Annotated in this window: 52 protein-coding genes and 5 pseudogenes (2 of these 57 only partly in view); 36 read left to right on the top strand and 21 right to left on the bottom strand. The window is 70.3% G+C overall.

What is annotated here, in order from left to right; genetic code table 11:
* Both menC and OHU35_RS40280 read right to left on the bottom strand, forming a co-directional pair.
* Window positions 1-946: the 5' portion of an o-succinylbenzoate synthase gene (gene menC / locus OHU35_RS40275; protein ID WP_405508938.1), read on the bottom strand. The gene continues 170 nt to the left of window position 1, outside the view; 946 of the gene's 1,116 nt are visible here — the first part of the coding sequence; the start codon lies at window positions 944-946; its stop codon lies off the left edge, out of view.
* The gene (locus tag OHU35_RS40280) at window positions 943-1,869 is read right to left on the bottom strand and encodes a chorismate synthase (protein WP_229873203.1); all 927 of its coding nucleotides are present in this window, start codon (window positions 1,867-1,869) and stop codon (window positions 943-945) included. The genes menC and OHU35_RS40280 overlap by 4 nt, the downstream gene beginning before the upstream one ends.
* A gap of 157 nt (window positions 1,870-2,026) precedes the next feature.
* Here OHU35_RS40280 and OHU35_RS40285 point away from each other — a divergent pair, with 157 nt between their 5' ends.
* Entirely contained in the window at window positions 2,027-3,631 is a 1,605-nt protein-coding gene (locus OHU35_RS40285) for a PucR family transcriptional regulator (protein ID WP_405508939.1), read from the top strand.
* Between the two features lie 15 nt (window positions 3,632-3,646).
* Here OHU35_RS40285 and dapE read toward each other — a convergent pair whose 3' ends face one another.
* The 4 genes from dapE to OHU35_RS40305 all read right to left on the bottom strand — a co-directional run bounded on the left by dapE (window position 3,647) and on the right by OHU35_RS40305 (window position 8,085).
* Window positions 3,647-4,726 carry a succinyl-diaminopimelate desuccinylase gene (dapE, locus tag OHU35_RS40290; RefSeq protein ID WP_405508940.1) on the bottom strand — a complete coding sequence of 360 codons (1,080 nt, stop codon included), beginning with the start codon at window positions 4,724-4,726 and terminating at the stop codon, window positions 3,647-3,649.
* Complete coding sequence (locus OHU35_RS40295) at window positions 4,723-6,189, bottom strand: amino acid permease (RefSeq protein WP_359892296.1); 1,467 nt, start codon at window positions 6,187-6,189, stop codon at window positions 4,723-4,725. Before OHU35_RS40295 ends, dapE begins: the two co-directional genes overlap by 4 nt.
* Before the next feature lie 297 nt (window positions 6,190-6,486).
* Complete coding sequence (locus tag OHU35_RS40300; protein ID WP_359892294.1) at window positions 6,487-7,362, bottom strand: alpha/beta hydrolase; 876 nt, start codon at window positions 7,360-7,362, stop codon at window positions 6,487-6,489.
* Window positions 7,363-7,383: 21 nt separating this feature from the next.
* Window positions 7,384-8,085: an SDR family oxidoreductase gene (locus OHU35_RS40305; RefSeq protein ID WP_189727471.1), complete on the bottom strand. Its 702-nt coding sequence runs from the start codon at window positions 8,083-8,085 to the stop codon at window positions 7,384-7,386.
* Window positions 8,086-8,605: 520 nt separating this feature from the next.
* On the opposite strand from OHU35_RS40305, the gene OHU35_RS40310 reads away from it, so the two are divergent.
* The 3 genes from OHU35_RS40310 to OHU35_RS40320 all read left to right on the top strand — a co-directional run bounded on the left by OHU35_RS40310 (window position 8,606) and on the right by OHU35_RS40320 (window position 11,666).
* Window positions 8,606-9,730, top strand: a complete 1,125-nt coding sequence (locus tag OHU35_RS40310) for a 4Fe-4S binding protein (RefSeq protein WP_189727470.1) — start codon at window positions 8,606-8,608, stop codon at window positions 9,728-9,730.
* Window positions 9,727-11,028, top strand: coding sequence for a DUF3533 domain-containing protein (locus OHU35_RS40315; protein ID WP_405508944.1), 1,302 nt, complete (start codon window positions 9,727-9,729; stop codon window positions 11,026-11,028). Before OHU35_RS40310 ends, OHU35_RS40315 begins: the two co-directional genes overlap by 4 nt.
* 68 nt (window positions 11,029-11,096) lie before the next feature.
* Window positions 11,097-11,666: a TetR/AcrR family transcriptional regulator gene (locus OHU35_RS40320; RefSeq protein ID WP_405508946.1), complete on the top strand. Its 570-nt coding sequence runs from the start codon at window positions 11,097-11,099 to the stop codon at window positions 11,664-11,666.
* A gap of 219 nt (window positions 11,667-11,885) precedes the next feature.
* Here the strand turns inward: OHU35_RS40320 and OHU35_RS40325 are convergent, their stop codons facing one another.
* A complete protein-coding gene (locus OHU35_RS40325) occupies window positions 11,886-12,602 on the bottom strand; it encodes a cation transporter (protein WP_405508947.1) in 717 nt (238 codons plus the stop codon).
* Window positions 12,599-12,937: a metalloregulator ArsR/SmtB family transcription factor gene (locus OHU35_RS40330; protein WP_359892285.1), complete on the bottom strand. Its 339-nt coding sequence runs from the start codon at window positions 12,935-12,937 to the stop codon at window positions 12,599-12,601. The genes OHU35_RS40325 and OHU35_RS40330 overlap by 4 nt, the downstream gene beginning before the upstream one ends.
* A gap of 964 nt (window positions 12,938-13,901) precedes the next feature.
* Here OHU35_RS40330 and OHU35_RS40335 point away from each other — a divergent pair.
* On the top strand, window positions 13,902-14,321 hold the full coding sequence (locus OHU35_RS40335; RefSeq protein ID WP_405508948.1) for a hypothetical protein: 420 nt from the start codon (window positions 13,902-13,904) through the stop codon (window positions 14,319-14,321).
* Between the two features lie 15 nt (window positions 14,322-14,336).
* Here OHU35_RS40335 and OHU35_RS40340 read toward each other — a convergent pair whose 3' ends face one another.
* Window positions 14,337-14,870, bottom strand: a complete 534-nt coding sequence (locus tag OHU35_RS40340) for a hypothetical protein (protein WP_405508950.1) — start codon at window positions 14,868-14,870, stop codon at window positions 14,337-14,339.
* A 264-nt stretch (window positions 14,871-15,134) separates the two neighbouring features.
* Here OHU35_RS40340 and OHU35_RS40345 point away from each other — a divergent pair, with 264 nt between their 5' ends.
* The 21 genes and pseudogenes from OHU35_RS40345 to OHU35_RS40445 all read left to right on the top strand — a co-directional run bounded on the left by OHU35_RS40345 (window position 15,135) and on the right by OHU35_RS40445 (window position 35,520).
* Complete coding sequence (locus OHU35_RS40345; protein ID WP_405508952.1) at window positions 15,135-16,976, top strand: APC family permease; 1,842 nt, start codon at window positions 15,135-15,137, stop codon at window positions 16,974-16,976.
* A 259-nt stretch (window positions 16,977-17,235) separates the two neighbouring features.
* The gene (gene kdpF, locus OHU35_RS40350) at window positions 17,236-17,325 is read left to right on the top strand and encodes a K(+)-transporting ATPase subunit F (RefSeq protein WP_189727462.1); all 90 of its coding nucleotides are present in this window, start codon (window positions 17,236-17,238) and stop codon (window positions 17,323-17,325) included.
* A gap of 8 nt (window positions 17,326-17,333) precedes the next feature.
* On the top strand, window positions 17,334-18,998 hold the full coding sequence (gene kdpA, locus OHU35_RS40355) for a potassium-transporting ATPase subunit KdpA (RefSeq protein WP_189727461.1): 1,665 nt from the start codon (window positions 17,334-17,336) through the stop codon (window positions 18,996-18,998).
* Window positions 18,995-21,118 (top strand): potassium-transporting ATPase subunit KdpB, encoded by a 2,124-nt coding sequence (kdpB, locus tag OHU35_RS40360; protein ID WP_359892277.1) that lies wholly within the window; start codon window positions 18,995-18,997, stop codon window positions 21,116-21,118. The genes kdpA and kdpB overlap by 4 nt, the downstream gene beginning before the upstream one ends.
* A gap of 6 nt (window positions 21,119-21,124) precedes the next feature.
* Window positions 21,125-21,760 carry a potassium-transporting ATPase subunit C gene (locus tag OHU35_RS40365; RefSeq protein WP_189727459.1) on the top strand — a complete coding sequence of 212 codons (636 nt, stop codon included), beginning with the start codon at window positions 21,125-21,127 and terminating at the stop codon, window positions 21,758-21,760.
* A gap of 88 nt (window positions 21,761-21,848) precedes the next feature.
* A complete protein-coding gene (locus OHU35_RS40370) occupies window positions 21,849-22,532 on the top strand; it encodes a response regulator (RefSeq protein ID WP_405508955.1) in 684 nt (227 codons plus the stop codon).
* A gap of 2 nt (window positions 22,533-22,534) precedes the next feature.
* Complete coding sequence (locus OHU35_RS40375) at window positions 22,535-25,096, top strand: DUF4118 domain-containing protein (RefSeq protein ID WP_405508957.1); 2,562 nt, start codon at window positions 22,535-22,537, stop codon at window positions 25,094-25,096.
* Between the two features lie 184 nt (window positions 25,097-25,280).
* Entirely contained in the window at window positions 25,281-25,427 is a 147-nt protein-coding gene (locus OHU35_RS40380) for a hypothetical protein (protein WP_229873201.1), read from the top strand.
* A 26-nt stretch (window positions 25,428-25,453) separates the two neighbouring features.
* Window positions 25,454-25,612 carry a hypothetical protein gene (locus OHU35_RS40385; protein ID WP_229873200.1) on the top strand — a complete coding sequence of 53 codons (159 nt, stop codon included), beginning with the start codon at window positions 25,454-25,456 and terminating at the stop codon, window positions 25,610-25,612.
* A pseudogene (locus tag OHU35_RS40390) lies at window positions 25,609-25,951 on the top strand (DUF317 domain-containing protein); the annotation flags it as partial. The gene OHU35_RS40385 and the pseudogene OHU35_RS40390, both read left to right, overlap by 4 nt.
* Before the next feature lie 148 nt (window positions 25,952-26,099).
* The gene (locus OHU35_RS40395) at window positions 26,100-26,615 is read left to right on the top strand and encodes an AAA family ATPase (protein ID WP_189727456.1); all 516 of its coding nucleotides are present in this window, start codon (window positions 26,100-26,102) and stop codon (window positions 26,613-26,615) included.
* A 564-nt stretch (window positions 26,616-27,179) separates the two neighbouring features.
* Window positions 27,180-27,542: a MarR family winged helix-turn-helix transcriptional regulator gene (locus OHU35_RS40400; protein WP_014173936.1), complete on the top strand. Its 363-nt coding sequence runs from the start codon at window positions 27,180-27,182 to the stop codon at window positions 27,540-27,542.
* On the top strand, window positions 27,539-28,972 hold the full coding sequence (locus tag OHU35_RS40405; protein WP_189727455.1) for an MFS transporter: 1,434 nt from the start codon (window positions 27,539-27,541) through the stop codon (window positions 28,970-28,972). Before OHU35_RS40400 ends, OHU35_RS40405 begins: the two co-directional genes overlap by 4 nt.
* Window positions 28,950-29,123, top strand: a pseudogene (locus tag OHU35_RS40410) (DUF1330 domain-containing protein); the annotation flags it as partial. The gene OHU35_RS40405 and the pseudogene OHU35_RS40410, both read left to right, overlap by 23 nt.
* Window positions 29,124-29,402: 279 nt before the next feature.
* Window positions 29,403-30,290 carry a carboxylating nicotinate-nucleotide diphosphorylase gene (gene nadC / locus OHU35_RS40415; protein WP_405508960.1) on the top strand — a complete coding sequence of 296 codons (888 nt, stop codon included), beginning with the start codon at window positions 29,403-29,405 and terminating at the stop codon, window positions 30,288-30,290.
* A complete protein-coding gene (locus OHU35_RS40420; protein ID WP_189727453.1) occupies window positions 30,278-30,916 on the top strand; it encodes a PhzF family phenazine biosynthesis protein in 639 nt (212 codons plus the stop codon). Before nadC ends, OHU35_RS40420 begins: the two co-directional genes overlap by 13 nt.
* A gap of 60 nt (window positions 30,917-30,976) precedes the next feature.
* Window positions 30,977-31,939, top strand: coding sequence for a zinc-binding dehydrogenase (locus OHU35_RS40425; protein WP_189727452.1), 963 nt, complete (start codon window positions 30,977-30,979; stop codon window positions 31,937-31,939).
* Between the two features lie 111 nt (window positions 31,940-32,050).
* Complete coding sequence (locus tag OHU35_RS40430; RefSeq protein ID WP_189727451.1) at window positions 32,051-32,932, top strand: IS5 family transposase; 882 nt, start codon at window positions 32,051-32,053, stop codon at window positions 32,930-32,932.
* A gap of 36 nt (window positions 32,933-32,968) precedes the next feature.
* Complete coding sequence (locus OHU35_RS40435; RefSeq protein WP_189727450.1) at window positions 32,969-33,223, top strand: transposase; 255 nt, start codon at window positions 32,969-32,971, stop codon at window positions 33,221-33,223.
* 1,231 nt (window positions 33,224-34,454) lie between these two features.
* A pseudogene (locus tag OHU35_RS40440) lies at window positions 34,455-34,993 on the top strand (winged helix-turn-helix domain-containing protein).
* Window positions 34,990-35,520: a transposase gene (locus OHU35_RS40445; RefSeq protein ID WP_229873191.1), complete on the top strand. Its 531-nt coding sequence runs from the start codon at window positions 34,990-34,992 to the stop codon at window positions 35,518-35,520. Before OHU35_RS40440 ends, OHU35_RS40445 begins: the two are co-directional and overlap by 4 nt.
* A gap of 97 nt (window positions 35,521-35,617) precedes the next feature.
* On the opposite strand, the pseudogene OHU35_RS40450 reads toward OHU35_RS40445, so the two are convergent.
* A pseudogene (locus OHU35_RS40450) lies at window positions 35,618-36,338 on the bottom strand (SDR family oxidoreductase).
* Between the two features lie 74 nt (window positions 36,339-36,412).
* On the opposite strand from OHU35_RS40450, the gene OHU35_RS40455 reads away from it, so the two are divergent.
* The 6 genes from OHU35_RS40455 (at window position 36,413) to OHU35_RS40480 (ending at window position 41,389) form a co-directional block, all read left to right on the top strand.
* Window positions 36,413-36,790 carry a MerR family transcriptional regulator gene (locus OHU35_RS40455; RefSeq protein WP_405508964.1) on the top strand — a complete coding sequence of 126 codons (378 nt, stop codon included), beginning with the start codon at window positions 36,413-36,415 and terminating at the stop codon, window positions 36,788-36,790.
* A 730-nt stretch (window positions 36,791-37,520) separates the two neighbouring features.
* On the top strand, window positions 37,521-37,925 hold the full coding sequence (locus OHU35_RS40460) for a hypothetical protein (RefSeq protein ID WP_189727446.1): 405 nt from the start codon (window positions 37,521-37,523) through the stop codon (window positions 37,923-37,925).
* Window positions 37,922-38,743: a hypothetical protein gene (locus tag OHU35_RS40465; RefSeq protein WP_405508966.1), complete on the top strand. Its 822-nt coding sequence runs from the start codon at window positions 37,922-37,924 to the stop codon at window positions 38,741-38,743. Before OHU35_RS40460 ends, OHU35_RS40465 begins: the two co-directional genes overlap by 4 nt.
* Before the next feature lie 38 nt (window positions 38,744-38,781).
* Window positions 38,782-39,303 (top strand): roadblock/LC7 domain-containing protein, encoded by a 522-nt coding sequence (locus OHU35_RS40470; RefSeq protein WP_359891725.1) that lies wholly within the window; start codon window positions 38,782-38,784, stop codon window positions 39,301-39,303.
* 68 nt (window positions 39,304-39,371) lie between these two features.
* Window positions 39,372-39,746 carry a hypothetical protein gene (locus OHU35_RS40475; RefSeq protein ID WP_189727443.1) on the top strand — a complete coding sequence of 125 codons (375 nt, stop codon included), beginning with the start codon at window positions 39,372-39,374 and terminating at the stop codon, window positions 39,744-39,746.
* A gap of 101 nt (window positions 39,747-39,847) precedes the next feature.
* A complete protein-coding gene (locus OHU35_RS40480; protein ID WP_405508968.1) occupies window positions 39,848-41,389 on the top strand; it encodes an FAD-dependent monooxygenase in 1,542 nt (513 codons plus the stop codon).
* A 1-nt stretch (window position 41,390) separates the two neighbouring features.
* Here the strand turns inward: OHU35_RS40480 and OHU35_RS40485 are convergent, their stop codons facing one another.
* The 6 genes from OHU35_RS40485 to OHU35_RS40510 all read right to left on the bottom strand — a co-directional run bounded on the left by OHU35_RS40485 (window position 41,391) and on the right by OHU35_RS40510 (window position 48,689).
* Complete coding sequence (locus OHU35_RS40485; RefSeq protein ID WP_189727441.1) at window positions 41,391-42,371, bottom strand: alpha/beta fold hydrolase; 981 nt, start codon at window positions 42,369-42,371, stop codon at window positions 41,391-41,393.
* Between the two features lie 100 nt (window positions 42,372-42,471).
* Window positions 42,472-42,966, bottom strand: coding sequence for a lamin tail domain-containing protein (locus tag OHU35_RS40490; RefSeq protein WP_189727440.1), 495 nt, complete (start codon window positions 42,964-42,966; stop codon window positions 42,472-42,474).
* A gap of 148 nt (window positions 42,967-43,114) precedes the next feature.
* Window positions 43,115-44,479, bottom strand: a complete 1,365-nt coding sequence (locus OHU35_RS40495; RefSeq protein ID WP_189727439.1) for an FAD-dependent oxidoreductase — start codon at window positions 44,477-44,479, stop codon at window positions 43,115-43,117.
* 128 nt (window positions 44,480-44,607) lie between these two features.
* The gene (locus OHU35_RS40500) at window positions 44,608-47,238 is read right to left on the bottom strand and encodes a SpoIIE family protein phosphatase/ATP-binding protein (protein WP_372498789.1); all 2,631 of its coding nucleotides are present in this window, start codon (window positions 47,236-47,238) and stop codon (window positions 44,608-44,610) included.
* Window positions 47,239-47,533: 295 nt separating this feature from the next.
* Entirely contained in the window at window positions 47,534-48,079 is a 546-nt protein-coding gene (locus tag OHU35_RS40505; RefSeq protein WP_189727437.1) for a hypothetical protein, read from the bottom strand.
* Between the two features lie 28 nt (window positions 48,080-48,107).
* Window positions 48,108-48,689, bottom strand: a complete 582-nt coding sequence (locus tag OHU35_RS40510; RefSeq protein ID WP_405508971.1) for an ATP-binding protein — start codon at window positions 48,687-48,689, stop codon at window positions 48,108-48,110.
* 229 nt (window positions 48,690-48,918) lie between these two features.
* Here OHU35_RS40510 and OHU35_RS40515 point away from each other — a divergent pair, with 229 nt between their 5' ends.
* Window positions 48,919-49,149 (top strand): DUF397 domain-containing protein, encoded by a 231-nt coding sequence (locus OHU35_RS40515; protein WP_189727436.1) that lies wholly within the window; start codon window positions 48,919-48,921, stop codon window positions 49,147-49,149.
* A gap of 150 nt (window positions 49,150-49,299) precedes the next feature.
* Window positions 49,300-50,214, top strand: a complete 915-nt coding sequence (locus OHU35_RS40520) for a helix-turn-helix transcriptional regulator (RefSeq protein WP_189727435.1) — start codon at window positions 49,300-49,302, stop codon at window positions 50,212-50,214.
* A 73-nt stretch (window positions 50,215-50,287) separates the two neighbouring features.
* Here OHU35_RS40520 and OHU35_RS40525 read toward each other — a convergent pair whose 3' ends face one another.
* Together OHU35_RS40525 and OHU35_RS40530 are read right to left on the bottom strand one after the other, a co-directional pair.
* Window positions 50,288-51,115 (bottom strand): SAM-dependent methyltransferase, encoded by an 828-nt coding sequence (locus OHU35_RS40525; protein ID WP_189727434.1) that lies wholly within the window; start codon window positions 51,113-51,115, stop codon window positions 50,288-50,290.
* A 138-nt stretch (window positions 51,116-51,253) separates the two neighbouring features.
* Window positions 51,254-52,633, bottom strand: a complete 1,380-nt coding sequence (locus OHU35_RS40530) for a GH1 family beta-glucosidase (RefSeq protein ID WP_189727670.1) — start codon at window positions 52,631-52,633, stop codon at window positions 51,254-51,256.
* A gap of 160 nt (window positions 52,634-52,793) precedes the next feature.
* Here OHU35_RS40530 and OHU35_RS40535 point away from each other — a divergent pair, with 160 nt between their 5' ends.
* Entirely contained in the window at window positions 52,794-54,476 is a 1,683-nt protein-coding gene (locus OHU35_RS40535; protein ID WP_405508974.1) for a hypothetical protein, read from the top strand.
* A 17-nt stretch (window positions 54,477-54,493) separates the two neighbouring features.
* Here OHU35_RS40535 and OHU35_RS40540 read toward each other — a convergent pair whose 3' ends face one another.
* The 3 genes and pseudogenes from OHU35_RS40540 to OHU35_RS40550 form a co-directional block, all read right to left on the bottom strand.
* On the bottom strand, window positions 54,494-54,676 hold the full coding sequence (locus OHU35_RS40540; RefSeq protein ID WP_405508976.1) for a hypothetical protein: 183 nt from the start codon (window positions 54,674-54,676) through the stop codon (window positions 54,494-54,496).
* 95 nt (window positions 54,677-54,771) lie between these two features.
* Window positions 54,772-54,915: a hypothetical protein gene (locus OHU35_RS40545; RefSeq protein ID WP_405508978.1), complete on the bottom strand. Its 144-nt coding sequence runs from the start codon at window positions 54,913-54,915 to the stop codon at window positions 54,772-54,774.
* 56 nt (window positions 54,916-54,971) lie between these two features.
* Window positions 54,972-55,673, bottom strand: a pseudogene (locus tag OHU35_RS40550) (YoaK family protein); the annotation flags it as partial.
* Window positions 55,674-56,315: 642 nt separating this feature from the next.
* On the opposite strand from OHU35_RS40550, the gene OHU35_RS40555 reads away from it, so the two are divergent.
* Window positions 56,316-56,435, top strand: partial view of a DUF6086 family protein gene (locus OHU35_RS40555; protein WP_359891695.1) — the beginning only. 324 nt of this gene lie beyond the right edge of the window; 120 of the gene's 444 nt are visible here — the first part of the coding sequence; the start codon lies at window positions 56,316-56,318; the stop codon falls past the right edge of the window.

The raw sequence follows: 56,435 nt of genomic DNA on the forward strand, positions 1-56,435 counted from the left end.
CCCCGGTGAGGGTGCAGCCCGGGAGGGCGGCCAGCGCCAGGTTGGGGGCGCGGCCGATGCCCGTCTCCAGCATGCCGCCGCACCACACCGGCACGCCGTGGGCGGCGCACACGTCGTGGATGCGGCGGGCTTCGAGGTAGCCGCCGACGCGGGCCGGTTTGACGTTGACGACCCGGCAGGCGTCCAGCGCGATCGCGGAGGCGGCGTCGCGCGCCGAGTGGATCGACTCGTCGAGGCAGATCGGGGTGCGCAGGCGCTGCTGGAGCCGGGCGTGGGCGTGGAGGTTGTTCTCCTCCAGCGGCTCCTCGACCAGCAGCAGCCCGAAGTCGTCGAGTCTGCGCAGATGGTCGGCGTCGGCGAGCGTGTAGGCGGTGTTGGCGTCGACCTGGAGCGGGAGTGCGTCGCCGAAGCGTTCGCGTACCGCGCGCACCGGCTCCACGTCCCAGCCCGGCTCGATCTTCAGCTTGATGCGGAGGTAGCCCTCGGCGAGGTAGCGCTCGACGTCGTCCAGCAGTTCGGGCACGGAGTTCTTGATGCCGACCGAGACGCCCGCGGGCACCCGTTCGTGCACCGAGCCGAGGAACGTCGCCAGGGACATCCCGTAGGCGCGGAGTTCGGCGTCCAGGAGGGCGGTTTCCAGGGCCGCCTTGGCCAGCTCGTGGCCCTTGACGGAGGCCATGGCGGGAGCGACGGCCGCCGTCGTCGGCGCGGGGAGAGCGGTCACGCGCGGCAGCAGGAAGTCCCGGATGACGATCTCGGCACCGGCGACGAACTCCGAGCAGTACAGGGGCTCGGGGTCGGCGGCGAACTCCGACCAGCCCTCGGCCTCGTCGGTCACCACGTGCAGCAGGAAGGTGTCCTTGCTGGTCATCGTTCCGAATGAAGTGCGGAAGGGGGTGACGAGCGGAATGGCGACGTGGAGCAGTTCCACGCGTTCGAGCTTCATCGCTGCCTCTCGTGGGAGGTCTCGCCGGGGCTGCCGCACGACGAACGGGTCAACAGGTACCAGCCGTCGCGTGACATGGCCGTCGCGCGCAGGCCCTCGGCGTACGCCTCGGTGAACACTTCGCGGACGGCGTGCCGCCACGCGAGCGCGAGGGCCGGGTCGGCGGCGCGCAGCGCGACGATGTCCTCGGGCACGCGGCACCACAGCCGGTCCGCGTCGCGCAGGGCGAGCGGTCCGTCGTCCGGTGCCCGGTTCACGACGTCGGCTGCCGAGCGGTCCGCGGTGGGGTCGTCCGCGCGCGTGGTCCCCGTCGCCAGGTCCCACGTGATGGTCAGCCGGTCGCTTTCGTCGCCGTCGTTCACTCCGTCGTTCATCGGCCCGTAGAAGTCGACCAGGTACTCGCTGCCGACCGCGCCCAGCTTGACCAGGTTGAAGCGGGCGTTGCGGCGGACCAGCGGGTCGAAGGTCCAGCGCATGGTGGTGGCGCCCCGCTCCAGCGCCCACAGTCGCTGCGCCTGCTTGACCGCGAAGCCCACGCCCCGGCCCGCCGCGGTCGCCGCCGCGACGAACGAGTACACGTCCCGCTCGGCGGGCGCACCGAACACGGCCACCGCCGCCCCGGCGAGCCGCTCGCCCGACGGCCCGGCGGCGTACGCGGCGTGCACCGCGCCGCCGGCGTGCACCAGACTGTGCAGCACCTCGGCCGGGTACGGCGGGGTGGCCCTGGGCGTCTGCCACACGTCGGCGAGGAAGTCGGCCACGGCGTGGATACGGGCCACGTCGTGCACGGTACGGACCGTGACCGCGGCGGTGCGGGCCGCGGCCTCGGCGATGCCCGCCCAGGCACCGGGCGCTCTTCCCCCGGCCGTGCGGGGTGCTTCCGCCGGCCCGGACCCGGCGGTGGAGATCCTCACAGGTGTCATGCGGTGAGTCTCCGGCGCCGGGGCGCCGCGGCCGTTGTCGGCAGGCACAATGAAGGCACGTGCCGCTGTTGCGATCGGCCAAGGCCGACCGGGAGCATCGCCCGATGGAAACCCGCCGACCCCTCCGTACACCACCGTCCCAGGAGCCCGACCAGCCATGGACGCCCGCACCCTCGAGGAACTGATCGGCACCCTCGGCGAGCCCCTGCTCCGCGTGCTCACCGCCCCGGCGGACGGCCTCGCCAAGCCCGTCTCCGAGATCCTGCTGTACGGCCACGGGGACCCGTTCCCGCGCAGCGTGCCCGGTGCCCTGGTGCTGACCGTCGGGCTGCCGCCGGGCCAGATCGAGCCGCTGGCGCGCGACGCCGCCGCGGCCGGGGTGGCCGGACTCGTCGTACGGGGCGGTGCCTCGCAGCCCGAGGCGGTGGCCGCGGCGAAGGCCCACGGCCTCGCGCTGCTCGCCGTCGACGAGGACGCCGCCTGGCATCACGTCCATCTGCTGCTGGCCTCGGCGATCGGGTCCCGGCCGGGACCGGGAGACAGCGGAGCGGCGTTCGGGGACCTGTTCTCGCTGGCCAACGCGGTGGCCGCGGCGGTGGGCGGGGCCACCGTCATCGAGGACGCCCGGCAGCGGATCCTGGCGCATTCCACCCTGCCCCGGCAGGCCGTCGACGAGGCCCGACGGCAGGGCATTCTGGGCCGTCAGGTGCCGAGCAGTCCCGAGAACAGCGAGCAGTACCGCGTCCTATTCGCCGCTCCCGGTCCCGTACGCCTCGCCGCGCTGGACGGCGAGGAACTGCCGCGGCTCGCCGTGGCGATCCGCGCGGGCGGCGAGACGCTTGGGTCGGTGTGGGTCGTCGACGACGGACATCTCGCCCCCGACAGCGAGGAGGCGCTCGCCCGTGGCGCGTCCACGGCCGCCCTGCTCCTGCTGCGGGCGCGGGCCGGCGAGGAGCTGTCCCGGCAGCTGACGAGCGACCTGCTGCGCCGTCTCCTCGACGGCAGCGCCGATCCGGTGGGCGCCGCGCACCGCCTCGGCTTCGCCGAGGGAACTCTGGTGCGGGTCGTGGCCTTCTCCCTCGACGGCGCCGTGTCCACGCCCGACGAGGAACAGACCGCGCTGCGGCTGCTCGACCTCGTACGGCTGCACTGCGAGGCAAGGTACGGGCGGCACGCGTGCGTGCTGGTCGACGGGCGTGTGTACGCGCTGCTGCCGGTGACCGGTGCGGAGCCGAGCGGCTCGGGCGGGCGGAAGGAGCGGCACCAGCGCCTTGCCGAGGACATCGTGCGGCGCGCGGCTCAGGCGCTGCGGATTCGGGTGCGGGCCGGGCTGGGCGAGGCGGTGGCGGAGCCGGCGGCCGTGCGCGGCTCGCGGGACGATGCCGACCTGGTGCTGCGGGTCCTCGGCCCGGGGGAGGACGTCGCCGTCGTGACGGAGGTACGGGCCCGGGTCACGTTGCTGCGGCTGCGGGAACTCATGGACGGGCAGCGGGCGTTGACGGCCGGGTCCTGGCGGGAGGTCCTGGCGTACGACGCCGGGCACGGCACCGACTACGCCAGGACCCTGGTGTGCTGGCTGGACGCCGGGGGCGACGTCGCGCGGGCGGCCGGGCTGCTCGCCGTCCACCCCAACACCTGCCGGTACCGCCTCAGGCAGGCGCAGCAGCACCTCGGTGTCGATCTGGACGACCCGGACGAGCGGTTGGTGCTGTGGCTGCAGTTGCGCACGCTCGGGGGTCTGCGCGGCGCCGGCCGGTCCTGACGCGCGCGTGGGTGGTCAGCCGCCCAGCCAGGCGGCGAGCCGCCGCTCGCACTCCCGCAGTTGCCCGATGGGCACGTACTCCCCGGCGGTGTGCGCCAGTGTCGGGTCGCCGGGGCCGTAGTTGAGCGCGGGAGTGCCGAGCGCGGTGAAGCGGGCCACGTCCGTCCAGCCCAGCTTGGGGCGGGGAACGGCACCCAGCGCCTCCACCAGCGAGGCCACCGGTCCCTGGCCGAGCCCGGGCAGGGCCCCCGGCACCACCTCGGTGACCTCCACCTCGTACTCGGGGAACAGCGCGCGCAGATACGCCTCCGCCTGCTCGGGCGAACGGCTCGGCGCGAAACGCAGGTTGACGCTGATCACGCAGGTGTCGGGGACGACGTTGTCGGCGATGCCCGCACGGACGGCGACCGCGTTGAGCCCCTCGCGGTACTCCAGTCCGTCGATGACGATCCGCTCGGCGCTGTGGTCGTCGAGGCGCCGGAGTGCGGCGGCCGCTCGGTGCGCCGCGTTGACGCCCATCCAGGAGCGGGCGGTGTGGGCGCGCTCGCCGCGCACCGTGATGTCCGCGTTCAGGACGCCCTGGCAGCCCGCCTCGACGCCCGCGTCGGACGGTTCCATGAGGATCGCGAGGTCCGCTTCGAGCAGGTCGGGGCGGTCGGCGGCGATGCGCTTCAGGCCGTTCCGGTCGCCGGCGACCTCTTCGCACTCGTAGAAGACGTACGTCACGTCCCGCACCGGCGCGGCGAGGCCGGCCGCGAGCCGCAGGGCGACGGCGACGCCGCCCTTCATGTCGCACGCCCCGAGCCCGTACAGCCGCTCACCGTCCAGCCGGGAGGGCAGGTTCCCGGCGGCAGGGACGGTGTCCAGGTGTCCGGCGATGATCACGCGCTCGGCGCGGCCCGTATCGGTGCGGGCCACCACGGAGTTGCCGACGCGTACGACGCCGAGGTGCGGGTGGGCGCGCAACGCGGACTCCACGGCGTCGGCGAGGCCGGCCTCGTCGCCGCTCTCGGAGGGGGTGTCCACCAGGGCTCGGGTGAGGTCCACCAGGTCCACCAGGCCCACCGGGTTCGCGGCCGGGTCCAGCGGGATCATTCCGTGCTCTCCTTCTGAGGTGCGGGCCGGGCGAGCCGGGAGTGTCTGATGCCGTAGAGCGCGTAGATGGCCATTCCGACGGCCATCCACAGGCCGAACGCGGTCCAGGTGTCGGCGCCGAGTCCCCACATCACGTAGCCGCAGCACAGGGCGCCCAGCGTGCAGGTCAGGGGCGCCAGCGGTACCCGGAAGCTGCGCGGCGCTCCGGGGCTGCGCCGGCGCAGGATCAGGACGGCACCGTTGACCAGTGCGAAGGCGAACAGTGTGCCGATGCTGGTGGCGTCGGCGAGCGCGCCCAGCGGTACCAGGGCGGCCAGCACCATGATGAACGCGGACACGATGACGGTGTTGGCACGGGGCACGCCGGTCCGTGCGTGGACCTTGGCGAACAGCGGCGGGACGAGCCCGTCGCGTGCCATCGAGAACAGGATGCGGGTCTGCCCGTACTGCACGGCGAGTACGACGCTCGTGGTGGCGACGACCGCCCCGATGGACAGCAGGATGGGCCACAGGTTGCCACCGCCGACCGCGTGGATCAGCACCTCGCTGAGGGTGGCCTCGGTGCCGGCGAACCGCTGCCACGGCATCGCGCCGACCGCCGCGATGGCCACCGCGCAGTACAGCGCGGTGATCAGCCCGAGGGAGAGAAGGATGGCGCGCGGCAGGTCGCGCTGTGGGTTCTTCGCCTCCTCACCTGCGGTCGAGGCGGCGTCGAAGCCGATGTACGAGAAGAACAGCGAGGCGGCGCCCGCGCTCACCCCGGCCATGCCGAGCGGGAACAGCGGCCGGAAGTTGCCGGCGCGGAACGCGGTGAACGCGACGGCGCAGAACAGCACGAGGGCTGCCACCTTCACCGCCACCATGACCGCGTTCACGACAGCGCTCTCCCGGGCACCGCGCAGCAGCACCACCATGGCGAGGACGACGATCGCGGCGGCCGGGACGTTCAGCACGCCGCCCGCGCCGGGCGGGGCGGCCAGCGACGCGGGCAGCGTCCAGCCGACGGTGAGCTCCAGCAGCTCGTTCACGTACTGGCCCCAGCCGACCGCGACGGCGGCTACCGAGACGCCGTACTCCAGCACCAGACACCAGCCGCAGACCCAGGCGACCAGCTCGCCGAGCGTGGCGTAGGTGTAGCTGTACGAGGACCCGGCACCGGGGATCATGCCGGCCAGCTCGGCGTAGGACAGGGCGGAGAACAGCGCGGTGAGCCCGGCCAGCACGAAGGAGAAGACGACGGCCGGGCCCGCTTCGGGCACCGCCTGGCCGAGCACGACGAAGATCCCGGTGCCCAGCGTGGCACCCACACTGAGCAGCGTGAGCTGGGTGAGCCCCATGGTCCGGCGGAGCTGATTTCCGCCGGCCTCGGCCACCAGGTCGGCGATATCCCGCCGCCGCGTCAGCCTGCCGCAGATACCGGCCTCGCCAACGGATCTCCGCGGCCTGGTTCGCACACTGTCCACGCGTGCACTCCTCTCACGACTCCCGCTCCGGCCCTTGATGATGCGTAACGGGGGCGCGGAGAGGGTGTGCGCGTCGGCCAAGACGCCGTGGACCGCTTTGGCCTTCCGGCCAAAGCCTCGCGCACGTGACGTGCTCAGCAGTGCCTTCGCGGGCCCCCTGGGCGCGTCGCGCTTGCCCTGGGCCCCGGTCGAGGAGTGCGACCGCCAGGGCCATCTGCTTCCCGTACGGCGGCCTGCTCAGCAGGACCGGCCGCGGTCCGCTGCCGCCGGGCCGGTAGACATCCGGTCTCGGGACGCTTACGCCACCGCGTTCAGCAAGTCGGCCAGCACGTCGGGCCGTTCCAGGGCGATGAAGTGGCCGGCCTTCGGCACCTGCGTGAAGTCGGCGGCAGGCAGCAGCTGCTTGTTGGCCTCCCGGTCCGAGGGCCGGGACCAGTCCTTCTCCCCGTAGACGAGGTGGATGGGAGCCTTGACCTCGGGGTAGCGCGAGCGGGCCGCGATGAGGCTGGGCAGGTTCTGGTACACGCCCCGGGCGACGGTCGGGTAGCCGGGGCGGGCGCCCACCTGGAGCAGCTCGTCCACGTAGTCCGCGCGCAGCGCGCTCTTGTCGCCCAGGCCGCCCTGCAGGATCTTGCTGAGGGCGGGCTTGGGCTCCACCCCGGCGATCACCGGGCCCACCCCGGGCGTGAGGACACCGCTGATGACCACGCGGGCGAGGAGGCTGGAGCGGGCGATCCCGCCGCGGAAGTCGTAGGTGTTGACCGCGACGACGCGCCGTACCCGCTCCGGAAGATCGGCCGCGGTGGTCAGGGCGAGCACCGCCCCCATGGACTCCCCGGCCAACGTCACGTCGTGCAGGTCGAGTTCGGTGAGGAGCCGCTCGACGCCCGCGCGCATGGCCGGCTCGTCGTACGACGCCCCGGGCACGATCTCGGAGTAGCCCATCCCCGGCAGGTCGAGGGCGTACACGGTGTACCGCTCCGCGATCAACGGGATGAGGAGGCGGAAGTGCTCCGCCTGGGTGCGCACGGTGTGCAGCAGGACCAGCGGAGCGCCGCTGCCCGCCTTGAGGTAGCGCAGCGTTCCCTCGCGTCTGTGTCCCGCGCGCGGGGCGATGGTGTGGCTGGTGGTCCCCGGGATGTGAATCGTGGGACGCGGTTGCTGGCTGGGCATCTCGCAGTCTCCCTTCCTGTCCTACTCGGCCAGCTGGGCGTACAGCCCGGCCAGGTCGCCGGCCAGGCCCGCCTTGACCTGGCGCGTGATGTCGTCGGCGAGCACCTCGTACGCGCCCGACTCGACCCCGTCGAGGGCGAGGGCGGCGACGTCACGCGGGTCGGACTTGGGTGCGTCGACGTCCGCCGCCAAATCCGTGTCGACGTAACCGACGTGCAGTCCGGTGACGGCGATGCCGCGCGGCTGAAGCTCCAGGCGCAGGGAGTTGGTCTGCGACCACAGGGCGGCCTTGGAGGCGCTGTAGGAGCCGCCGAGGGCCAGCCAGGAGAGCACGGAGTGCACGTTGAGGATGTGGCCGCCGCCGTTGCGCTCGATGACCGGCACGAAGGCCCGGGCGAGAAGCAGCGGGCCGTAGAAGTTGGTCTCGAACTCCCTGCGTACGTCGTCGACCGGAGAGTCGAGGAAGGAGGCACCGACCGCGGCACCCGCGTTGTTGATCAGCACGGTGACATCCTGCGCCTGTGCGGCGGCCGCCGCCACCGAGGCCGGGTCGGTGACCTCCAGCGCCACCGGGACCGCGTCGGGGTGCGTCACGCTGCGCGGGTCGCGGGCCGTGGCATAGACCTTGGCGGCACCGCGCGCGTACAGCTCTTCCACCAGCGCCTTGCCGATGCCCCGGCTGCCGCCGGTGACGAAGACGTTTGCGCCCTTCAAAGCGGTCATGACTGCCTCCACAAGAATCAGAAACCGATCGGTTTCCATTACGGTAAACCGATCGGTTTCCAGGCGCAAGGTCATCGGAGGGAGTAGTCGCGTTGGGTTCCCGAGGGCGAGAGCGGTCGGCGGCGCGGTCGGCGCGAGAGCCTTCCCGGGCGGCAGGCGCAGGCGGGTCGGCGCGGACGTGCGAGGAAGGGTGTGTCGGCCTCTGGGTGGCCGGAAGGGGCGGGTGATCCGGCACCCGTCATGGGGGAGCGCGCCGCGGGCAGCGGGCCGGGCGGGTTCGGTTCCGCGTCCGACCTCGAGGTTGTCGCGCTGTCGCTCTGGCGAACGGCCCACGGCCCGGCTCCGTGGTGTTGTCCGGGAGCGGGTCGTCGGAGCTCGCGTACTCACAGGAGGGCGGTCCGCGACTCGGGCCGGCAACGCGGGCTTGCGCGTGGAAACCGATCAGTTTACGGTGATGAAACTGATCGGTTTCTCGTCGTGCAGGCGGGCGAGTTCCGGACCCGAGTCACGAGGAGCACGGATGACTGCCGCGCGCGACGCCGAGGGACAACTGCCGAGTCCCAGGCTTCCGGCGAAGCTGACCGCCCACCCGTCGGTACAGGCCGTACTCGCCCGGCGCAGAGCCGGTGACGCGGCACGCCCGCCGGCGGTGATCGACGCGGCCTGGCTGCGCGAACTGTGCCTGGCGGCCGGTGCGGACGACGCGGCCGCGGTGAGTCTGGACCACCCCGACCTGGCCGGCGAGCGCGAGTACGCGCAGTCCGCGCTGCCCGGCACCCGCACCCTGATCGCGATGGCGGTCCGGATGAACCGCGACAACTGCCGCTCCCCGGCCCGCAGCGTGGCCAACCAGGAGTTCCACCAGGCCGACGAACAGGCCAACCACGCCGCGCGCAACGTCACCCAGGCGCTCCAGGACGCCGGCTACCGCGCACTCAATCCGTCGGTCGGCTTCCCCCAGGAGATGGACCACTTCCCCAGTGAGCGGATCTGGGTGGTGGCGCACAAGACGGTCGCGGTGGCCGCCGGGCTCGGCGTGATGGGTCTGCACCGCAACGTCATCCACCCGAAATTCGGCAGCTTCGTCCTGCTGGTCACCGTGCTGGTGGACGCGGAGGTGAGCGAGTACGGGCAGGCGCTGGACTACAACCCCTGTATCGACTGCAAGTTGTGCGTCGCGGCCTGCCCGGTCGGAGCCATCGCCAAGGACGGCGCCTTCGACGCGCTGGCCTGCACCACGCACAACTACCGCGAGTTCATGAGCGGGTTCACCGACTGGGCGCAGACCGTGGCCGACAGCGAGGACGCCGCCGACTACCGCTCCCGGGTCACCGATTCCGAGAACGCCTCCATGTGGCAGAGCCTGAGCTCACCCCCCGGCTACAAGTCCGGCTACTGCCTTGCCGTCTGCCCCGCCGGCGAGGACGTCCTGGGCCCCTACCTGGACGACCGCAAGTCGTTCATGGACACCGTGCTGCGCCCGCTCCAGGACAAGAGGGAAACGCTCTACGTCCTGCCGGGCTCTCACGCGCGGGAGTACGCCCAACGCCGTTTTCCCCACAAGCCCGTCAAGGAAGTCACCGGCGGCTGGCAGCCCCCGGCGAAGCGTTCCGCGTCCACCGAGCAAGAGCAACGTACGTCATGAGTAGCAGCATCCACCCCTTCCGCGTCCTGCGCGCGAAACCCCTGTGGATCGCCAACGGCGTCATCACGGGCGTACTCGCGCTCCTGTTCGCCGTGTTCTACGTCGGCGCCAACATCGATCCGGTCGATCACATGACCAAGCTGCCCGTCGGCCTGGTCAACGCCGACAAGGGAGCCGCCGTCGACGGAAAGCAGGTCGACCTGGGAGCTCGGATCACCGAGTCGATCAAGAAGTCCACCGCGAGCGGAGACAAGATCGACTGGCAGGTGATGGGGGAGAAGGACATGAAGGAGCAACTCGGTGAGGGCAAGCTGTACGGCGCGCTCGTCGTCCCCGCCGACTTCACCTCCTCCATCACCGCGCTGACCGGCACCACGACCACCGGGGCCCCGGCCCGCCCGACGCTGACGGTGCTGACCAATCAGTCCGCCGGCAGTCTGGGCTCCGGCCTGGCTCGGACGGCGACGACCCAGGCGGCCGAGAACGCCTCGCTCCAGATGGGCAAGGAACTGACCACGGGGAACGGCGCGCGGCAGGCGAAGCTGCCCGGCGCGGCACGTGTCCTGCTCGCCGACCCGGCCGCCGTCACGGTCGAGGACGGCCATCCCCTCGACTCGCACAGCGGCCTGGGCCTGACGGCGTTCTACTACGCACTCACCCTCGTGGTCGTCGGCATGCTCTCCGCCAACGTCATCAGCGGCCAGGTCGACCACGCCCTCGGCTACACCCACAACGACATGGGCCCCCTGCGCCTGCACCGCCCCCTGATCCGGGCGACCCGGGTGCAGACCCTCGCCATCAGCAGCACCCTCATGGTGGGACTGTCCCTGCTGATGGGCACCCTGGTCATGGGGGGCGCGGTCGGCGTCATGGGTATGGACGCCTCTCACCTGCCGCTGCTGTGGCTGTATTCGGTGTGCGCCATCGCGGTCTGCGGGATCGGCGCGCTCACCCTTCTCGCGGTCTTCGGCACCCCCGGCATGCTGGTGGTCACGCTGGTCTTCATCGGGATGGCGGTGCCGACGTCCGGGGCCACCACCCCCATCGAGGCGCTACCCGGCTTCTACCGCTTCCTCGCGGAGTTCGAGCCGCTGCGGCAGATCACCGGGGGCATCCGCTCGATCCTTTACTACGACGCCCAGGGTGACGCGGGGCTGACCCGGGGCTGGGTCATGATGGCAGCCGGCCTCGTGGCGGCAGCACTGTTCGGTTTCGGCGTACTGGGGTGGTACGACCGCAAGGGGCTGCACCGTATCCCGGTGGAGGCGGCGCCCGAAAAGACGGCGGCCCCGGCATAGCGCAGACCACACGCCATCCTGGAAACCGATCGGTTTTCATTTGCTTCCCTTTGGGTTAACCTCGCGGTATGACCACCGAAGTGAAACAAAGCCCCAGGGAGCGGCTGCTGGAGGCGGCGGCCACGCTGTCCTACCGCGACGGCGTCGGTATCGGCGTCGAGGCGCTTTGTAAGGCGGCGGGAGTGTCGAAGCGCTCCATGTACCAGCTGTTCCAGAGCAAGGACGAACTGCTGGCGGCGAGTCTGGAGCGGCGCACTTCCGTCTACGTGGCGGCACTCCTTCCCGCGGCGGACGACGACCGTTCACCCCGGGAGCGGATTCTGCATGTCTTCGAGCAGGTGGAATCGCAGTCGGGCGCGCCCGAGTTCTACGGCTGCCCCTTCCTGGCCGCGCAGATCGAGCTCAAGGACCAGAACCACCCCGCGAGCCGGGTCGCCCACCAGGTCAAGGAGAACCTGACCGCCTTCTTCCGCGCCGAGGCCGAGCAGGGCGGAGCGAACGATCCCGGTCTGCTGGCCCGGCAGCTCAGCCTGGTCTTCGACGGTGCCAGCGCCCGCGCGGGCATCGGCGCGGACAGCCTCACGGGGCTCGTCGCACCCACGGTGACCACCCTGCTCGACGCGGCGCGCATGCGCTGACGCATCACCCCTCCGGGACGCTTCCCTACCGGCCCGCGTTCGGGGGGAGCCCCAGGGCCGCAAGAGTGTCGCCGAGCATGCCGCAGGCGAAGAAACTCGCGGTCCGGCCGGCGTCGGCACCCAGCGACAGGTGCACGGTCTCCCAGATCCTCACCCAGCCGACTCGGACGAGCTCACCGATCAGGTCATCGCCTCGCCGTGCACTGCCCTCTCCACCTGTCAGCAGCAGTCGCAGCCGGCCCGGCAGCCACACGCATCCGTCCCGGTCGCGCTCGCACCGGCGCCGCCCGGCGCAGTGGTGTTCGGTGCGCAGCAGCCCTTGCCCTGCCATGCGTCACGGCCCTCCTTGACGGCGATGGCGGCGATGACCAGGGCGGCGATCGGGTCGGCCCACGACCAGCCGAGGGTGGCGTTGAGGACCAGGCCCACCAGCAGGACCGCCGAGAGGTAGGTGCACAGCAGGGTCTGCTTGGAGTCCGCCACCGCGGAGGCGGAGCCGAGCTCGCGTCCTGCCCTGCGCTGGGCGGCGGACAGGAAAGGCATCACGGCCAGGGACAGGGCCGCGAGCGCGATGCCGGGGACGGACCCTTCGGCCTCGCCGGTGCCTGTCAGGGCCCGCACGGCGTCGAAACCGACATAGGCGGCCAAGGCGAAGAAGGAGACCGCGATGATCCGCAGCGTGGTCTTCTCCCGCGCCTCGCGCACCGCGTGCTCGGACGCGGAGAATTGCCAGGCGACCGCTGTCGCGGAGGAGACCTCGATGACCGAATCCAGACCGAAGCCGATCAGGGCGGTGGAGGAAGCGAGGGTGCCGGCCGTGATCGCGACAACGGCCTCGATGATGTTGTAGGTGATGGTCGCGGCGACCAGGAGTCGTATCCGCCGGGCCAGGTGGTCGCGGCGGGCGGGGGCCGGGCCGAGGGACATCGCGGTCATCGGCAGCAGTCCTTGGTCTCGGCGTCCGCGCAGGTGCGGTCGGTTTCCACGGCGAGCACGGCGGTCCGCAGGTCGTCCAGCGCATGCCCCAGCCGCTCGTCCGCCAGCTCGTAACGCGTCCGCCGCCCCACGGGGACGGCCACGACCAGGCCGCAGTCCCGCAGGCATGCCAGATGGTTCGACAGCCGGGTGCGCGAAATCTCCAGCAGGTCGGCCAGCGCGGCCGGGTGGGCCGGCTCCTCGCGCAGGGTCAGCAGGATGCGGCAGCGGATCGGGTCGGCCAGCGCCCGGCCGAAGCGGGTCAGGGCGTCGAGGTCGGTGGCGAGACTCAGCATGGGGCAGGATGGTACAGCAGATCCTGAATTCAGGAATCTCTGAACAATGTGGAGGCGGAGCACGCTTGACCTTCGAGCCAGGTCGAAGGTCTACGGTCGGCCGTATGAGCACGATGCGCATCTCCCGGCTGGCCGAGCGCACCGGTGGTTGGAAAGGCTTCCATCCCATCAAGGAGGCGTCAGCAGAGGGTAGTTGTGAGGTGGTCGGTCATAGCCGCTCGACGACCGGCGGACCGATGCTCGCTCGAAGGACATCATGCGGTTCCGCACGGTGTCCGGGCCCGATCTGACCACCCGGAACGACGCCCACCTCGCTTGGCAACGCGACCGTCCGCATGCGGACTTGTGGCCGTACTTCCGTCGCTACGAGTCCGCCGCCATGCCCTGGACGTGCGGCCTCCGGCCCCATCGCCCGTGCCGGTCTCGCAGGGCGGCCAGGGTTGCCTGGGCAGTCGTCGGGTCGGGCTGTGCCATCGGGTTGACCTCTCTGTAGGTGACTGTCTGCCGGGTGTGGGTTGAGAGACGGGACCGGGGCCCATCCGCTCGCGCCAGGCGCTGGCGACGGCCCGTCTCACCCCACACGCACCCTCGGCCGCCGCTTCCTGGCCGGTTCCGCCACGCCCAGGAGGGACGGTGCGGGAATGCGCCACCGGCGGGCGAAGGTCGCCACGACCGTGGCCAGGGTGACCAGTGTCAGAACCGTCCCTACGCCGCGCATACCGTCCCCCTGGGGCTTCGAAGGAGCCGCCGTGGCTCCCCGCCGACCAGACTTCCCGGCACACCGCCCGCACCCTGTCCGGACCAGGGACGTCAAGACGGTGTCAAAGTCCCCGGCGAGGGCGCCAAGAAAGCGCTAACGGACGCCCCGCTCCGTCCCCGGAGGCGCACCGTAGGGAGAACCACCCCGCCTCCCGAGGGAGTTGAACCCGGGAGTGGAACCAGTGAGCGGAGCGCGTCGGCGGCGATGAGTGACGTACGGTCCGGACGGCTGAAGGTCATCACGGTCACCGACGCGGCCCACCTGGCGCGCATCCACCGGACGGCGGGCCTCGCCCAGTCGGCCAACTCGGCGGACACCGTGGTCGACCACGTCCGGGGAGAACTCGTCGAGCTGCTCGGACTGCGCGCCTGCCGCTTCGAGTACGGGACGCTGATGGGGCGGCCACCACGCCTGATCGAGGACGGGAGCGTGACCGGAGCGCGCGGGTGGGCGCGTGACGACGTCGAGTTGCGGGCGTACGGCAATGGCCGCTACCTCGGCCGGTTCCTGCTCACGCCGGGCCCTGGCCCGGTACCACCGTTCCAGGCCCGGCTCGTCGCGGTGACACTGGCCGACCAGACGGGCGCGGCGCTGGACACGGCGGGGCCGGTCGGGCAGGGCTGACGGCGGAGCGTCACCTCACTCCAGGCCAGAGGCGCTGAAGACGGCGCGGGCGGTCTCGCCGTCGATCCGCCGGGAGAGGCGGCGCAACGCGGTTGCTCCACAGAGCAGCATGCCGTCGGCCGTCGCCTTTCGCGCGCCCGCCTCCACCAGCAGCCACAGCCGAGGGTTCCTCAGGAGGACGTCGGGGTCGATCTCCGCCCGGCCGCCGACCGAGTCCCGCAGCACGAGCCGCTGGGACACACCCCCGAGGCAGCGGACCGACACCAGCAGATCGGTATGGACGCGGTGTTCGCGCAGCAGGCCGCGCGAGGCGAGCCAGCCCTTGCCGGCGGAGACCCGGGCGGGATACAGCACGATGAAGAGCAGCAGCCCCAAGGCGAGCCACAGAGCACTCCGCCAGGGTGTGAGGCGGCCGGAGCCCCAGTCCATGAGCATCAGCAGGGCCAGCAGCACGCCTGCGGAGCGGACCGAGTCCCGTACGTCCCGCGCCCAGCGGAGATCGTGTGCCACGGCGTGGCGCTGTTCGAGCGTGTCGTTGCGGGGTGCCATGGCCGCGACCTTAGGGAGCCGGGGAACCGTCGCACCGCACCTTTGACGGGACCCTGATGGGATGCTGACGGGCCCTGTCACGCGGCTCACACCACCCGTCAGGGCCTCGTCAAATTCGGGCCGTTCGGCGCGAAGAAACCGCAAGGACCGGTCGGCCGTGGCCGGAATCGGACACACGCTTGGTGCACCTCGCGCGCGTCGGCTCACGCGCATGCCAGCCCGGTCGGCCATACGCGCGGTCGAACGAAGAAGGAGCACGCACCGATGTCCGTCCTGACCGTCCTGCCGGGTGCGACCCCCGCCGGCGAAGAGCCCCCCGATACCGGCGAACGCCACCGGCTGACCGCCGTCACGGGCCTCGCCGCCCTGTCCCTGGACGCGATGGCGTCGGTGGCCTACGGCCCCGAGGCGATCGTCCTCGTGCTGGCCGCCGCAGGGGCACACGGCCTTGGATTCACCCTCCCGGTGACACTCGCCATCGCCGGCCTGCTGGCGGTACTGGTCGCCTCGTACCGGCAGGTCATCGCGGCCTTCCCGGACGGCGGCGGCTCGTACGCGGTCGCCAAGGCCCATCTGGGAGCGCGCACGAGCCTGGTGGCCGCCGCCTCGCTGGTCCTGGACTACGTCCTGAACGTGGCCGTCGCGGTCACGGCGGGCGTGGCGGCGCTGACCAGCGCCTTCCCGGCCCTCTACGGCGACAGGCTGGTCCTCTGCCTGGTGGTGCTGGCGCTGATCACGGCGGTGAACCTGCGCGGCATCGTGGAGTCGGCGAAGGTGTTCATCGTGCCGACCGTCGTCTTCGTCGGCTCCATCGTCGTACTGATCGCGGTCGGGCTGTTCCGGTCCGGGCCGGTGAGCACCGCCACCGCCGCCGGGCACGCCTCGGTCCTGGCCGACAACGCGACCACCGTGGGCGCGCTGCTCCTGCTGAAAGCGTTCGCCTCCGGCTGCTCCGCCCTCACCGGCGTCGAGGCCATCGCCAACGCCGTCCCGTCCTTCCGCGTCCCGCGCGTCAACCGCGCCCAGCGCGCGGAAGTCGCCCTGGGTGCCGTCCTCGGCGTGATGCTGATCGGCTTGTCGGTGCTGATCTCCCGCTTCCACCTCCAGCCGGTCGAGGGCGTCACCGTCCTCGCCCAGCTCGCGGACGCCTCGTTCGGCCACAACTGGGCCTTCTACGTCATCCAGTTCGCGACGATGATCTTGCTGGCCCTGTCCGCGAACACCTCCTTCGGCGGCCTCCCGGTCCTGCTGAAGCTGCTGGCCCGGGACAACTACCTGCCCCACGTGTTCGCCCTGAAGGCCGACCGGCAGGTCCACCGGCACGGCGTGCTGGCCCTGGCCGTCGTCTCGGCCGCGCTGCTGGTGTTCTCCGGCGGCGACACCAACACGCTCGTGCCGCTGTTCGCGATCGGGGTGTTCGTCGGGTTCACCATCGCGCAGGTGGGGATGGTCCGGCACTGGCGTATCGAGCGCGGGCCGGGACGGCGGGGCAAGGCCCTGCTCAACGGCCTCGGCGGGCTGCTGACCGGTGTCTCGGCCGTCGTCGTCACCGCGACCAAGTTCGAGGAAGGCGCCTGGCTGGTCGTGGTGGCGCTACCGCTGCTCGTGGCGGCGTTCGTCGCCGTGCACCGCGCCTACAGCCGCATCGGCGAGAGGCTGGCCCTGGGCCGTATCCCCGAGACACCGCACCGCGACCGCTCGCTGGTGATCGTGCCCGTCTCGTCACTCTCCCGCCTGACGTCCGAGGCCCTGACCGCCGCGGCCTCACTGGGTGACGAGGTGCGCGCGGTCACCGTCTGCTATCCGGATCCCGAGGACCGGACCCAGATGCACGCCCTGGAGCGTTCCTGGGCGGAATGGGACCCCGGAGTGCCACTGGTCGGGCTGGTGAGCGAGCGCCGCAGCCTGGGCCGCCCCATTGCCGCATACGTCCGTGAGGCGGCGGCGGAGGAGCCGGCCACCCGGATCACCGTCCTGATCCCGGAGACGGAGCCCGAGCGGCTCTGGCAGCGGCTGCTGCAGAACCAGCGGGGCGCAGTCGTCGCCCATGCCGTGCGGCGTGAGACGGACGCGGTGATCTGCCGGCTGCGCTTCCGGCTGCTGTGAGCGTGACTCTCGATACGGCTGCGAACGGCGTTCCCGACAGTCGGGAACGGAGGCGTCAAGGTCCCGTCAAAGCTGTCGGTGTCGCCGTAAGAGGGCCGTCAACGGACGACCGGATCCGGCCACAGACGCGCTTTCCTCGATACGTCCGTACTTCCCGAACCTCACTCCAGGAGTTCGCGATGGCCGATCTGGCCTTCGTCCTCACCACGATCGCGGGTTTCGCGCTGGTGGCTCTCGTCGCCAAGGGGGTGACGAAGCTGTGACCCTCGAGAACATCGTCGGCCTGGTCGTGGCCGTCACCCTGCTGGGTTACCTCGTCCTCGCCCTGCTCTTCCCGGAGAGGTTCTGAGACACGTCATGGGTCCCGTACTCGCCGGCGTGCTCCAACTGCTGGCCCTCATAGCGGCGCTCGCGCTCGCCTACGTCCCCCTCGGCAACTACATGGCCAAGGTCTACTCCTCCGACAAGCACTGGCGGGTCGAGAAGTGGATCTACAAGGGCATCGGTGCCAACCCCGACACCGAGATGCGCTGGCCCGCCTACCTGCGCGGTGTCCTCGCCTTCTCCGTCGCCGGTGTGCTGTTCCTGTACCTGTTGCAGCGGCTCCAGGGCGTCCTGCCCGGCTCGCTGGGCTTCTCCTCGATCGACCCGGACCAGGCGTTCAACACGGCCGCGTCCTTCGTGACCAACACCAACTGGCAGTCGTACTACGGCGAGCAGGCCATGGGGCACGTCGTGCAGACCGCCGGTCTGGCCGTGCAGAACTTCGTCTCCGCCGCCGTCGGCATGGCCGTCGCGGTGGCGCTGGTGCGGGGCTTCGCGCGCTCGCGCACCGGTGAGCTCGGGAACTTCTGGTCCGACCTGGTGCGCGGCACCCTGCGGATCCTGCTGCCGCTGTCCGTGGTCGCCGCGGTCGTGCTGGTGGCCTGCGGCGTGATCCAGAACTTCTCCGGCATCCACGAGGTCGGCCAGTTCATGGGCGGGCAGCAGCAATGGAACGGCGGCGCGGTCGCCTCGCAGGAGGCCATCAAGGAGATCGGTACCAACGGTGGCGGCTACTTCAACGCCAATTCCGCCCACCCCTTCGAGAACCCCACCCCGTTCAGCAACCTCTTCGAGATCTTCCTGATCCTGGTGATCCCGTTCGCGCTGACCCGCACCTTCGGGGTCATGGTCGGCTCGGTGAAGCAGGGGTACGCCATCCTCGCCACGATGTTCACCATCTGGCTGGGCTTCGTCGCCCTGATGATGTGGACCGAGTTCGCCCACCACGGCCCGGCACTCCAGGCCGCGGGCGGGGCGTACGAGGGCAAGGAGGTCCGCTTCGGCGTCGGCGCCTCCTCGATCTTCGCGGTCTCCACGACCCTGACCTCGACCGGCGCGGTGGACTCCTTCCACTCCTCCTTCACCGGACTCGGCGGCGGCATCACCATGCTCGGCATGATGCTGGGTGAGATCGCGCCCGGCGGTGTGGGCTCCGGCCTCTACGGCATGCTGATCATGGCGGTCATCGCGGTGTTCATCGCCGGCCTGATGGTCGGCCGGACGCCCGAGTACCTGGGCAAGAAGATCGGCACGCGCGAGATCAAGCTGGCCGCCTGCTACATCCTGGTCACCCCGGCACTCGTCCTGGTGTTCACAGCGGCGGCGATGGCCCTGCCGACGCCCGCGAACTCGATGACCAACAGCGGGGCGCACGGATTCTCCGAGATCCTGTACGCCTACACGTCCGCCTCGAACAACAACGGCTCGGCCTTCGCCGGCCTGAACGCGGACACGCAGTGGTTCAACAGCACGCTCGGCATCGCGATGCTGCTCGGCCGGTTCGTGCCGATGGTGTTCGTGCTGGCGCTGGCCGGCTCGCTCGCCGAGCAGAAGCCGGTGCCGGTCACGGCGGGCACACTGCGCACGGAGAAGCCGCTGTTCACCGGTCTGCTGGTGGGCGCGATCCTGATCATCACCGGTCTGACGTACTTCCCGGCGCTCGCGCTGGGTCCGCTGGCCGAGGGGCTGGCGTCATGACCACCGACGTAAAGAAGCAGGACCCCATGTCCACTCCCACTCTCGCGCCCCACCAGGACGCGCCCACCGGACACAAGGCCCCCGAGGGCCGTGTCGGGGCAGGCCTCTTCGACCCGAAGCAGCTGGTCAAGTCCCTGCCGGACGCCTTCCGCAAGCTCGACCCGCGGGTGATGGTCAAGTCGCCCGTGATGTTCGTGGTCCTCGTCGGCTCGGTGCTGACCACCCTCTTCTCGCTGAAGGACCCGGGCGACTGGTTCGGCTGGACGATCAGCGCCTGGCTGTGGCTGACCGTGATCTTCGCCAACCTGGCGGAGGCCGTCGCCGAGGGCCGGGGCAAGGCCCAGGCCGACACCTTGCGCAAGGCCAAGACCGACACGGTGGCCCGCCGGCTCGTGGGCGAGCACGAGGAGCAGGTGCCCGGCACGGAGCTGAAGATCGGTGACCTGGTGGTCTGCGAGGCCGGCGACATCATCCCGGGTGACGGTGATGTGGTCGAGGGCGTCGCGTCGGTCGACGAGTCGGCCATCACCGGCGAGTCCGCCCCGGTCATCCGCGAGTCCGGCGGCGACCGTTCGGCGGTCACCGGCGGTACCAAGGTCCTTTCCGACCGGATCGTCATCCGGATCACGACGAAGCCCGGCGAGACCTTCATCGACCGGATGATCAACCTGGTCGAGGGCGCTGCCCGGCAGAAGACGCCCAACGAGATCGCGCTGAACATCCTGCTCGCCTCGCTCACGATCGTCTTCCTGCTCGCCGTGGCCACGCTGCCGCCCTTCGCGGACTACGCGGGCACGCACCTCACGATGGTCGTGCTGGTGGCACTGCTGGTCTGTCTCATCCCGACCACGATCGGCGCACTGCTCTCCGCGATCGGCATCGCGGGCATGGACCGGCTGGTCCAGCGCAACGTTCTGGCGATGTCCGGACGGGCCGTCGAAGCTGCCGGTGACGTCTCCACGCTGCTGCTCGACAAGACCGGCACCATCACCCTCGGCAACCGGCAGGCCGCCGAGTTCGCACCGGTGTCGGGCGTCGGCGAGGCCGAACTCGCTGACGCGGCACAGTTGTCGTCGCTGGCGGACGAGACACCCGAGGGACGTTCGATCGTCGTCCTCGCGAAGGAGAAGTACGGCCTGCGCGAGCGTCACCAAGGGGAGTTGGCCGGCGCCGAGTGGATCGCGTTCACCGCGCAGACCCGGATGTCGGGCGTGGACGTCGACGGCCGCAAGGTCCGCAAGGGCGCGGCCGGTTCCGTCATCGCCTGGGTCCAGGAGCGCGGCGGCACGGTCGCGGCCGACGCCGACGGGCTCGCCAACACGATCTCCGAGGCGGGTGGCACGCCGCTGCTGGTCGCCGTGGAGGACTCCGACGGTGCCCGGGTCCTGGGCGTCATCCACCTCAAGGACGTCGTCAAGCACGGCATGCGGGAGCGGTTCGAGGAGCTGCGCCGCATGGGCATCAAGACGGTCATGATCACGGGCGACAACCCGCTGACCGCGAAGGCGATCGCCGAGGAGGCGGGCGTCGACGACTTCCTCGCCGAGGCCACCCCCGAGGACAAGATGGCCCTCATCAAGCGCGAGCAGGCGGGCGGCAAACTGGTCGCCATGACCGGTGACGGCACCAACGACGCCCCCGCCCTCGCCCAGGCGGACGTCGGCGTCGCGATGAACACCGGCACGTCGGCCGCCAAGGAGGCCGGCAACATGGTCGACCTCGACTCCAACCCCACCAAGCTCATCGAGATCGTCGAGATCGGCAAGCAACTCCTCATCACCCGGGGCGCGTTGACGACGTTCTCGATCGCCAACGACGTCGCGAAGTACTTCGCGATCATCCCGGCGCTGTTCGCGGCGGTCTACCCGGGCCTGGACAAGCTCAACATCATGGGCCTGTCCTCACCGGACTCCGCGATCCTGTCGGCGGTGATCTTCAACGCTCTGATCATCATCGCGCTGGTGCCGCTCTCGCTGAAGGGCGTGCAGTACCGGCCCGTCAGCGCGGACAAGCTGCTGCGCCGCAACCTCACCATCTACGGCATCGGAGGGCTGATCGCGCCGTTCATCGGCATCAAGCTCATCGACCTGCTCATCTCTCTGATCCCAGGGATCGGGTGAAGGATCATGAACAACTCGGTTACGAACACTGCCCGGTTGCTCGGAGCGGGCCTGCGTGCCCTCCTCGTGCTGACCCTGGTGACCGGCGTCATCTACCCGCTGGTCGTCACGGGCATCGCGCAGGGGCTGTTCAACGGCAAAGCGAACGGCTCGGAGATCAAGGACGACACGGGCAAGGTCGTCGGCTCGTCGCTGATCGGCCAACAGGGTTACGGCCTGGACTACTTCCAGCCGCGGCCTGCCAACGGCCTGGGTGAGAACTCGGTCAACACCCAGTACAAGCTGATCCTGTCCGGCGCCACCAACCGCTCCGCCGACAACCCCGAGCTGATCAAGTGGGTGAAGGAGGCCAAGGCCAAGGTCGTCAAGGACAACTCCACGGCGGACTACAAGGTCGATCCGGCCCAGGTCCCCGCGGACGCCGTCACCTCCTCCGCCTCCGGCCTCGACCCGAACATCTCCCAGCAGTACGCGGACATCCAGGCCCACCGAGTCGCCGAGAAGAACGGCCTGCCCGTCGCCCAGGTGCAGAAGCTGGTCGACGAGCACACCGAGGGCCGCACCCTCGGCTTCATGGGCGAGCCCCGGGTGAACGTCCTGGAACTCAACATCGCCCTCAAGGGCCTCCTGGCCAAGAGCTGATGGCATTACCCACTCCACAGGGAGTCGGCGGTCCGGGAAGCAGCCCGTTCCGCCGGCTCCCGCTCGTACGACACGAAAGGCATCACCCATGACACGGGTGCTGGTGGTGGAGGACGATCCGCAGCTCGTACGCGCCCTCATCATCAATCTCCAGGCACGCCGGTACGGGATCGACGCGGCCCCGGACGGTGCCACCGCGCTCCGGCTCGCCGCGGCGCGGCAGCCCGACGTGGTCCTGCTCGACCTCGGGCTGCCCGACATGGACGGCGTCGACGTCATCAAGGCCCTGCGCGGCTGGACCCGGGTGCCGATCCTCGTACTCTCCGCCCGCCAGGCGTCCGAAGAGAAGGTCGCCGCGCTCGACGTCGGCGCCGACGACTACATCACCAAGCCGTTCAGCATGAACGAACTGCTCGCCAGGCTGCGGGCCGCCGTCCGCCGCACCGAGGAAGCCACGCCCGGACCAGGGACCACGCTCTTCGAGACGGCCGGGTTCACCATCGACCTGCTGGCCAGGAAGGTGAACAAGGCCGGCCACGACGTACGCCTCACGCCCACCGAGTGGCATCTGCTGGAGATCCTGGTCACCAATCCGGGGCGGCTGGTCACGCAGAAGCAGCTGCTCCAGGAGGTCTGGGGCGTCTCCCAGAGCAGCAAGACCAACTACCTGCGGGTCTACATGGCCCAGCTGCGGCGCAAACTGGAAGCAGATCCCGCCCACCCCCGCTATCTCATCACCGAGCCCGGAATGGGCTACCGCTTCGAAGGATGAACATGGCACGCGGCAAGCTCCGGATCTACCTCGGCGCGGCCCCCGGCGTCGGCAAGACCTACGCCATGCTGTCCGAGGCGCACCGCCGCGTGGAGCGGGGCACCGACTGCGTGGTCGCCTACGTCGAGCACCACCACCGGCCGCGCACCGAGGTGATGCTGCACGGTCTGGAGCAGATCGAGCGCAGGGAGCTGGAGTACCGGGGCACCGTCTTCACCGAGATGGACGTGGACGCGGTCCTCACCCGCCGCCCCGAGGTGGCGCTCGTGGACGAACTCGCCCACACCAACGTCCCCGGCTCCCGCAACGGCAAGCGCTGGCAGGACGTGGAGGAACTGCTGGCCGCCGGGATCAACGTCGTCTCCACGGTGAACATCCAGCACCTGGAGTCCCTCGGCGACATCGTCGAGTCCATCACGGGCGTACGGCAGCGGGAGACCGTCCCGGACGAGGTCGTACGGCGGGCCGACCAGATCGAACTGGTCGACATGTCCCCGGAAGCGCTGCGCCGACGGATGGCACACGGCAACATCTACAAGCCCGACAAGGTCGACGCGGCCCTGTCGAACTACTTCAGGCCCGGCAATCTGACGGCCCTGCGCGAGCTGGCGCTGCTGTGGGTGGCCGACCGGGTCGACGCGTATCTGACCGAGTACCGCAGCGAGCACCGGGTGTCGGCGATCTGGGGTTCACGCGAGCGGATCGTGGTGGGGCTGACCGGCGGTCCGGAAGGCCGGACACTGATCCGCCGGGCCGCGCGGCTCGCGGAGAAGGGCGCCGGCGGTGAGGTGCACGCCGTGTACATCTCCCGCAGCGACGGCTTGACCGCGGCCTCCCCGAAGGAACTCACTGTCCAGCGCACCCTCGTCGAGGACCTCGGGGGCAGCTTCCACCAGGTCGTCGGCGACGACGTACCGGACGCCCTGCTGGACTTCTCCCGAGGGGTCAACGCCACCCAGATCGTCCTGGGCGTCTCCCGCCGCAAGAGCTGGCAGTACGTCTTCGGCCCGGGCGTCGGCGCCACGGTCGCCCGTGACTCCGGGCCCGACCTCGACGTCCACCTCATCACCCACGACGAGGCGGGCAAGGGGCGCGGACTCCCCGTCAACCGGGGCGCCCGGCTGGGCCGGTCCCGCCTGATCTCGGGCTGGCTGACCGGCCTCGGCGGCCCCCTGCTGCTGACCTGGCTGCTGAGCGGCGTCTTCCCGGACGTCGGGCTCGCCAACGACATGCTGCTGTTCCTGACGATGACGGTGGCGGCAGCCCTGCTGGGCGGGCTTCTCCCGGCGCTGGCGTCGGCGGCGACCGGCTCCCTGCTCCTGAACTGGTACTTCACCCCACCGGTCGACACCCTCACCATCGACGACCCGAAGAACATCGTCGCCATCGCGATCTTCGTCGGCGTCGCGGTGGCCGTCGCCTCCGTCGTCGACCTCGCCGCCCGCCGCACCCACCAGGCCGCCCGCCTGAGGGCGGAGTCGGAGATTCTCTCCTTCCTGGCAGGAAACGTGCTGCGCGGCGAGACCAGCCTCGAAGCACTCCTGGAGCGGGTCCGTGAGACCTTCAGCATGGAATCGGCGGCGCTGCTGGAGCGCGAGAGCGACGTGACGCCCTGGACCTGCGCGGGAAGCGTGGGCCCTCATCCCTGCGCCACCCCCGAGGATGCGGACGTGGACGTACCGGTCGGCGACCACATGGCACTGGCGCTCATCGGACGGGTACCGCCCGCCGAGGACCGCCGGGTCCTCGCCGCCTTCGCCGCCCAGGCCGCCGTGGTCCTGGACCGTCAGCGCCTCCAGCACGAGGCCGCTCACGCCAAGGAACTCGCGGAGGCCAACCGCATCCGTACCGCCTTGCTCGCCGCCGTCAGCCACGACCTGCGCACGCCGCTCGCCGGAATCAAGGCATCGGTCACCTCCCTTCGCTCGGACGACGTCGAATGGTCCGAGGAGGACCAGGCAGAGCTGCTGGCAGCCATAGAGGAGGGCGCCGACCGCCTCGACCTCCTCGTGGGCAACCTCCTCGACATGTCCCGCCTCCAGACCGGCACCGTCACGCCGATGATCCGCGAGACCGACGTGGACGAGGTGATCCCGATGGTCCTCGGTGGCGTACCCGAGGGCAGTGTCGAACTGGACATCCCGGAGACGCTGCCGATGGTCGCCGTCGACCGGGGCCTCATGGAGCGGTCCGTCGCCAACATCGTCGAGAACGCGGTGAAGTACAGCCCCGCGGACACCCCGGTCCTGGTCTCGGCGAGCGCCCTGGCGAACCGCGTGGAAGTACGGGTCGTCGACCGCGGGCCAGGTGTCCCCGACGAGGCCAAGGACGGCATCTTCGAACCCTTCCAGCGCTACGGCGACGCCCCACGAGGCGCCGGTGTGGGGCTGGGCCTGGCGGTCGCCCGCGGCTTCGCCGAGGCCATCGGCGGGACCCTGCACGCCGAGGACACCCCGGGCGGCGGCCTCACGATGGTGCTGAGCCTGCCCCGGGCGGCTGATCCTCGGCCACCGTCGGAACCGGATGTGCCGATGACGGCTGCTTCCTGGGTACATGGGCCGTGAAGAGGGCGCGCTGCGGCGCCGCAGCGCGCCGTACGGGCCCGCTGCCAGCTACCACGACCTCGGAGGCGACTACTTCGTCCAGCGAACCGGCCGAGCGCGGCAGACTCGGCGCCCCGTCAGCCAGCTCAACATGCTCGGCTATCAAGTGCCCCTCCAACCAGTGGAACCAGTCTGACCTGCGCGGGTGGACGCGGCCGCCGGGGAAGGTGGGCGGTGTGCGGCACGGCGGGCCGGCAGCGGGGCCGCGGGCATCCGCATGCTCTACCCGGACGCCTCCGGCCCCCTCACCGCACGGCACATCAACCAGCCCTTCGCCGCCCACACCCCGTAACCGCGCCAGGTGCAGTGGATGGAGCCGTGACACCGGCGGCCGACTCCTCCTGCCCCCCAGACGGCGACCTGTTCACCGCCCGGGCCGGGTTCTACATCGTCACCGGTCGCACCACCGCCGAGGTCACCGAACGCCTCGACACCGCCGCCGACGCGATCACCGTCACCACAAGGACGGACCGTTGAACCCTCAGCCCGATCCGCTCCGCGACACCGATGGCGATGTCTACGTCCTCCCGCGCCACCTTGCCGCCACCACCGGAACCGGCGACCCTGCCCTCGCCCCGCTACTCGACCTCGGCTGGGAACCTCCGGTGCGACGAGGACTCCAACCTGTACGTGGGCGCCCCAGACCGGCGCGTACGCCTGGGCCATCTCCCTGAAGGCGAAGACAACGGGCTCTGGCGCATCAACGCCTGCAACGACTCCCTCGGCCCGCCAGCGTGAGGCGGCTGCTTCAACGACCGCATCTCCACCGAGTTCGTGACCGCGTTCACCACCGCCCTTGCCACGGCGTACGAGCAGGAAAACAGGACTGGGAGGCCGAGCAGACCGGTCGCCCCGGCTCTCGGCGCGCCGCTGGACGGCAGCCTGCTGCACCGCCGCAGGATGTGCGAACCAGGCGGCCGAAATGGGATTGAGCGCCCCCGACTGCCGCCAATAGGTTCAGCTCGTGAAAAACATCGATGTGCTCGTCCTGCACGGATCGCCGGGCGCCGGGAAGACGACCCTGGCGCGGGCCGTCTCGGAAATCCTGCGGGAGGCCGATCTGGTCCACGGGGTGATCGACCTGGATGAGATCTCGCTGGTGCATCCCGACCAGGGCCGTTCCTTCGCGCGCGAGAACCTCAAGGCCATCTGGCCCCGCTACGCTGCGGTCCCCGGTCTCAGACTCCTGCTGCCAAGCGTCATCGCGGACGAGGAGGAACTGGTGCTCCTGCGCGACGCTCTCCCCGGCGCGAACCTCGCCGTGTGCGAGCTGACCGCGCCTGAGACCGTCCTGAAGGAGCGGGTCACGGCGCGTGAGCCGAACGAGTTCTGGCGGGAGGGCCTGCGCGGCTGGGTCGACGTTTACCACGCGCGGAACGATCTCGACAAGATCCGGGACTTCCTCGTCTCCACGCACGAAAGGTCGGAGGAGGACGCGGCTCGAGAGGTCATCGAAAAGGTCGGTTGGCTCGCCGCATGACACGCCGCCGGGTGAGGGTGACGCGTTCAGCGCCCCGCACTCCGGTCCTCGGCTCTCCCGCCGCAGGGGCACCGCCGAGCTAGGGTCCGTCTTCAAACGGATCTTGCCCAAAGCAGGCACGAGGCCAGGGAGACCGCTGCTTCATAGAGCGACTCTGTCGGGAATCTTGAGGTTCGGGGTCATTTACCCTGCCTCCACCACAGAGGCCGGGGCAGTCCTCGTTTGTCGAGGTACTACTAAAACGCCGTGGGCGGGCGCGCGGGCCGCCATTCTATCGCCGGGCACTGAGACGGCCATGGCCCACCACGGGCCAAGGGTGCTGGACTAGCACTTCCTGGTCGACGGGCGCGGCAGGTTCCGGCGCGCACCGAGCGCGATGGCCGGCCGCCGTCGCGGGTGCGGATCTAGGCCGCCCGCGCCAGTCACCATTTCCATAACCTATGAATATAAAAATGCTATGCTTCGAGTGTGAGTCGTCAAGACACCGCTCCTGGCGCGTCCGCCGACATCGGGGCAGTCCTCTACGGCCTGGCCACCAGGGCCGCGAGACGCCTGCCCCGGGACATGAGCCTGACGTCCGCCGCCACCCTGGCCACCCTGGACCGGACCGGCCCGCGGCGCATCACCGATCTGGCCGCGGTCGAGGGCGTCACCCAGCCCGCGATGACCGCCCTGGTCCGGGTGATGGAGGAGTCCGGCCTGGTCGAGCGGCGGGGCGACGCGTCCGACAAGCGGGTCACGCTGGTGTGCCTGACCGAGGCCGGCGCCTCCTATGTCCGGACGCGGCGCCAGGCGGGCGTCCACGCGTTCGAGCGGTTAATCGGCGAGCTCACCGGCGACGAGGTCGAGGCGCTGGTGGCGGCCCTTCCGGCGCTGAAGCATCTGGCAGAGCTCGAAAGCCAGGACCGCGAAGGGCCGAAGCAGTGACCGGGCAGCCGGTCGGCGGGGCCACGGTGAAGGCGTTCCCGGCGGCGCGTTCCGAGGCGCGGCTGCTGGTCCCCGCCCTGATGTTCATCGCTCTGGTCGTGGCGGCGGTCGCCAGCCTCGGGGCGCCGCTCATCACCAGCGTGGCGACCTCGTTCCACGTCTCGCTCGGCAGCGCGCAGTGGACGCTGACCGTCGCGCTGCTCAGCGGCGCCGTCGCCACGCCGGTCCTGGGCCGGCTCGGAGCCGGCCCGCACCGGCGGGCCACGATCCTCGCCACGCTGGCGGTCGTCGTCGCCGGCAGCGCGCTCACCGTGCTGCCGCTGCCGTTCGCGTGGCTGCTGGCCGGCAGGGCGGCCCAGGGCGTCGGGCTCGGGCTGACGGCGCTGATGATGGGCGTGGCCAGGGACCACCTCCCCGAGGAGCGCAGCGCGGCCGTGATCGCCCTGATCTCGGTGGTCTCGATCATCGGGGCCGGCGTCGGCTACCCGCTGGCCGCACTGCTCGCCGAGTTCGGCGGGGTACGGGCCGCCTACGGCCTCGGCCTGGTCGTCACCGCCGCCGCCCTCCTGACCGCGTGGCGCTCCATGCCCGAAGCCCCCGAAGGCCGCTCCGCCCACGTGGACGTGGCAGGCGCGGTCGTCCTGGCCGCTGCGCTGCTCCTGGTGCTGTTCCTCGCCGGCGAACGGAATCTGTGGAGCCGGCACCTCGCCGTGGCGGCGGGCCTCGCCGTCGTCGCGGTGGTGCTGCTCTGCGTCTGCGCCGTCATCGAGCTGCGCAGCACGACGCCCCTGGTCGATGTGCGGGCGGTGCGGCACCCGGCGGTCGCCGGGGCGAACCTCGCCATGTTCGTCGGCGGGATCGGCATGTACCTCCTGCTCACGCTCATCACCCGGTACGCGCAGACGCCGCATGGCGCCGGCTACGGCTTCGGGCTGACGACCTTCGTCGCGGGGCTGGTCCTCATCCCGTTCTCGGTGCTGGGGTTCATCGCCGGCAAGCTCACGCCGCGGGTCCGGACGCGGATCACCGACCCCCTGCTCCTGGCCGGCAGCGCCGTCGTGGTCGGCGGCGGGTTCGCCCTGTTCGCGGCGGCCCGGTCGGACCTGGCCGAACTCTTCGTGGCGATGGGCGTGCTCGGCTTCGGCGTCGGTGGCTTCTCGGCCGCGATGCCCGGCGTCATCTTGGCCGTCACCCCCAAGAGCGAGACGTCGAGCGCCATGAGCTTCAACTACGTCGTCCGCAGCGTCGGATACTCCCTGGGCAGCGCCATCGGCGGCCTGATCCTCGCCGCGGGCACCGACCCCGGCCACCTCTTCCCCGACGACAACGCCTACACCACCGCGGCGCTGGTCGGCATCGGCGCCATGGCGATCACGACGCTGACAAGCCTCGCTCTCGCGCGCCGACGGCGGTCGGGTCGTGGCGTATGACGCCGGAATCGCCGAGCGCACCGTCCTGGTCGAGTTCGACAGCATCGAGCAGGCCGTCGCGGCGCGCGAGAGTCCGGCCTACCAGGAGGCGCTGGTCGCCCTCTCCGACGGCGTCGAGCGCGACTTCCGCATCGTCGAAGGCATCGACTGACCGAGGTCCAGTCGGATCTTCACTGAAGGCTCGCAGAGCTCCATAAGGTTCGACTCGCCGAGGTGCTGTGCAACGGCAGCTACACCCTCACCCCGCTCGGCCACGACGCCCGCGAGGCCGGCGTTATGTCACCGAGTGGTCGCAGCGGTGGGCTGCCGAGCTTGCCGACGCCCCGCCCACTGCCGCCGAGGGTGCCAGCGCAACCGGTTCTGACAGCGGTCCGCGCGGGGGACACCTCAGATTTTCGGCCCTTAACCACAGGACTGGAGACCACGGACCATGACAAAGTTCCCCTCACAGGCGGCGCGAACCGCCGTCGCCGCTGCCCTGGCCGAGGATGAGTCGGGCCAGGACATCACCACCGCGTGGAGCGTTCCCGAAGGCATGGCGGCCGTGGCCGAGATCCGCGCCCGGCAATGCGGCATCGCCGGCGGTCTCCCCGTGGTCGCCGAGGTCTTCGCCCAGGTCGACCCCGAGGTCACAGTGGAAGCGCTCGTCCCCGACGGCGCCCGGCTGACCGGCGACGATGTCCTGGTGCGCCTGTCCGGCTCGGCGCGCAGCCTGATTACCGGGGAGCGTACGGCGCTGAACTTCCTGCAGCGCATGTGCGGCATCGCGACGCTCACCGACCGCTACGTCCAGGCCGTGGCCGGGACCGAGGCGCGCATCCTGGACACCCGCAAGACGGCGCCGGGCCTGCGCGCCCTGGACAAGTACGCGGTGACCGTCGGCGGCGGCCGCAACCACCGGCTCAACCTCGCGGCGTTGGTGCTGCTCAAGGAGAACCACATCGCCGCGGCAGGCGGCGTGACCACCGCGATCGACGCGGTCCGGCGCGGGATGGCGCGCACCGGGCAGAAGGTGGAGACCGATGTGGAGGTGCAGACCGTGGCGCAGGCCGTTGAGGCCCTCGATGCCGGGGCCCGCTGGATCATGCTCGACAACATGCCGGTGGCCGACATCGAAATGGTCGTGAAAATCCGGGCCGAGCGTGCCGACGCCTCCCGGATCCTGCTGGAAGCCTCGGGCACCGTCCGTCTGGACAGCGTCCGCGCCATCGCCGAGACGGGAGTCGACCTCATCTCGGTCGGCGCGTTGACGCACAGCGCGCCCGCGCTGGACCTGACGATGCTGCTGACGACCGACCCGGTGCCATGCCCGAGGTAGTGGTCATCGACGCGTGTCAGCGGCAGGGCCGGGGCGGCAGCCCGACCGCTGTTCTCGACGAAGCGTCGTTCACCGACGAGGAGCGATGCCGCATTCCCGGGGAACTGGGCACTTCGCACGCCGTCTTCATCCGTGCCACCGGAGTTGAGCGCGGCCGTCCCTCGTACTCGCTCCGGTTCTTCACCGCCGAAGGCGAACTGCCTGCCTGCGGCCACGGCACCGTCGCGGCCCTGGCGCTGCTCGCCATACGCGAAGGCGGCAGCGACCACCACGCCGTGCTGTGTACGACGAGCCGCAGCTTCGAAGGCTGGGCCATCCGAAACCGCGACAGCGTGACAGCGTCGTTCGACCCGGGCCCGGTGAAGCAGCACGTCGCCCAGGCACCCGAGCTAAGGGCGGTCACAGCCGGCCTCGGCCTGGCTGACGAAGCAGTCGTCGGCAACGCCTGCGTGGCCTCGAATGGGCGGCCGAGGCTTCTCCTGCCAGTCCGAACGCGCGCCGCGTCGTGCTGGCCGGCTGGTACCGCACCAATAGCTACCTGGCCAATGGACTCCTCCTGGAAGAGGAACTCTGGGGCGCCAGCTTCCCGGGCCGGTGACCGCACTCCGCACATGCTCGGCCGTTGACCAGTGTTCCGGGACAGCTTTTCGGACGGGCTGGAAACAGTGATCTCGAGGAAGGCATTCATGCGTGCCATGCGGTTCGGAAGGTTCGGTGGCCCGGAGGTCCTGGAGGAGGCCGATGTGCCGGATCCGTCGGCGGGGCCGGGCGAGACTCTGGTCCAGGTGGAGGCCGCGGGTGTCAATTTCGGCGACATCAAGCAGATCGCGGGCGAACACACCGACGGTCCGTACGCCCCCCAAGGCCCGCTGCCCCGTATTCCCGGCATGGAGGTCGTCGGCAGGACCAAAGCCGGCCAACGAGTCCTCGGCTACGTTCCGCAGGGCGGTTACGCCGCCAAGACGGTGGTCGCCGACCGACACCTGGTCGCGTTGCCGCCGGGGATGGGTGCGGGCGAGGCGTTGGCAGTTCTCGTACAGGGGCTGACGGCGTGGCATCTGCTGCGGTCGGTCGCGCGTATCAGGCCCGGTGAGAGCGTGGTGGTCCATGCCGCCGCGGGCGGGACGGGCAGTCTCCTGGTCCAGCTGGCCCGGGAGTTCGGGGCGGGACGGATCATCGCCACGGCGTCGTCCGACGAGAAGCGGGCCTTTGCTCTCGAACTCGGCGCGGACGCGGCGATCGACGGCGACGCAGCTGGCTATCGAGAGAGGGTCCTCGACGCCAACCACGGACATCCGGTCGACATCGTCCTGGACGCCATCGGCGGCCCCGTCCTCGACGCCGCCCTGGACACACTCGGATACCTCGGCCGACTGGTGACCTACGGCGTCTCGTCCCGGCAGACAGCCTCAGCGATTGCGCCGAGCCGACTGGCGGTGGACAGCATCACTGCCGCCGGCTTCTGGGTCATCCCGCTCATCGTCAGGAACGGAGCCGGCGGTGCGGAGCTGGCGGAGCTGCTCGACCTCACGGCGCGGCACCGCCTGCGCCCCCTGGTCGGTGCGGAGTACGACCTGGCGCGGGCCCGTGACGCGCACGAGGACCTTCTTGGCCGCCGTACGAAGGGGAAGCTGATCCTCCGCCCTTGAAGATGAACGCCCGCCTTGCCACCGGACGGCCCCACGGTCGGCCCGCGCCGTCACTCGCTGGCGTCTCACCCGCCCCGACGCCTTGCAGCACTCCACCTCAAAGATCATCGGATGGTGAATCATGATGAGGTGATACGCCGTCATGAACTCACCGATCAGGAGTGGGAGTTACTCACTCCGCTGATACCACGGGCTGCCACGGGGCGTCCGCGCGTGGAGGACCGGCAGGTCATCAACGGGATGGTCTACAAGATCCGGACCGGGATCTCCTGGCGTGACCTGCCGGAGTGTTACGGCCCGTGGAAGACGGTGTACACCCGCTTCCGCCGCTACGCCTTGGACGGCGTGTTCGCCCGAGCCTTGCAGCACATCCAGGCCGAGGCGGACGAGGCCGGCGATATCGACTGGCTAGTCCAGATCGACTCCACCATCGTCCGCGCTCACCAGCACGCCGCCGCCACGGGGCGAAAAAGGGGGCTGCACCATCAGGGCGAACCGGACGATCACGCCCTCGGCCGATCCCGCGGAGGACTGACCACCAAAGTCCACCTCGCCTGTGACGGCAAAGGCCGACCGCTCGCGATCCTGGTGACGCCAGGACAACGCCACGACGGCATCTGCGCACGTCCGCTCCTGGAACGCATCCGAGTTCCCCGGACCGGACCGGGCCGACCACGCTGCCGTCCCGACCAGGTCGTGGCCGACAAGGCCTACAGCTCCCGCGGCTTCCGTTCCTACCTGCGTAAACGCGGCATCGCATGCACCGTCCCGGAGAAGAACGACCAGCAACGTCACAGGTTGAGCCGCGGCCGCAACGGCGGCAGACCAACAGCATTCGACCGGGAGACCTACCGCCGACGCAACGTGATCGAACGCTGCTTCAACCGCCTCAAGAGCTTCCGAGGCATCGCCACCCGATACGAAAAGACCGCCGCCTCATACGAAGCGGCGGTCACACTCGCGTCATTCCTGCTCTGGGCAAGATCTGTTTGAAGACGGACCCTAGTTCCTGTCGTCAAATGATCTTGAATGGCGGTTCATGGCCGGGTATTACGTCGGCATGAACTGTCCGATGCCGAGCGGGAGTGCGTCCGTCTGCGGCTGCCCGCGTCCCTGCGAGGGCGGAAGCGGCTGGACGACCGAAGGGTCCTCAACGGGATCGGGTGGAAGTTCCGCACCGGGACGGCCTGGCGGGATGTGCCCGAGCGGTACGGGCCGTGGGCCATACTGCATACCCGCTTCCGCCGGTGGGCGGCAGACGGCACCTTTGAGCGGATGCTCTAGGCAGCTCAGGCGCAGGCGGACGCCGTGGGCGTGGCCTCGGGCGCTCCCGAGGCGGCCTGACCAGCAAGATACAGCTCGCCTGCGACGTCTTCTGCCGCCCCTGGCGTTCACCGTCTCGGGCGGCAACACCAACGACTGCACCCAGTTCACCGCCGTGATGGAAGCGATACGGGTGCCCCGCATGGGCCAGGGACGGCCCCACGTGCGGCCCGCCCATGCCCTGGGCGACAAGGGCTACAGCTCCAAAGCCATCCGTACCCTGGCTGCGACGGCGCGGTATCGGCCACACCATCCCCGAGCGGGCCGACCCAGTCCGAAACCGGCTCCGGCGCGGCAGCCGAGGCGGGCGGCCGTCGGCCTTCGACAAGCAGCTCTACACACGTCCCAACGTGGTGGAACGGTGCTTTGGACGTCGTCTCATTTGGAGTGCCAAATAGTCTGCACCTGAGCCGAGGCTCGATGGTTGTCACACCGCCATGCTCTTGTCTCCGAAGCGTGCGACGTTCGAATGGGAGACGTGCGGAGTGCTGGTGGCGACCTCGGCAGCTCTATCTCCTGTTCGCCGCCGTAGGTGAGGACTATGATCACCGGCAATGCGGGGTCGTAGCACAGAGGTAGTGCGCCGCGACATCATCTCGGAGGTCGGTTCGAATCCGACCGCCCCGCCCCTTCAGTCCAGAACGCCGCCCGTGGCCCGATTCTGTGGCCGGCGACGCGCCGATTCGGCGACAACTGCCATGCCGGCACCCTCATACGGCCATCGCTGCCCGCTCGGACTTGCCGTGCGCCTTCCGGCGTGCTTACGGCGTCTCTCCCAGGGGCTACCGGCATCAGACGGGGCCCTGGGTCCGTGAGTGGACTGGCTGCTAAAAGACTGGCGACTGTTTGCTGACGACGTTGCTGTGCACCCTCGCCATTCTGGGGATGCGTTGTCTGATCCTGCTGCCCCTCCTGGTCGGCCATGCAGAGGGGAAGGCCCATCCGATCTGCAGCGACGTGCTGTGGCGTCTGGGTGTGAGTGCTCGTCACGCGGACATCGCCTGCGACCTCGCAACTGCCTGATACCTGGCCTCTGAAGTTGGGGACCAGCCGGGATGCGGCACACTTCTGTAGTATCCGGCTGGCCCCAAGAACATTCGCAGCAGCACTTCCTGAACCGCAACTACTGAGGTTGAACTCGTGGTGTCGTAGGGGCTGACGGCTGGCCGTCGGCCGCGGCATCACCGGAGGCATGCGGTATCCACAAGGGGGTGGGCTGACCGCCGAACGGCAGCAGTTTCGTGAGGAGTTACGGCTCCCGGCGGCGGAACGGTTCGCTCGGGGGTGAGGCGAGCTCGGTGATCGCCAAGGACCTACGGGTGAGCGTCCGTTCGGTGCAGGGGTGGCGGCGGACGCGGGACGAGGGCGGCCCCCGGGCGCTGCGGTCGCAGGGGCAGGCATCGTTTCCGAGGCTGAGCGAAAAGCAGTTCGGGCAGTTGGAAGCGGAGCCGGCCAAGGGTCCGGCCGCGCATGGCTGGGAGGATCAGCGGTGGACTCTGGCGCGGGTCAAAGACGGTGATCGGCCGGCGCTCACCTGACCTACACGATCCAGGGCGTGCGGAAACTTCTGGTCTGCAATGGCTGGTCCTGCCAGGTTCCAACCCGACGCGCTGTCGAGCGGGACGATGACGCGGTCGCCGGTTGGGTCAAGGAATGTAGCACTGCGCGGAAGACTCGCGGCGGCTCGTGGAGCCTGGCTCGTCTTCGAGGACGAAGCCGGATTCTCCATGACGCTGCCGCAGGCGAAGACCTGGTCACAACGCGGACACACACCGGTGGTGCGGGTCCGTGGCCGTTCCCGCAGACGGATATCCATTGCCGCACTGACCTGCTACAAACCCGGCCACCGCTCAAGTCTGATCTACCGGCCACGCAGAGACGACGGCCGACGCGACGGGCGCAAGAGCTTCTCCTGGCGCGACTACCGGGACCTGCTGATCGCCGCCCACCAGCAGCTCGGCGGCCCGATCGTCCTGGTCTGGGACAACCTCAACGTCCACAAAGCCGCCGACCTGCGGCAGTGGGCGGCAGCCCGGGAGTGGCTGACCATCTACCACCTGCCGCCCTACGCACCCGCCCTCAACCCCGTCGAAGGCATCTGGTCTCTCCTGCGACGCGGATGGCTCTCCAACGTCGCCTTCAGCACCCCCGAACGCCTCGACCAGCGCATCCGACGCGGCTTACGCCTCATCCAGTACCGCAGTCACCTCATAGACGGCTGCCTCGCCGAGACCGGCCTGACCATCGGACCCGCCTGATCAGCGAGACGACACCACGAGTTCAACCTCAAGTAGAGGAGTTCGAGAGGCCGATGGAGAAGCAGCCGACCGAAGTCCGTGAGGCCCGAGGGGCCCCTCAGGCCGCCATCAGCGCCGCCAGGGCGCGGTCCATTGCGGCGTTGCACTCTTCCGGCGTCAGCGGCAGACGGGACTTGACGTCCCGACTCCACTGGTCGGCGAGGACCTCGGCGGAGCCCGCCTCGACAACGTCGAGCGCCGCGTCCGCCAGGTCCGACGGCGCGATCTTGGCCACGGGCCAGCCCGCGGTGTCGGCCAGGCCGAGGTGTACCGCTGTGACGAGTGTGCCCTGCTCGGCGAGCTCCAGGCGGACGCCGTTGGTCATGGCCCAGGCGGCGGCCTTGGTCAGGTGGTAGGCATTGGCGCCCTTGCCCCCGAACCACGACACGGCGGAGAGGACGTTGACGACCGCGCCTCCGCCGTTCCTGGCGAGCGCCGGCGCGAACTCCCGGATCATTCCCAGGTGGCCGAACATGTTGGTCTCCAGCTCGTGGCGCACTGCGTCCAGCGAACCGGTCACCAGGTCGGTCCCCGTACTGATTCCCGCGTTGTTGATGAGTAGCGAGACGTCCGGGGCGGCCTCGGCGGCGGCCCTCACGGATGCGGGATCGGCGATGTCGAGGGGCAGCACCTCGACCCCGGGCAGGTCCACGGTCTCCGGTCGGCGGGCCGTTCGCGTAGACCTTGCGGGCGCCCCGTTCGAGCAGGCGCTGGGCGAAGGCGCGGCCCAGGCCGCGGTTGGCTCCGGTGACAAGGGCGACGGAGTTGTTGATATCCATGGCCGGTACGCTAAAACCTGACGCTAGCGTCAGAGGCAAGTGCTGGTCGTCAGGGCCAGGGGTGAGGGACCACCATGACTGTCACAGTGGCCGCAGCCGAGCGGCTGGTCCGCATCGGCGACGTGGCACGAGGTGACGGCGTCTCAGTGCGCGCCGTGCGCTACTACGAGCAGCAAGGGCTGCTCATCGCGGAGCGCAGCCGGCCCGGCCAGCGCCTGTACCGGCAGGACGCCATCCCCCTGGTCCGCTTCTTCCAGCAGATGTTCGCCGCCGGCCTCACCAGCCGAAGGATCACCGAACTCCTGCCGTGCTGGGACTCCGGGCACACCGACGCCGGGCAACGAGCCATGCTGCGAGCCGAGCGCGAGCGTATCCAGGCCAAGATCGACGACCTGCAGGCCGCCCTGGACCACCTCGACGAGGTCATCGCGATCACGGACACGCACCCGTAGGCGCGGTCGGCCAGACGTCTCATCAGCGATCTGACCTCGCTGTCTTGGTTGGGGCGATGAGGAGTCGTTGAGGGGGAACTGTTGTCGGGCGGCCGTGAGTACAGACTCAGCCGACTGGCGGCTCGATTGAGGAATTTGGGCTGCAGCACACTCATCTGCCGGCATCGGCTCCTCAGGCCGAGGCAGGCGGAAGATAGCCGTGAACCGCCGGTTGGCCAAACCGGCGATTCTTCTCACCATTGGACCTAGCACAATCGGCCGTAGGTCAGATGGTGCGGCCCAGTGGCGGTGCGACGGCCCCGTGACGACGTCAGTCTGAGTCCGCAGCGGCCGGTCTCGAGAGCCGTTGCCTTGGCCGGCCGGCATCGCTGGGGCCGATGCGCGACAGTGCGGGCGAGGTCGTCGCATCGATCTGATGACTCGTCAGTAAAGTCGGCAAGTGGTCGGCATGAGTCCTGCGAAACCCTGCGAAAGCTTGCCGAACATGCGAATCGCCGCAGGGGTGCCCTGGTGTGCCTACGTCGTGAAGGTGCAGGTCAGGGTGAGTGGCCAACCACCCTGTGGCGCCCTGCGATGCATCCTGCCCGCTTCCGATCAACCCGGTTCGACCCTCGCCCGCTTCCCTGCACATTCCTTTGGAAAATGCCAAAGCGTTCACCTGCACCGAGCACACACCGTAGTGTCGTGCTCACGTTCGCGGGAACGGCCGTGCAGGGGAGGGGGATTCGGCGTGCCCGGAATTGACGAGAGTCTGCTGGAGGCCATGCGGTTGCCCGGCGCGCGAGGGGCATCGGTGGTCGACTGGATCAGTGGTCTCGCCCTGGGTGCGGTGGGTGACGCACCGGGCGGTGACCTGGAGGCGACGGCGGCTGAGACCGCCGAACTCGCCCGCCTCGCCACGGAGAGCGGCCTCCTCGCGTCGGCCGGCGGCGACGCGGGAGAAGTGTCCGGCAAAGAACCACCCGTACAGGATTTGATCATCACGAACGCCGACTCGTACCACCTGCTCAGGTTCGTCAGCACGACGTTCGACAGCACCGTGTTCCTGCACTTATGGCTCGACCGCAGCGACGGCAACCTGGCTCTGGCCCGCATCCGGCTGGCCGAGATGGCGGACCGACTGGTGCTCGGATGACCACGACGACTCGCACCGCACGCACGGACGAACCGGCCTCGGCCCTGCTCGGCACCCTTGCCGAGCAGGGCGCGAGCGGCGCCCTGTCCACCGAGTCGGGCATCGTCTACCTGGCTTCAGGACACGTCGTCCACGTCGAATCCGCAGTCACACCCGCCCTCGGCGACCTGCTCACCCACAGCGGTGCGCTCGCCCCGGACGGCTGGTGGGCCGCGATCGACCAGGCAGGCCGCCGCTGCAGGGTCGGCAGGCAGCTGGTCGACAGCGGCCAACTCGCCGCCGGCGCGCTGGAGCTGTGCCACCTGGGCGCCCTGTTCGACGCGGCGTACTTCGTCCTCGCCCACGACGGACCGGCACTCCGCTTCCGTCCCGGAGTCGCGCACTGGCTCGGCGCGGTCCGCTCCGTACCGGTGGACGCGGTCCTGCGAGAGTCGAGACGCCGCCGCGAACTGCTGCACCGCATATGGCCCGAACCCTGCGTCGACCTCGTCCCGCTCGCCCGGGTGCCCGACGTCGCCCCCTCGGACCTGCCGGCCCGCCGCAGCCGCACCCTCGCCCAGGTCGACGGCGTCCGCACCGCCGCCCAGATCGCCACGGCCCTCGCCTGCCGCACCTTCCACACGCTCGTGGAACTCCGCCGCCTGGCCGCCGCCGGGATGGTCGTCCCCGTCGCCACAGCAGCGGCCCCAGCCCCCGCTCCCGCCCCAGTCCCCGCCCCCGCGTCCGCCGAGCCTGGCCCCGCCCCTCGTCCGATGACACCGGACGAGCCCGACACCGCATTGCTGCGACGGCTCCTGCACGCCTTGGAGGCACTGTGATCCGCGCGCGAAGACAGCGTGCCGAAAGGAGAATGCTCATGGCCGTCGAGACCGACGTCCTGGACGAACTGCGTCGGCTCCGTACCCGCATACCCCGGCTGACGGGCTCCCTCGCGGCCACCGTCGACGGACTCGTCCTCGCCCACGACGTGCCGGAGACCGAGCCGGAGGGACTCGCGGCACTCACCGCCGCCGCCCTCGGCGTCGCGTACCGCATGACCGACGCCTCCGGCCGCGGCGACTTCCGTGAACTGCTGGTGCGCGGCTCCCGGGGCTACGTCGCGACCTACGCGGCCGGAACGACCGCCGTCCTCACCCTCCTCGCCGAGGACCGCGTCAACGTCGGCCGGCTCCATCTCGAGGGCCGCCGCAGCGGCGCCCGGATCGCGGACCTGGTGGCCACGCGCGTCGGACCGGGCACCGGCCGCCACGCCGACCGGCCCGCGCCCGCCGAACACCTCGCCGCAGCGCCCCCGGGCACGGCCCGCCCCATCGGCACCCTCCCGGTCCGCACACCGCAGCGGCCCACCCACCAGCCACGCCCGCAGACCGGCATCTGAGCCACCCGAACCACCCGAACCTCACGACCGACCGACCCAGGCAAAACGGAACGAAAGGAACCGAGCGCATGGCCAACACCGAGACCGCGCTGAAGGAATGTCTGAGCTCCATCGAGGGGGCTACGGCAGCAGCCCTCGTCGACTACACCAGTGGCATGGCCCTCGGCACCCTCGGCGGCACCAAGGACTTCAATCTGGAAGTCGCCGCCGCCGGCAACACCGACGTCGTACGGGCCAAGCTGCGGACCATGGAACTTCTGGGACTGAAGGAGGAAATCGAGGACATTCTGATCACCCTGAACTCCCAGTACCACCTCATCCGCCTGATCAAGGGGCGCGGAGGCAGCGGGCTGTTCCTCTACCTCGTGCTCGACGGGAGCCGGTCCAACCTGGCGATGGCCCGCCACCAGCTCCGCCGTATCGAAGCCGACCTGGAGGTCTGAGCCCGCACCACCCTGAACCGGCACCACGGGAGCCCTCCGGACGCAACACGGTGCGGAGGGCCCCGGCGGGCCCGCGGTCGGCCGCGACTACCGTTGATGCCATGACGGCACCGCTGGATGTGCTGGTGGTGGGCGCGGGCCCGACCGGCCTCGCGCTCGCGACGCAACTGCGCGCGTACGACACCCCGTTCCGGATCGTGGACCGCTCACTGGACCGTGCCCGGGAGTCACGCGCGCCGGCCATCCAGCCCCGGACCCTGGAGATGCTGGCCGGGTTCGGCGTGACGGACGACTTGGTCGACCGGGGCAGTACGGCGGTCCGGCTGCACCTTCATCTGCCCCGGCGGGAGCTGCGGGTGCCGGTGTTCGACGTCGGCTGCGAGGACACCCCGTACCCCTTCCTGCTCTTCCTCCCGCAGTCGGAGACCGAAGCCGTTCTGACGGCTCGGCTGGCCGCCCGGGACGTGACCGTGGAACGGGGCACGGAACTGGTGAGCACCGAGCGGGAGGGCGGCTACGTCAGCTGCCGGCTCCGGTGCCCGGACGGCAGTCAGGAGACCGTGCGGGCCCGCTACGTCGTCGGCTGCGACGGGGCGCACAGCACCGTGCGCACCCAGGCGGGCATCGCCTTCGAGGGACACGCCTATCCACAGACGTTCCTCCTGGCCGACCTCGAGATCGACGGGCTGGAGCCGGGCGCCGCGCACACGTACATGACCGCGGCCGGGATGCTGTTCTTCTTCCCGCTCGGCACACCGGCCCCCTGGCGGATGATCGCGATGCGCCCGCCCGGTCCTCGCGGGGGCGAGGTGACACTGAGCCTCCTCCAGCGGCTCGCCGACGACTGGACCACCGACCGCGCCGGCCACCACGGCCACCGGCTGATCCTGCGCGATCCGGTCTGGATGACCGCCTTCCGCATCCACAACCGCGGCGCCACCCACTACCGCAACGGCCCGTTCTTCCTCGCCGGGGACGCGGCCCACATCCACAGCCCGGCCGGGGGACAGGGCATGAACACCGGCATCCAGGACGCACTCAACCTGGGCTGGAAGCTCGCCCACGTCTGCCGGGGCGCGGCGCCCGAGGAACTGCTGGAGACGTACGAGGCGGAGCGGGCCCCGGTCGGCCACGGCGTGCGCCGCCTCACCGACCGCGCGTTCACCCTGGGCACGAGCAGCAACCCGGCCCTCCGGATCGCCCGCACGCATCTCGCCCCGCGCCTGGCCCCGCTGCTGCTGCGCACGACCCGCCCCCGCGCACGACTCTTCCGCACGGTCTCCGAACTCGGCATCCACTACCGCCGCGGACCTGCCTCCACCTCCGGACCGCACCGGCCACGACAGGGCCCTCAGGCGGGGGACCGGCTCCCCGATGTCCCACCCGGACTCCACCAGCACACCGCCGCACCGGGCTACCACCTCCTGCTCACCGGCCCCGCCCACCTCTGGCCATCGCCTGTGCCGGCGCCCGGACGCCACGACCTGCTCAGCGTGCACCACCTCGGCACGGACAGCCCCTGGCCGGAGGTCACCCACGCCCTCGTGCGCCCCGACGGACACCTGTGTTACGTGGCGCGCGGAAACGACCTGACCGGTCTGCGCGCCTACCTCGAGCGCTGGCTGCCGGGCCTGGCCCTCTAGGTCAGCGAAGACCCGCGAGCCACTCGATCAGGAGCCGATTGGTCTCGCCGGGCCGTTCCTGCTGCAGGAAGTGGCCGCAGCCCTCCAGGATGTGAGAGGCCGTCAGGCCGGGCAGAGTGGTCGGGTACGCCTCGATCGCGTCGGCCAGCCAGGTCGTGGACGCGTCCAGGCTGCCGCCGATGAACAGGGACGGCTGGGTGACGGGGGCGCCGGCGAAGCCGGCCAGGTCCTCCCAGTCGCGGTCCATGTTCCGGTAGCGGTTCAGGGCGCCGGTCATCCCCGTACGTTCGAATTCCCCGGAGTAGACGTCGAGGTCGGCCTCGTCCAGCCAGTGCGGCAGCGGGCCGACGGGAAAGCGGTCGCGCAGCGTTCCGCCGCGGCCGACGAAGTGCGGGTCGGGGGCGCCGGCCTCGGGCATCGTGCCGGCGGACAGGGCGGCGTAGAAGCCCGCGAGCCAGCCGCGCACGTCCGGCTCGATCTCGGCCTCGGCCCGGCCGGGCTCCTGGAAGTAGGAGACGTAGAACTCCTCGTCGCCGCCCATCCGGGCGAAGACCTCGCCGGGCCTCGGGCCGCCGGGCGGGGTGTAAGGCACGCTCAGGAGTCCCACCGCGCGGAACACCTCGGGCCGGAGCAGCGCGGAGGTCGCGGCGATGCTCGCACCCCAGTCGTGTCCGACGACCACCGCCGACCGCTCGCCCAGCGCCTCCACGACGGCGACGTTGTCCTCCACCAGCTCCCGCATCCGATACGACTCCACCGCCGCGGGCCGGGACGAGCGCCCGTAGCCACGGACGTCGACGGCCACCGCGCGGTAGCCGGCGGCGGCCAGCGCCGGCAGCTGGTGGCGCCACGCGTACCAGGACTCGGGGAACCCGTGCAGCAGCAGAACCAGCGGTCCGTCCCCCTGCTCCACGAGGTGGGTGCGACCGGCCGGTGAAGGCACCAGGCGGTGGGTCGGGCCGATGGCGGACGTCTGTGGCATGGATCCTCCCGGGGTACTCGGTCCCCTGATCATGCTGCGCCCGGCGGGAAGAACGTGAGGCCTGTTGCCGGAACGGCAACAGGCCTCACGTTCATGCGACTCAACCGTGGTACGTGATGTACCCGTTGCCGTCCTTGTCGGATCCGCTCTTGGTGTACGAGTGCACGTCGGCACGGCTGCCGGACGGCTTGTACACGTAGATCGTGTCCTTGTCGTTGTTCCACATGAAGTTGCAGTTGTCGCGGTAGACGACGTTCTTCGTGTCGGAGTCGGACCCGTTGCCGCCGCGCAGCTTCACGTAGTCACCGGGCTGAAGAGTGTGGCTGGCCGTGAAGGTGAACTTGTTCCCCGCGGCGTCCTTGACGACGTACCCCTTGAGGTTCACGGTCGTCGACCGCGAGTAGTTCTCGATCGTCAGGTACTCCTCGTCGGTGTTCCCCGTCGAGCAGCGGTTCGAGTCGCGTCCCGGAGCGTCGTACTGGATGCCGCGGATCTTCAGTGCGGAGCTGTACTCGGCGGCCTGGGCCGGAACCGCCGTCAGGGCGATCAGGGCTCCGGCAACGGCCGCCGTGGTGGCGACAAGGCGTATGTGCATGGACGTTCGTCCCCCCTTACAAGACCTTCTCGTGAAGGCCATGTGATGATTCGGTGAAGCATCCGGATCGTACACGCTTCAAGCACGCATAAGGGCGGGTCCGGTGACATTGCCACCGGACCCGCCCTACAGGCGTACAGGACGGGCGTCAGGCGCCGCTGGCCCGCAGCATGTCCTCACGCTCGACGAGCTTCACGCGCTCGCGGCCTTCCGGCTCGCCCAGCGCCTTCTCCGCGGCGTCCAGCTTGTACCAGCCCTCCCAGGTGGTGAAGCGGACGTTCCGCTCGGCGAGGAACGCGTCCACGGCCTCGGGAGCGGGGGTGGCGGGCGTCTGCAGCCGGCCGTTCGCGTAGTCGGCCAGCAGGTTGGACACCGTCTCGTTGGCGTCGCCCTTGGTGTGCCCGATGAGGCCCACGGGGCCGCGCCGGATCCAGCCGGTGACATACGTGGACTGCAGGTGCTCGCCGGACTCCTGCATGACCCGACCACCCTCGTCGGGGACGGTGCCCGAGTCGATGTCCCAGGGCAGCTTGGGGAGTTTGTCGGACAGGTAGCCCACCGCGCGGTAGACCGCGCCGATGTCCCAGGTGTTGAAGGTGCCGGTGCCCTTGACGTTGCCCGTGCCGTCGAGCTCCGTGCGCTCGGTGCGCAGACCGACGACCTTGCCGTCCTCGCCGAGGACCTCGACCGGCGACTCGAAGAAGTGCAGGAAGAGCTTGTGGGGCCGGTCGCCGGCGTCGCGGATCGCCCAGTTCTCCAGGGTCTTGGCGACCATGTCGGCCTGCTTGTTGCCGCGCCGGGTAGCGATCGAGCCCTCGTCATAGTCGATGTCCTCGGGGTCGACGATGACCTCGATGTTGGGGGAGTGGTCCAGCTCCCGCAGCTCCATCGGGCTGAACTTCGCCTGCGCCGGGCCCCGGCGGCCGAACACGTGGATCTCCTTGGCCCGGTTGGCCTTCAGACCCTCGTAGACGTTCGCGGGGATCTCCGTCGGCAGCAGCTCGTCCGCCGTCTTGGCCAGCACGCGCGCGATGTCGAGGGCCACGTTGCCGACGCCGAGCACGGCGACCTTCTCCGCCTCAAGCGGCCAGGTGCGCGGTACGTCCGGGTGGCCGTCGTACCAGGACACGAAGTCCGCGGCGCCGTACGAGCCGTCGAGCTCGATGCCGGGCAGGGGCAGCGCCCGGTCGGCCGTCGCGCCGGTGGCGAAGATCACACCGTCGTAGAACGCGCGCAGGTCGTCCAGGCTGATGTCGGAGGGGTAGTCCACGTTGCCGAAGAGCCGGATCTGCGGCTTGTCGAGGACCTGGTGCAGGGCCGTGATGATGCCTTTGATCCGCGGGTGGTCGGGCGCCACGCCGTAGCGGATCAGTCCGAACGGCGCCGGCATGCGCTCGAAGATGTCGATGGACACACCGGGGTCGGTGGCCACCTCGGACTTGAGCAGGGCGTCGGCGGCGTAGATCCCGGCGGGGCCGGATCCGACGATGGCTACCCGCAGGGGGCGGGGCATGGTCAGGTTCCCTTCGAGCGGCGACAAGCGATCTCGTCGGGAAGCCTAAACTAAGGCATGCCTAAGTCGGTACGCGGGTCCGGTCTATGAGCTCATAAGGCAACTTTATGAGCACCTCCAACCGCTGCTTATGGCAGCGGCTGCTCCGCCCAGATCACCTTCCCGGCGGGCAGGTAGCGCGTCCCCCAGCGTTCGGCGAGCTGTGCGACGAGGAACAGGCCCCGACCGCCCTCGTCCGTCATCGTCGCGTACCGCAGATGCGGCGAGGTGCTGCTGCTGTCGAACACCTCGCAGATCAGGTTGCGGTCGCGCAGCACCCGTACATGGATGGGGCCGCCGCCGTACCGGAGCGCGTTGGTGACCAGCTCGCTCAGGATGAGCTCGGTGGTGAACGACAGCTCGTCGAGTCCCCACTCGGCCAGCTGCCGGGTGACCGCCGCCCGTACCTCGCCCACGGCCGCAGGGTCGGCCGGCACCGGCCACTCGGCGACCTGGTCGGTGGCGAGTGCCCGGGTGCGCGCGACGAGCAGGGCGATGTCGTCGCTGGACCGGGCCGTGAGCTGCGAGTCGAGCACGACCCGGCAGGTGTCCTCCGGGGACTGACCGGCCCGGCTCAGTGCCTCGCGCAGCATCTCAAGACCGACGTCTATGTCCCGCTCCCGGTCCTCGACCAGCCCGTCGGTGTAGAGCACGAGCCGGCTGCCCTCCGCCAGCTCCAGCTCCGCCGTCTCGAACGGCAGACCGCCGAGCCCGAGCGGGGGACCGGCGGGCACCTCCGGGAACTCGACACTGCCGTCGGGGTGGATCAGAGCCGGCGGCGGATGCCCGGCCCGCGCGACGGTGCAGCGCCGGGAGACCGGGTCGTACACGGCGTACAGGCAGGTCGCGCCGGTGACCGGGGCGCTGCCGTCCTCCTCGGTCTCGTCCTGGTCGATGCGGCCGACCAACTCGTCCAGCAGGGCGATGAGTTCGTCCGGCGGGAGGTCCAGGGCCGAGAAGTTGTGCACGGCCGTCCGCAGCCGCCCCATCGTGGCCGCGGCGTACAGCCCGTGGCCGACGACGTCCCCGACCACGAGCGCGACCCGGGCCCCCGACAGCGGCAGGACGTCGAACCAGTCGCCGCCCACCCCGGCCTGCGCCGGCAGATAGCGGTAGGCGATCTCCAGCGCCCCCTGCTCGGGCAGGTTCCGGGGGAGCAGGCTCCGCTGGAGCGTCACGGCCATGCTGTGCTCGCGGGTGTAGCGGCGCGCGTTGTCGATCGAGACGGCGGCCCGCGCGACCAACTCCTCCGCCAGGGCCAGCTCGTCCGCGTCGAAGGGCTCCGGCTTCTCGAAGCGCCAGAAGCTGACCACACCCAGCACCAGGGTGCCGGCCCGCAGCGGCACGGTGATCAGGGAGTGGATGCCGTACTCCACGATCTGCGCGGAGCGCTCGAGGTCCTGTGCCTGCCAGCCGGGGGCCTCACCCAGCCGGGGTTCGAGGACGGCCCGCCCGGTGTCGAGGCTGTGGCCCTGCGGAGAGGAGTCGACGAACCTGATCCGCTCGCCGATGGGATAGAGCGGAGCGTCCTTGCGGATCCCGCTCAGCGCCGTACGGCTCAGCGCGGCCGCCGCGTCCGGCTGCCCGCCGCCCAGCACCGCGTCGAACAGGTCCACGGTGACGAAATCGGCGAACCGGGGCACGGCCAGCTCGGTCAGCTCCTCGGCGGTACGGGTCACGTCCAGGCTCGTCCCGATGCCCACGCCGGCGTCGTACAGCATGTTGAGCCGTTCGCGCGCGGTCTCGGCACGGCCCGACAGGGCACGCAGCTCCGTGGAGTCGCGCAGCGTGGCGACGCTGCCGGGCGGGCCGCCCGCACTCTCCGTCGTCCGCTGGTTGACGGCCAGGAGCCGGTCCCCGACGAGGTGCACCTCGTCCGTGGCGACGCGCCCGGAGGCCAGCAGATCGGCGGTGCCGGGGTCGAGCCCCAGGTCGAGGACGTGCCGGCCCTCGGCGTCGGCGGGCAGTCCGAGCAGGCGGTGCGCCTCGTCGTTGGCGAGCAGCAGGGTGCCCGAGCCGTCGAGGATGAGCACGCCCTCGCGGACGGCGTGCAGCACGGCGTCATGGTGTTCGTACATCCGGGTCATCTCGTGCGGCCCGAGCCCGTGGGTCTGACGCAGCAGCCGCCGGCTCACCAGCGCTGCGCCCGCCGTCGCCAGGGCGAGGGCCACCGCGGCGGCGGCCAGCACGAGCGGCAGCTGACGGTCGGCGGTGCCGCCGACGTTCTCGGTCGTGATCCCCGCCGACACCAGGCCCACGACCCGGCCGTCCGGGTCCTTCACCGGCACCACGGCCTGCACGAGGTGGCCGATCGTGCCCTCGATCTCCTCGGTCACCGACTCCCCGGCCAGCGCGGGCGCGATCGTTCCGACGAACTGCTTCCCGATGCGGTCCGGCTTGGGGTGGGTGTAGCGGATGCCGTCGGTGTTCATGACGACGACGAAGTCGACCTTCGCCTGCTCGCGGGCGGCCTCGGCACGCGGCTGGAGCACAGCCGTGGGATCGGGGCTCTGCAGCGCCTCGACCGTGCCCGGCGCGTTGGCGAAGGTCTCCGCGACGGCGAGCGAACGGTTACGGGCCTCCTGGGTCGTGTCGTGCCGTACCTGCAGCACGAGCGCCACCACCGCGGCCACCACCAGCAGCAGTACGATCACCACGACCAGCAGGAACACCTGTCCGGCGACGCTGCGTCCGCCCACGACCGACCGCAGCCCCGCCATCGGATGCCACCGCGACGGACCCGCCTCCCGCCGCTGCCGTGCGGACGGCGCAGCGCCGGGCCGCAGGGGCGATCGAGTCCCGGATCGACCCAAGAGTCGGACCATGTGCCATGTCTACACTGCCCGGCCCCGGGAGGCGAGGGGCATCACCCATGGTGACAGCGGGCCCTCACGGTTTCGTCACGTCTCCCGGCGCCTTGAGCACCCGGGAGCCGTCTGCGGCCGTGCGCGCACACTCACCTTGGCCCGATCGGAAACCTTCCGCAAAATCTCGGCGGCCTCAGGGCCTCGGGTCTCAGGTTCCCAGCGAGCGCGCGAGCTCGTTCGTGGCGCGGGCGATCTCCGTGTCCTCGTCGTCCATCAGCCGTCCCAGCTCGCCGCGCCGGGCGCGCACTGCCTGGCGCGCCGCACGCTCCCACACCACCGGGTTCTCCCGATGGTTGAGCAGCTTCGGATAGGCGGCGGCGGTGCTCTCCCACTGCCGGGCGTCGGCGATGCTCTTGAGCAGCTGGATGATCTGGGCGCGGCAGGTGACCTGCGGCAGCTTCGCCAGCTCCCACAGGAACGGAACCGTGGCGGCGGTGGCCTGCTCCACGACGAAACCGAACTGGCAGATCCGTCTCCGCAGGTCGTGGAGTGCGGACCGGGCGGTGTCGGGGTCGCCCCAGGCGATGCCGTTGAGCAGGAGGGGAATGGCCGCCGCCGAACCGGTGGAGTCCTGGATGTCGCCCCACGGCACGCGGTCCAGTGCCGTGAGCGGCGTGGCCCGGGCCACGCCGGTCGGGATGTCGGGGCGCTGTGGGCGCTCGCTGCTCGGGTGTTCCGTCGAAGCGCTGCGCATGGCGAGGGGCCTTTCCGCGGCAGTCGTGTCAGAGGGGTGGACAGGTCGACAACCTGGCCCAGACCGTCTTGCCCGCCGGAGGACAGGGGGTCCAGCCCCATTCCTCGGACAGGGCTTCGACGATGCACAGGCCCCGGCCGTGCTCCTCGAGAGCGGAGTCGGCGGGTGCGTGCACGGGCGGATGGTCGTCGGGGTCGGAGACGGTGACCAGCAGGTGGGTGGGATTCAGGCGGAATCCGAGCCGGACCTCCGGCGCACCCGATGTCCCCGGCGCCGCGTGTGTCGCGGCATTGGCGGTGAGTTCGGTGATGACGAGGGTGGTGTCTTCGCAGCAGTGGTCGAGCGACCAGACGCGCAGGGTGTCACGGGTGAAGGACCGGGCTCGCGCGAAGCCCTCCCGGCTGCACTCGACGCGCAGGGCGGCCGAGGCGGACAGGGCGCCGGGGGGCTGATGTCTCGCCTCCGGTGTCGGGGCGGTCCCGTAGGGCGTCGCCTCGTACGGCGTCGGCGTGTGCGGGCCGGGCGGGAGACCGTGGCTCGTGCCGGGTGCGCTCGCGTGTGCCGCAGCCCCACTCGGCGGCCGGAGCACGTGCTGCGCAGGTGATGACACGTCATCTCCCCGATGCGACGTCAGGACGCGGCGCCAGCACAGGGGTTGACGCCGCAGCTATTATCCACGCTGACGGCGCTCGCGTGCAATTGCACGAGAAATTGCGTGAAAATCAAGCCGTTGCGGGTACGCAAGCCGGGACGAGTGCGGCCGAGGGACGCGGCCGGTCTCGGCTGGAGGGCCGGGCACGCCGTGCGCGGCGGGGTACGAGAACAGCAAGGAGACTGCGGTGCCACCAGTGCAGAACGGAGTGCGGGCGAGCATGTTGGACGCCTGCTGGATCAAGAGCCGGCACAGCAACGCCGAGGGCAACTGCGTCGAAGTCGCCCCTCTCGTCGACGGTGGGATCGCGATGCGCAACTCACGTGATCCCGACGGGCCGGCGCTCGTCTACACGGCGGCGGAGGTGGCGGCGTTCCTGGCCGGTGCCAAGGACGGCGAGTTCGACCACCTGCTGTAAAGGGCGGTGCGGAGCCCGGCGTTGTGAAGCGCCCATGGTGAAGCGGAGCCCAACTCTCTACTTCTGCGGGGCATCTACGGGCCGATGCGGAGACGCCCGGCCGGGTGCGATAGTGTTGGTCGCCCTTGTGCCGGTCTGCTGGGAGTCAGGATGTCCGCCGCGTCGCATCGCATCTCCCGTCTGGAACCCTACCTGGACAGGCCCGAGCCGGCGCCGACTCTGCTGAAGATGCTGGTCGGTGTGCAGCTGGCGGGCTTCCGTGAGGACGCCGGGCTCGCCCAGGACCAAGCGGCGCGCGCTGTCGGGTTCAGCCCCGCGAAGCTGTCCCGCATCGAGTCGGGCAAGGGCCGCCGCCCGCCGACGGAGAACGACGTCCGCGCGCTGCTGCGGCTGTACAACACCGACGACTACGAGGTGTCGGTACTGCTCAAGCTGCTGCAGCGGGCCGGCGAGCCGGGCTGGTGGCAGCGGTACGACAAGCGGCTGATGCCCGAGTGGTTCGACCGGCTGGTCGGACTCCAGGAGGCCGCCGCGACCATCCGCACCTTCGAGATCCAGTACGTGCCGGGCTTGTTGCAGACACCCGGCTACACCCGGGCAGTGGTGGAGCGCGGTCTGCCGAACGCGCCGGCCGGCGAGGTGGAGCGGCGTGTCGAACTCCGCAGCAACCGGGCCCGGTTGCTGCTGCGGCAGGAGGCCCCGCAACTGTGGGCGGTCATCGACGAGTCCGTGCTGCTGCGCGTCCTGGGCAGTACCGACGTGATGCGGGAACAGCTCGCGCACCTCGTAGAGATGGCCGAGCGGCCGAATGTGACGGTGCAGATCGTGCCGCTGAGCGTCACGAACGCCTCGGCACCGGCCATCCCGGTCACGTATCTGCGCTTCGGCGGTCTCGACCTGCCCGACGTGGTCTACCTGGAGCACATCAAGAGCGCGAACTTCCTCGAGGACCGCGACGAGACGGAGGAGTACCGGATCGCGCTGGACCGGCTCGCGGACGAGGCTCTCAAGCCCCGTGACTCCCTGGAACTGATGCGTCAGACGATGGAGCAGCGCTACCCGTGACGCGCGGGTGCCTCTCGCGGGACGACCGGCGTCCTACGAGAGGCACTTGAGCGAGGCCCTCCCTGGAGACCCGCTACTTCTCCAGCGGAATCCGTCCCACGCCGCCGAACTCGATCCACTCGTGGGTCAGCTGACGCGGCGCCACCTCGGTGTCCGGACGCCAGGTGGACACCTCCACGAGGCCCGGCTCCAGGATCTCCAGGTTCTCGAAGTACGCCTCGACGTCCTTCGGCTCACGCACGCGGCCCCAGTGCCCCTGGGTGGCCTGGTCCATGAAGTTCGTGACGAAGTCCCGGACTTCGGCATCCTCGCTGACCAGTTGGCACATCACCAGGAAACTGCCGGGCGCGAGCCGCTCCCGGACACGGCGGGCCACCGCGAGCGGCCCGTCGGTGTCGCTGTCCGGGATGCAGTGGAACACCGAGTTGAAGAGCACGCACACCGGCTGGGAGAAGTCGATCAGTCGCTTGGTGTCGGGGTGATCGAAGATCAGGTCGGTCTCGCGCATGTCCGCGTGGATCACGGTGGTGCGCTCGTCCTGCTCCAGTAGTGCACGGCCGTGGACCAGCACCATCGGGTCGTTGTCGACGTACACCACGTGGGTGGTGGGGTCGATGCGCTGGGCGACCTGGTGCACGTTGTCCTGCGTCGGCAGGCCTGAGCCGTGGTCCAGGTACTGCCGGATGCCGTACTCCTCGGACAGGGTCCGCACGACGCGCTGGAGGAAACGCCGGTTGTTGAGGGCCAGGTGGCGCGTGCTGGGCACGACCTTGTCGAGTTCCTCGCACGCGGCGCGGTCCGCCGCGTAGTTGTCCTTGCCGCCCAGGTAGTGGTCGTACATGCGCGCTGCCGTCGGCACGTTCGCGTTGATCTCGGTGGACAACTGCTTCTCGGAGTGCATCGTTCCCCCTGCAAAGTGCCGCGCCTACGGCCTGGCTGGACAGGAAGTACATCCTAGGGAGCGGGAGTTGGGCGGTGCCAGCCTCTCGGAGCACATCCACCGGATCGAACGACAAGATGATTTCCCCGGGCCGGGCCGTCACCGCTGCTGTGCGGCGATCATGGCCCGGTACCAGTGGTAGCTGTCCTTCGGCGTCCGCTGCTGCGTGACGTAGTCGACGCGGACGATGCCGAACCGCTTGTCGTAGCCGAACGCCCACTCGAAGTTGTCGAGGAGGGACCACACGTAGTAGCCACGGACGTCCACGCCGGCGTCCATCGCGGCCCGCAGTGCGGTGAGATGGTCGCGCAGGTAGGCGACCCGGTCGCTGTCGTGGACGGCCCCGTCGGCACTCACCTCGTCGTCCTCCGCCGAGCCGTTCTCGGTGATGTGGAGGGGCGGCAGGGCATCGCCGTAGCGCTCCTCGAGTCCCACCAGCAGATCCGTGAAAGTGCCGGGTGCGACGGGCCAGCCCATCGCGGTGTGCCGCACCCCGGGCAGCCGTACCTCCTCGTAGCGGTTGTCGGTCGCCACACGTGGCGCCGGGTCGCTCTCGCGGTACGGGGCGTCGGCGACGACGATCGGCCGGTAGTAGTTGATGCCGACGAAGTCCAGCGGCTGGGAGATCAGGTCCAGGTCGCCGTCCCGCCGGAAATCCTGGCCGGTGATCAGCTCGCCCCAGGTCTCCTCCTCGGTGGCCGGGTAGCGGCCCGCCAGGATCGGCTCGGTCCACACCAGGTTGTGCAGGGTGTCGGCGCGGGTCACGGCCGACCGGTCGGCGGGGGAGTCGGTGGCGGGGAGGTGGTGGTCGAGGTTGAGGGTGATGCCCGCCTCGCGTACGCCGGTCGCCCGCAACGCCTGTACGGCCAGGCCGTGCCCGACCAGCAGGTGATGGGCCGCGGCCAGCGCGCCCCGGCCCTCGCGGGCACCCGGGGCGTGCCGGCCGACGGAGTAGCCGAGGAAGGCACTGCACCACGGCTCGTTGAGGGTGATCCAGCGCGGCACCCGGTCGCCCAGATGTGCGGCGACGACGGACGCGTACTCGCCGAACCGCTCGGCGGTCTCCCGTACCCGCCAGCCGCCGCGGTCCTCCAGTGCCTGCGGCAGATCCCAGTGGTAGAGCGTGGCCGCGGGCTCGATGCCGGCCGCGAGCAGTTCGTCGACCAGCCGCGAGTAGAAGTCCAGCCCCTTGGGATTCACCGGACCGGACCCGTCCGGCACGATCCGCGGCCAGGCGATCGAGAACCGGTAGGAGTCCACGCCCAGCTCGCGCAGCAGCGCCACGTCCTGCGGATACCGGTGGTAGTGATCACAGGCGACGTCACCGCTGTCCCCGTTCGCCACCAGGCCGGGGGTGTGGCAGTAGGTGTCCCAGATCGACGGCCCACGGCCGTCCTCCTGCGCCGCACCCTCGATCTGATACGAGGCGGTGGCGGCCCCGAAGACGAAGCCGGGCGGAAAGCTCGGGAAGTCAGTCATGTCAGTCATGCCTTCAACGATGCCCGGTCCTCCTCCTCGTTCGTGCACTTTACCGAAAACCGAAATGGTGATCTGGTAATAGTCGGAATTGGTGGAGGGTCGAGAGGATGTGCGCGGCCGCTATTCTCACCGGGTCGGGCCGATTTTCCAGGAGATGACCATGGACGATTACTACGACCTCGGCACCTACAGCCGTGCCGTCACCACGTCCTCTTCCGCAGCTCAGCTCTGGTTCGATCGCGGTCTGCTGTGGACGTACGCCTTCCACCACGAGGAAGCCGTCGCCTGCTTCGAAAAGGCCGCCGAGGCCGACCCGGAGTGCGCGATGGCGTATTGGGGCATCGCCTACGCGCTCGGGCCGAACTACAACAAGCCCTGGGAATTCTTCGACGACTACGAGTTGGCACGAACCGTCGAACGCACCCACACCGCCGTCGAACGGGCCCACGACAAGGCCCTCCACGCCACCCCGGTCGAACAGGCCCTGATCGCCGCGCTGCGCGCCCGCTATCCGCAGTCGGAAGCCGTCGAGGACTGCTCGGTCTGGAACGTGCCCTACGCGGACGCGATGCGCACGGTGTACGAACTGGCACCTCACGACCCGGACATCGCCACCCTCCACGCCGACGCCCTGATGAACCTCACCCCGTGGCAGCTGTGGGACCTGAGGACCGGGCAGCCGGCCGAGGGCGCCCGGACCGTGGAGGCCAAGGCCGTACTGGACGGGGCCCTCGCCACCGACGCCGGCGTCGGGCATCCGGGGGTGCTGCACCTGTACATCCACCTGATGGAGATGTCCCCGACGCCGGAGCAGGCCCTCACCGTCGCCGACCGCCTGCGCGGCATCGTGCCCGACGCCGGGCACCTGCACCACATGCCCTCGCACCTCGACGTCCTGTGCGGCGACTACCGCCGGGTCGTCGCGGCGAACAGCGACGCCATCGCCGTCGACGAGAAGTACCACCGGCGCGCCGGCGCGATGAACTTCTACACCCTCTACCGGGCGCACAACCACCACTTCAAGATCTACGGGGCCATGTTCCTCGGCCAGGCGCAGGTCGCCCTCGACGCGGCCGCTCAGCTGGAAGCGGCCATCCCCGAAGACCTGCTCCGCGTGCCGAGCCCCCCGATGGCCGACTGGCTCGAGGGCTTCCTGGCCATGCGCGTCCACGTACTGATCCGCTTCGGCCGGTGGGCCGACATCCTCGCCCTGCCCGCCCCGGCCGACCCCGAGCTCTACTCGGTGACCACCGCCATGCGGCACTACGCCCGCGGCGTCGCCCTCTCGGCCACCGGCGAGGTCGGCCCCGCGGAGGCCGAGCGCGAGCTCTTCCGCGAGGCGGTGAGCCGGGTGCCCGAGACGCGGATGCTGTTCAACAACACCTGCCACGACATCCTCGCCATCGCGTCGGCGATGCTCGACGGAGAGCTCGAATACCGCAGGGGCAACCACGACCTCGCCTTCACCGCCCTCGAGCGCTCCATCGAACTGGACGACAGCCTCCCCTACGACGAGCCGTGGGGCTGGATGCAGCCCACCCGCCACGCCTACGGCGCACTGCTGCTGGAACAGGGCCGCGTGGCGGAGGCCGAGGCCGTCTACCGCGCGGACCTCGGCCTCGACGGCACCCTGCCCCGAGCCCTCCAGCACCCCGGCAACGTCTGGTCCCTGCACGGCTTCCACGAATGCCTGCTCCGGACGGGCAAGACGGGCGAGGCGGCCCTCGTCGCCCAGCAGCTGAAGATGGCGACCGCACTGGCCGATGTCCCCATCGAGGCGTCCTGCTTCTGCCGCCTGGAAACGGAGCCCGGCCCTCAGCCGGACGACGGGTGCTGCCACTGACCTGCCGCGCCCCCCGGTCACACCGTCGCGCCACGCGGCGTACAGGGCGTCCTCGTCGACGACCGGACCGTGGCTTCCCGCTCGTGGTCCGGGTCGAAGTCGGTGTCCGCCAGGGCCTGCGCGGCCATGACGAAGGTGCCGAAGACCGGGTTGGCGATGTCGGGGACGAACACAGCCACCGTGGCCGTGTCCGTCGGCATGTCGGCCGGCCGCGGCGGTGGCTGTGCGTACCGGTTGCGGCAAGGGGGCTCGGCGACGCCGGGCTGCGTGGCGGCGCAGTAGGGCCACCCGGCATCTACGGACCCTTGAGATCCTGCCCCGTCGCCTCCCGTCGCGGCGGTACGGCCAGCGTGGCCGCCGCGAGGAGCAGTACCGCGGCGGCGATGACGAGCAGCGCCCGCCCGGTGCCCAGCGGCACCAGCAGCAGCGTGCCCAGCACCCTTTGGTGAAGATTCCGCCCACGGTGGCCGTCCACCGCGTCCGGGCCAGCCGCTGTCTGGCCGACATCCCGCGCAGCGTCGCCCGAGGGCGCTTCAATACGTCGTTGATGAGCTCGGCGATGGCTGTCTGGCTCAGCAGAGTCGGCATCCCCGGTACATGCACCCGCAGCGCGGTGGAGGCACGCACCCCCATGGCCAGCGCGACGAGGGCGACAAGGCCGTGATCGGAACCGGCGGCCTCGGTGCCGTGCCGCCACAGGGCCATCGCACCGGCCCACACCAGCAGCACGGCCTCGCAGACGAGCCCGGCCTGGAACCAGGCCCTACCGCGCTCCGCGAGCCACTTCAGCACGACGGCCGCGATCGCAGCCCCGGCCATGAACGCGCCGATCGCGGTGGCGGGCCGTGCCACCGGGACGTCACCCTCACCGGCGAGTGCGAAAGACAGGAAGAGCACGTTGCCGGTCGCCAGCGCGCAGAACACCTTCCCCATCGTCAGAAAGCTGACGGCGTCGACTGCACCGGCCAGCAGGGTGAGGACGGTCATGATGGCCACCCGCCGGGCATCGGTCGCGAGGGCTGGAGGCGCGTCGGACATCCGGCCAGTGTGAGCAGCGCCGATGGCCCTCCGGGCGAACCGCCGCCCGGACACGCCGCCGATGGCTACGCCCGGCCTACTGTGGTCTGGCGGCTCCTCCCCGGGGCGGAGCACCTGGGGCTTGAGCCGTTCCTCGGCTGAGGGCTGGGGCGTCCTCATGACTGAACTTGACGGAGAGTGAGGCCTGTTGAAGATCGGTGCGGTCGGAGACGGGGGAGCGGTGTGAACGAGGAGGAGATGGGGCGGGCGGTGGCCCGGGGGCTGGCTCGGCACGAGGCGCGACTGCAAGCGTGGCGATCCGCGGCGCGATGGGGCGACTGGAGGTCAGAAGCTGAGGCACAGCGAGATAGACCGACGCAGCCTTCGGATTGAGAACGTTGGATCACAGTCCCTGGCCAAAGCCACCGAGCTGAGCCCACGGCAGGCGTCATCGCCTGCGTGTCGTTGGTTCGACGCCTCGACGTGCTGAACGCCACGTGGGCCACGCCCAACCATGACGAGATAGATCCCGCCCAGAACCTTCACCACCGTCAGCGCCCGAGCCGACGACATGACGAGAGCAGACAGGCCAACCGCGGCAAATGTCGCGTGGAGGACGTCGTCTCAATTGGTGCAGCGGCGGTAGCAGATGAGGGTGTGCCACGTCCTGGAAGATCTTCCACAGGCCGTCCGGCACCAACTGCTCAACCATGCCCATGCCAGAGCAACGAGCCTCCGCCTTCAAGGCCCGCCTTACTCAGGTGCCTACTGCACGCCTGATCTTCTACCCTCTGCCGGGGCGGCTGAGCAGGGGGATCGACGATGAGCATGTACTTCGACATCGGTGACGAGACGCTGTGGAACCCCTCGAACGGTGCCGGCCGACTCTTCGTGCGGCAGGTCGAGGTCTTCGAGGCGGAACTCAAGCTGCCCTCGGGAATC

This window comes from Streptomyces purpurascens (assembly GCF_045040895.1).
In the GTDB taxonomy this organism is placed as follows: Bacteria; Actinomycetota; Actinomycetes; order Streptomycetales; family Streptomycetaceae; genus Streptomyces; species Streptomyces purpurascens.

Coding starts and splice junctions, on each gene's coding strand:
- OHU35_RS40480 (WP_405508968.1), top strand. CDS start 39,848: ATGACGGCACCGCTGGATGTGCTGGTGGTGGGCGCGGGCCCGACCGGC.
- OHU35_RS40370 (WP_405508955.1), top strand. CDS start 21,849: ATGACACGGGTGCTGGTGGTGGAGGACGATCCGCAGCTCGTACGCGCC.
- OHU35_RS40425 (WP_189727452.1), top strand. CDS start 30,977: ATGCGTGCCATGCGGTTCGGAAGGTTCGGTGGCCCGGAGGTCCTGGAG.
- OHU35_RS40470 (WP_359891725.1), top strand. CDS start 38,782: ATGGCCGTCGAGACCGACGTCCTGGACGAACTGCGTCGGCTCCGTACC.
- OHU35_RS40315 (WP_405508944.1), top strand. CDS start 9,727: ATGAGTAGCAGCATCCACCCCTTCCGCGTCCTGCGCGCGAAACCCCTG.
- kdpB (WP_359892277.1), top strand. CDS start 18,995: ATGACCACCGACGTAAAGAAGCAGGACCCCATGTCCACTCCCACTCTC.
- OHU35_RS40420 (WP_189727453.1), top strand. CDS start 30,278: ATGCCCGAGGTAGTGGTCATCGACGCGTGTCAGCGGCAGGGCCGGGGC.
- OHU35_RS40435 (WP_189727450.1), top strand. CDS start 32,969: ATGGCGGTTCATGGCCGGGTATTACGTCGGCATGAACTGTCCGATGCC.
- OHU35_RS40300 (WP_359892294.1), bottom strand. CDS start 7,362: ATGCCCAGCCAGCAACCGCGTCCCACGATTCACATCCCGGGGACCACC.
- OHU35_RS40530 (WP_189727670.1), bottom strand. CDS start 52,633: ATGACTGACTTCCCGAGCTTTCCGCCCGGCTTCGTCTTCGGGGCCGCC.
- OHU35_RS40500 (WP_372498789.1), bottom strand. CDS start 47,238: ATGGCGGGGCTGCGGTCGGTCGTGGGCGGACGCAGCGTCGCCGGACAG.
- OHU35_RS40540 (WP_405508976.1), bottom strand. CDS start 54,676: ATGCCGACGGACACGGCCACGGTGGCTGTGTTCGTCCCCGACATCGCC.
- OHU35_RS40505 (WP_189727437.1), bottom strand. CDS start 48,079: ATGCGCAGCGCTTCGACGGAACACCCGAGCAGCGAGCGCCCACAGCGC.
- OHU35_RS40340 (WP_405508950.1), bottom strand. CDS start 14,870: ATGGCACCCCGCAACGACACGCTCGAACAGCGCCACGCCGTGGCACAC.
- dapE (WP_405508940.1), bottom strand. CDS start 4,726: ATGATCCCGCTGGACCCGGCCGCGAACCCGGTGGGCCTGGTGGACCTG.
- kdpA (WP_189727461.1), top strand. CDS start 17,334: ATGGGTCCCGTACTCGCCGGCGTGCTCCAACTGCTGGCCCTCATAGCG.
- OHU35_RS40495 (WP_189727439.1), bottom strand. CDS start 44,479: ATGCCCCGCCCCCTGCGGGTAGCCATCGTCGGATCCGGCCCCGCCGGG.
- OHU35_RS40325 (WP_405508947.1), bottom strand. CDS start 12,602: ATGACCGCGATGTCCCTCGGCCCGGCCCCCGCCCGCCGCGACCACCTG.
- OHU35_RS40345 (WP_405508952.1), top strand. CDS start 15,135: ATGTCCGTCCTGACCGTCCTGCCGGGTGCGACCCCCGCCGGCGAAGAG.
- OHU35_RS40330 (WP_359892285.1), bottom strand. CDS start 12,937: ATGCTGAGTCTCGCCACCGACCTCGACGCCCTGACCCGCTTCGGCCGG.
- OHU35_RS40465 (WP_405508966.1), top strand. CDS start 37,922: ATGACCACGACGACTCGCACCGCACGCACGGACGAACCGGCCTCGGCC.
- OHU35_RS40335 (WP_405508948.1), top strand. CDS start 13,902: ATGAGTGACGTACGGTCCGGACGGCTGAAGGTCATCACGGTCACCGAC.
- OHU35_RS40365 (WP_189727459.1), top strand. CDS start 21,125: ATGAACAACTCGGTTACGAACACTGCCCGGTTGCTCGGAGCGGGCCTG.
- OHU35_RS40285 (WP_405508939.1), top strand. CDS start 2,027: ATGGACGCCCGCACCCTCGAGGAACTGATCGGCACCCTCGGCGAGCCC.
- OHU35_RS40320 (WP_405508946.1), top strand. CDS start 11,097: ATGACCACCGAAGTGAAACAAAGCCCCAGGGAGCGGCTGCTGGAGGCG.
- OHU35_RS40445 (WP_229873191.1), top strand. CDS start 34,990: ATGACGCTGCCGCAGGCGAAGACCTGGTCACAACGCGGACACACACCG.
- OHU35_RS40490 (WP_189727440.1), bottom strand. CDS start 42,966: ATGCACATACGCCTTGTCGCCACCACGGCGGCCGTTGCCGGAGCCCTG.
- nadC (WP_405508960.1), top strand. CDS start 29,403: ATGACAAAGTTCCCCTCACAGGCGGCGCGAACCGCCGTCGCCGCTGCC.
- OHU35_RS40525 (WP_189727434.1), bottom strand. CDS start 51,115: ATGCACTCCGAGAAGCAGTTGTCCACCGAGATCAACGCGAACGTGCCG.
- OHU35_RS40520 (WP_189727435.1), top strand. CDS start 49,300: ATGTCCGCCGCGTCGCATCGCATCTCCCGTCTGGAACCCTACCTGGAC.
- OHU35_RS40280 (WP_229873203.1), bottom strand. CDS start 1,869: ATGACACCTGTGAGGATCTCCACCGCCGGGTCCGGGCCGGCGGAAGCA.
- OHU35_RS40305 (WP_189727471.1), bottom strand. CDS start 8,085: ATGACCGCTTTGAAGGGCGCAAACGTCTTCGTCACCGGCGGCAGCCGG.
- OHU35_RS40400 (WP_014173936.1), top strand. CDS start 27,180: ATGAGCCTGACGTCCGCCGCCACCCTGGCCACCCTGGACCGGACCGGC.
- OHU35_RS40310 (WP_189727470.1), top strand. CDS start 8,606: ATGACTGCCGCGCGCGACGCCGAGGGACAACTGCCGAGTCCCAGGCTT.
- OHU35_RS40430 (WP_189727451.1), top strand. CDS start 32,051: ATGGTGAATCATGATGAGGTGATACGCCGTCATGAACTCACCGATCAG.
- OHU35_RS40485 (WP_189727441.1), bottom strand. CDS start 42,371: ATGCCACAGACGTCCGCCATCGGCCCGACCCACCGCCTGGTGCCTTCA.
- OHU35_RS40375 (WP_405508957.1), top strand. CDS start 22,535: ATGGCACGCGGCAAGCTCCGGATCTACCTCGGCGCGGCCCCCGGCGTC.
- OHU35_RS40475 (WP_189727443.1), top strand. CDS start 39,372: ATGGCCAACACCGAGACCGCGCTGAAGGAATGTCTGAGCTCCATCGAG.
- OHU35_RS40535 (WP_405508974.1), top strand. CDS start 52,794: ATGGACGATTACTACGACCTCGGCACCTACAGCCGTGCCGTCACCACG.
- OHU35_RS40455 (WP_405508964.1), top strand. CDS start 36,413: ATGACTGTCACAGTGGCCGCAGCCGAGCGGCTGGTCCGCATCGGCGAC.